This window comes from Frigoribacterium sp. Leaf186 (assembly GCF_001423905.1).
Lineage (GTDB): Bacteria > Actinomycetota > Actinomycetes > Actinomycetales > Microbacteriaceae > Frigoribacterium.
Genome location: NZ_LMPQ01000012.1, coordinates 233,440 through 290,239 on the forward strand (window position 1 = coordinate 233,440; position 56,800 = coordinate 290,239).

Consider the following 56,800-nt stretch of genomic DNA (forward strand, 5'->3'; position numbering starts at 1 on the left):
TCGACGTGGCGACCTCGAGGTCGTCGGCCACCTGGACGCAGAGCTCGCGGGTGGGGACGACGACGAGCACCTTGACGCCGGGGGCCGGGTCGAGGCCGATGCGCTGGATGATCGGGAGGCCGAAGCCGAAGGTCTTGCCGGTGCCCGTCTTGGCCTGGCCGATGATGTCTTGGCCGGCGAGGGCGAGGGGGATGGTCTGGGTCTGGATGGGGAAAGGTTCGAGGATCCCCTTCGACGCCAGAGCGTCGACCATGTCGGGGTCGATCGCGAGGTCAGTGAATGTCAAAGTGTTGCCCTGTCTCATATAGGGGGATGCGAGGAGTTTAGCCCGTCGCGACGGGGGGCCTCTCGGACCCCGTAAGATGTGGGCGTGGTGTCCTGGCCCGGTCGAGGTGCGAAGCGCGGCGTCCCGTCCCTGCAGTGGCCGCGGCCCGCCGCGAAGCCGACCCCCGTGGCCCGCGTCGAACTCGACCAGTTCACCCCCGACCTCCTGGTCTTCCTGGGCCACGCGGCCTACCTCGAACTCGCCCTGTTCGAGACGCTCGGGCGGTCGTCGGCGTTCGCCCCCGACGTGCGAGCCAAAGAGACCACGGGCCGCATCGCCGAGACCACGCTCGCCCGGCACCGCGGGCTCGTGGCCGAGATCGAGCGGTCGGGCCACGACGCCACCGAGTCGATGGAGCCCCACATCGCCGCGATCGACGAGTTCCGGGCCCGCACCGAGGGCACCGACTGGTACGAGGCGATCGTGGCCGACTACGTCGCGGCCGGCCTGCTCAACGACGTCTTCGTGCGGTTGGCGGCAGGGCTCTCCGCCGACCACCACAAACGCATCGTCTCGGTGCTCGAGGCCCACGACGACGCGCCCCTCGTGGTGCGAGAACTGTCGGCGGCCATCGAGGCCGACCCGCGGCTCGCCTCGCGACTGGCCCTCTGGGGTCGGCGCCTGGTGGGCGACACGCTCCTCGTCGCCCGGGCCGCGGTGGCCGCGTCGCACGTGTCGGCCGACGACGAGCGCCTCGAACCCGTCTTCACCGAGCTGATCGCCGCCCACACCCGGCGCATGGACGCCCTCGGCCTGACGGCCTAGGGGCCTGACGGGCCTGGGCCTGTCGGACTGTGGACTTGACCGCCTGACGGCCTGACGGCCCCGGGAGGCGCGGGTCAGGCCGTCGCGCGGAGCAGGCGGGCGAACTGCTCGGTGTCGCGAGCACGCCGGCGCACCGCCACGACCCGGCAGGCGACGATCGCCGCGACGCCGGGCAGCACGAGGCCGACGACCCAGATCCAGCCGCCGTCGGCGGGCCAGCCGGCCCAGGTGAGGGCCTCCCAGACGACCGCCGCCACGACGGCACCGACGGCCGGGGCGAGCAACACGCCGCGCGTGTCGGCGGCGGGCAGCGCGTAGTGGAGGACGAACCCGAGGATCGCGCCCCCCAGGACGATGAAGAGGAGTTCCACGGTCAGCTCACGAAGCCGACCTTGCGGCTCTCTTCACTGCCGATCTCGACGTAGGCGAGCGACGCCGTGGGCACGACGTAGGTCTTGCCCTTCGAGTCGGCAAGGGTGACGAACGACTTGCTGCCGTCGAGCGCGTCGCCGACGACCTTCTCGACCTCGGCCGCGGTCTGCGACGTCTCGAAGCTGATCTCACGGGGGCTGTTGGTGATGCCGATGCGAATGTCCACGTCGTAAAGGTATCCGACCGGCCGGTCCCTCGGTCCGTGCGTTCACTGACGGCGCACAACCGGGGACGGGTCCCCCTCCGACCCGTGTCCGCCGGCGATGTCGGTCGGAGCCGATAGCGTCGAGCACATGGCTCCGACCGTCTCCCCGCCCGCCTCGGGTCCGGTGCGCGCCGAGGCGCCTCCGGCGCTCGACGACTCGCAGCGTGCGGTGCTCGACCTGCCGGACGGCCGGTCGGCCGCCGTCGTCGGCGCACCGGGGTCGGGCAAGACCCGCACCCTCGTCGAGTTCGTCGTCGATCGCGTCGAGGGGCGTGGCTGGGGCCCGACGGCCGTCCTGGCCCTCGCACCGACCCGGTCGACGGCCACGACCCTGCGTGACGTCATCGCCTCGAGGCTCACCGTTCCCACCCCGGGGCCCCTGGCGCGGACCGTCTCGTCCCTCGCATTCGACGTCGTGGGGCACGCGGCGCGGCTCGCGGGCCTGCCGGTGCCGACGCTCCTGACCGGCGGCGACCAAGACACCATCGTCCGGTCGTTGCTCGAGGGGCACGAGGCGGACGCCACGGGTCCGACCTGGCCCGACGAGCTGGGCCCCACGGTGCGCAGGCTCCGCGGGTTCCGCACCGAACTGCGCGAGGTGCTCATGCGATCGACCGAGCACCGCATCGACTCGGACGGCCTGCGCCTCGCGGCCGAGCGGGCCGGTCGACCCGAGTGGGCCGCGGTCGCCGACTTCCGCGACGAGTACCTCTCGGTGCTCGACGCGTCCCGTGGCCGTCACCTCGACTCGGCCGAGCTCGTCGACTACGCCGTCGCCGCCCTCGACCGGGGTGAGACCTCCCCGGTCGTCGACGGGCTGCGGGTCGTCCTCGTGGACGACGCGCACGAGGCGACCGAGTCCACGCTCGCCCTGTTGCGCGCCCTGGTGCGACGGGGCGTCGCGGTCGTCGCCTTCGGCGACCCCGACCTCTCGACCAGCGCGTTCCGCGGCGGCACCCCCGACGTCCTCGGGCGGCTCGGCCCGCGCCTCCACCTGTCCGACGTCGAGACCCTCTACCTCTCGACGGCCCACCGCCACCGGCCGCCGCTCCGGGACCTCGTGCGACGGGTGACCGCCCGCATCGGCACGGCGGGGGCCGGTCGTCAGCACGCTGCGGCGCCCGCCGCCGTCGAACACGACCCCGGGTCCGCGCCCGACGCCGACGTTCCCGCCGTCGTCACGGTGCGGGCCGACAGCCCGACGCACGAGGTGGCCTCGGTGGCCCGTCTGCTGCGCGAGCACCATCTCGTCCGCCGGGTGCCGTGGTCGCGCATGATGGTCGTCGTCCGCAGCGGCGGTCAGGTGGCCGGTGTCGCCCGGGGGCTGCAACTCGCCGAGGTGCCGACCCGGACCTCGGTCGCCGGTCGGGCCGTGCGCGACGAGCACGCGGCGCGCCACCTGTTGCTCGCCGCCTCCGTGGCGGTCGGGCGAGACGAACTGACGGCCGAGCTGGCCACCGAGCTGCTGCTGGGGCCGCTCGCCGGCTTCGATCCGCTCTCGCTCAGGCGCCTCCGGCTCGCGTTGCGCGCCGACGAACTGGCGTCCGGCGGCGTGCGCCCGGCCGACGACCTGCTTGTCGAGGCGCTAAAGGGCCCCGGCAGGTTCGTCACGATCGACTCGAGGTTCGCGGCCCGTGCCGGGCGCTTCTCGACGAGCCTGGACGCGGCGCGCCGGTCGGCGGCCGTCGGAGGCAGCATCGAAGAGGTGCTCTGGGGCCTGTGGGAGCGCAGCGGACTCGCGGCCGAGTGGTCGGCCCAGAGCGCGGGTCGCGGCATCGTCGCCGCCGAGGCCGATCGCCACCTCGACGGGGTCGTCGCCCTCTTCACCGCCGCGAAGCGCTTCGTCGAGCGGACGCCCGAGGCTGCGCCCGGGGCGTTCCTCGACGCGCTCCTCGGCGCCGAGGTCCCCGAAGACACCCTCTCGCCCCAGGCGACGACCGAGACCGTGCTGGTGTGCACGCCGTCCGCCGCCGTGGGCGTCGAGGTCGACGTCGTGGTCGCCGCCCGCCTGCAGGACGGCGTGTGGCCGAACCTCCGCGTCCGGGGCGGACTGCTGGGGCCCGACGACCTGGTGTCCCTGGCCGAGCACGGTCTGCTGGAGCGCGGCCCGCACGAGGGTGCGCCGAACGGCCCCGGCGCGGCCGACGATCGCGACGACGAGCCGGTCGCCCCGTCCGACGCCCGGGCCGCGGTGCTGTCCGACGAGCTGCGCATGTTCGCCCTCACGGTGTCGCGAGCCACCCGGCAGGTCGTCCTCTCGTGCACCGCGAACGACGACGAGGGGCCCTCGCCGTTCTTCCGCCTGCTGCCCGACGACTGCCCCGAGGCCCCGGTGGGCCACCCGTTGTCGTTGCGGGGTCTCGTCGGCCACCTGCGACACGTGCTCGTCTCGTCGCCCCACGGCCCGCGCGCCGACGACGCGACCGAGGCGCTGGCACGGCTGGCCGCCGAGGGCGTCGCGGGCGCCTCTCCCGACGACTGGTACGGGTTGCTCGAGCCGAGCACGACCGAGCCGCTGATCGACCTCGACGACCCCGAGGCCCACGTGCCCGTCTCGCCGTCGCAGCTGGGTTCGTTCGAAGAGTGCCCCCTGCACTGGTTCGTCGACCGCTTCGGCGGGTCGGCGCCCAACGCCGCGATGGGTCTCGGCACCGTCCTGCACGACGTCATGGAGCACGCCGAGGGCACCGACGTCGACTCCCTGTGGCAGGCGGTCGAGGGCCGCTGGCCCGAACTCGAGTTCGAGTCGGCCTGGATCGCCGAGTCCGAGAAGCACCGGGCGCGAGCCATGACCGAGAGCCTGTCCGCCTACCTGCGCGACTTCGAGGCCTCGGGCGGCAGCCTGCTCGGAGCCGAGTCCACCTTCACCCTCGACGTCGGGCCGGCCCGGCTCCGCGGCTCGATCGACCGGGTCGAACGCACCCGCGACGGTGCCGCCGTCATCGTCGACCTCAAGACGGGTCGGTCGGCCCCGACGTCGGCGCAGGCCGTGGCCGACCACCCGCAGCTGGGCAGCTACCAGGTCGCCCTGGCCGACGGCGCGGTCGAGGCCGTGCCCGAGGGCACGCCGCCCGGTGGGGCGAAGCTCGTGATCGTGTCGTCCGGCGTCCGGGGCAAGCTCTACCGCGAGCCCGCACAGGTGGCCTTCGACGACGAGCAGCTCGCCGCCTTCCGGACCCGGGTCGTCGACGCGGCCGAGCACATGGCGGGTCGGGTGTTCGTGGCCCGACTCGACGACCACTGCGAGGGGCGCCACGGCGGCTCCTGTCGCATCCACGTGGTGGGCGAGGTGAGCGGTCCGTGACGGCCTCGGACCGGCCACAGGGGCCGGCAGGGGGTCTCGGCCCGACCGACGCGGGTGGCGACGGTGGCGTGACCCGCGCCTCCTCGTCCCTGCTCGGCGCCGCCGAGATCGCCGAGGCGCTGGGGTTGCCCACGCCGACGCCCGAGCAGCAGGCGGTCATCGAGGCCCCGCTCGAGCCCGCACTCGTGGTGGCCGGAGCCGGCAGCGGCAAGACCGAGACGATGGCCAACCGCGTGGTGTGGTTGCTCGCGAACCGACTCGTCGGCGTCTCGCAGGTGCTCGGGCTGACGTTCACGCGCAAGGCCGCGGGCGAGCTCGGTGAACGCATCGAGCGCCGCATCGCGCAGCTCGCCACCGTCGGGCTGCTCGGCGACGAGGTCGACCCGTTCGACGTCCCGACCGTCTCGACCTACAATGCCTTCGCCAACGCGATCTTCCGTGACAACGCGCTGCGGGTCGGTCGCGAGAGCGAGTCCCAGGTGCTCGGCGACGCCTCGGCCTGGCAACTGGCCCGATCGCTGGTCGTCGGCAGCTGTGACGAGCGTCTCGCCGGCCTCGGGCGGAGCGTCGACGGCATCACCGAGGCCGTCCTGCGCCTCAGCCACGCGCTGAGCGAGAACGTGAGCGGGGCCGAGCCCGTGGCGCGCCTGGCCGACCGTTTCCTCGACCTGGCGGGTCTGCCGTCGTCCAAGGGCAGCGCCTACAAGTCGGTCCTCGACGCCGTCGGTGCCGTCTCGGCCCTGCCCCCGTTGCTCGACCTCGCGATGGCCTTCGCCGACGAGAAGGCCCGTCGTGGTCTGGTCGAGTACTCCGACCAGGTGGCCCTGGCGCTCGAGGTGTGCGACACCGCCCCCGGCGTCGTGACCGAGCTGCGTGACCGGTACCGCGTCGTCCTGCTCGACGAGTACCAAGACACGAGCGTCGTGCAGACCACCCTCCTCTCCCGCCTCTTCGAGGGCACCGGCGTCATGGCGGTCGGCGACCCCCATCAGTCGATCTACGGCTTCCGCGGTGCCAGTGCCGCGAACCTGGGTCGGTTCCCGATCGACTTCGGGGCGCGACCCGACGCGGTGTTCAGCCTCTCGACCAGTTGGCGCAACGCGTCGCGCGTGCTCGACGCCGCCAACACCGTGGTCGCCGAGCTCGCACGGTCGTCCGACGCGGTGGTGGGCGAGCTGCGCGCCCGGCCGGGCGCCCCCGAGGGTCGGGTCGAGTTGCTCTTCGACCAGACCCTGCCGGGCGAGGCCGACCAGGTGGCCGCCTGGCTGCACGACGAGCTGGCCGTCCCGACGGTCGTCGACGGCGAGCCTGCCCGGCGCACGGCGGCGTTGCTGTTCCGGTCGAAGAAGACCATGCCGGTCTTCGTCGAGGCCCTCGCGGCGCGCGGGGTGCGGTACCACGTGCTCGGCGTCGGCGGCCTGCTGCAACGACCCGAGGTGGTCGACCTCGTCGCGTGCCTGCGGGTGCTGCACGACCCGTCGGCGGGCTCCGAGGCCATCAGGCTGATGGCCGGGGCACGGTGGCGCGTCGGCGTCCGTGACATCGCCCGGTTGCGCGACGTCGCCTCGTGGCTGTTCTCGCACGACCACGCCCAGCAGCGCCTCGACGACGACGTCGCCGCCGGGTTCCGGGCGTCGGTCGCGGTCGGCGAGCACGGATCGATCGTCGACGCCCTCGACTTCGTCGCCACGGCACCGCTCACCCACCGTCAGCTCTCGGGCTTCAGCGACGAGGGGCTCGGGCGCCTGCGCCGGCTCGGCTCGCAGCTCGCGTCGCTGCGGGGGCGCACCGGCCTCGACTTGGTCGACCTCGTCACGCTGGTCGAGCACGAGATGCTGCTCGACGTCGAGGTCGCCGCGGCCACCGGAGCGCCGTCGGGCGGGGCCTGGCTGCAGGCGTTCGAGGACGAGTTGGCCGGGTACGTCGCGACCGACGAGAACGCGGGCCTCGGCGGGTTCCTCTCGTGGCTCGAGGCGGCCGAACGTCGTGACGACATGGGGCCCCGGTCCGAACAGGCCGAGCGGGGAACGGTCCAGCTCCTGACCATCCACGGGTCGAAGGGGCTCGAATGGGACGTCGTCGCGGTGCCGCGGCTGGTCGAGGGCGAGCTGCCCGGCACCTCCCGCGAGGGGGTCGGCTGGCTCGGATTCGGCGAACTGCCGTACGAGTTCCGGGGTGACGCGGCCGAACTGCCGGTGCTCGGCTGGCGGGGGGTGGCCGACCAGAAGGAGTTCGACCAGGCGCTCAAGGCCTTCAAGGACGAGCTCGTCGTGCGCCATCAGGCCGAAGAACGGCGTCTGGCGTACGTCGCCCTCACCCGGGCCCGGGACGCCCTCCTCGTCAGCGGGTCGTTCTGGACGAGCGCGGTCCGACCTCGTCCCGCGAGCCGGTTCGTCGTCGAGCTCGCCGAGCGAGGGCTCGTCCCGCTGGGGGATCTCCCCGAACGGCCCGACGACGACGAGAACCCGTTGGCCGCCGCGTCGAGAGAGCTGACGTGGCCCCTCGACCCGTTGGGCTCGCGGCGGGCGGCCGTCGAGTACGCCGCCGCGCGGGTCGGCGAGGCCGTCGACCGTCGGACGCGGGCCGCCACCGAGCGGCTCGACGACGCCGAGGCCGAACGGCGTGGGGACGTCCTCGAGCGTCTCGAGGCGGTCGACGTCGTCGCCCCGACGCGGCCGACGGCGGGGTCGACGTGGTCGTCCGACATCGACCTGCTGCTGCTCGAACGCGACGCCGCACGGTCCGGTGCCGGTGCGACGCCCCTGCCGCAGCGCATCCCGGCCTCCCGCTTCAAGGACTACGTCGACGATCCCGCCGCGGTCGCGGCGGCGCTGCGACGCCCCCTGCCCGAACGCCCCTATCGGGCCACCCGCCTCGGCACGCTCTTCCACGAGTGGGTCGAAGAGCGGTTCCGGCCGACGGGGCGTTCCGAGACTCTCGACGCCTGGGGCGACGAGAGCGACCTCGACGACGAGCGTGTCGGGTCACCGGGTTCCGGCCCGGTCGACCCCGACGACGCGCGACGCTTCGACCAGCTGGTCGCGACCTTCGAGCGCTCGGCCTGGGCCACGCTCGAACCCGTCGACGTCGAACTCGAAATCCACCTCCCGCTCGGCAGCCGCACGGTCATCTGCAAGATCGACGCGGTGTTCGAGCGCGACGGCCGGTTCGAGGTCGTCGACTGGAAGACCGGCAAGGCTCCGACCGACGACGCCGACCTCGAGTTGAAGCAGCTGCAGCTCGCCCTCTACCGCGAGGCCTATGCACAGTTCCGGGGCGTGCCGGCCGACGTCATCGACGCGGCCTTCTACTTCGTGGCCGACGATGTCGTGCTGCGACCCCGGCACGTCGCCGACCGCAGCGAGCTGGTCGAGCTGTGGCGACGGGTCGAGCTCGAGGCTCGGGGGTGACGGTTCAGACGTGGCGGCGTTCGGTCGCCTCGAGCAGGTCCTCGACGCCGTCGACGTCGAGGGCGGCGGTCGAACCCGAGCCGATGCCGGCCCGACGGTCGCCCGGCAACGAGTCGACGAGCTTCGTCATCATCTCGACGGCGTCGTCGACGACCGAGGTGTTCTTGGTCGCCGTCCCGTGCAGCAGCCACTTGGCCAGGTCGAGTTCGCGGTAGAGGGTCGCCCGGTGCCTCAGCTGGTGGTCGCTCGTGCCCCGGGCGGTGTTGTACGCCTCGAACGCGTCGTCGACGGCCCTCGGCGTCGGAGCGCCGAGCAGCCAGGCGAGGTCGCGGGCCGGGTCGCCGACCTGCAGGTCGTGCCAGCCGAGGACGCCGCTGACGGTGTCACCGAGGACGAGGACCGACCCCGCGTCGAGCGAGCCGTTGACGACCGTGGGCTGGAACTGCCAGAGCACCGAGTCCTGGATCGCCGCCTCCCAGCGTTCGAGCAGGGCGGCCGGCAGCAGGCGGGTCGACGCGGCCCGGTCGACGAGGGCCGCCGATGAGCGCATGGCCTCGAACGGGGTGTGGCTCGTGAGGCCGGCGTCGGTGACGAAGCTCGTGGGCAGCGAGTGGATCGCGGCGACGGCGCGGCCCAGGGCGGTCGGCAGGTCGCTGCCGTCGGTGAGGCGGGAGAGGGACAGGTGCTCACCCGGGACCACGTCGTAGACGATGCCGCGCGTCCGCCCGATGGGTGCTTGACCGCGATAGAGGGGGACGTCGAACGAGAGGCGCCCTCGCACTCCGGCGCTCAGGGCCCGCAGGGCGACCAGGTCGGCGGACTGTTGCGCCTCGGCCCGCTGCGACCTCGGCACGCGCACGATGCAGTGCTCGCCGGCCCGCCCGACGACGAGCGCCGAGTCGAAGTCGCCACCCGTCTCGCTGCCGTGTCGGGACGCGCGCGTGACGTCCAGGTCCGCGACGGCGGCCGTGGCCAGCGCGGCTAGAGTGAGATGAGATCTGGCCATGCCCTCAGGGTAGGCCGCCGCACGCGGTGCCCTGCCGTGCGCCACGCTGTCAACTCGCGATGATTGGTCGTCCGATGTCCTCGCCGCTCACGTCCCGCCTCCCGCTCGCCCGACACCAGGTCGACCGGGACTACCTGACCAGAGAGCGTGACGGCGTCGTCGACGAGCTGCTCGCCTCGACGTCGACGCGCGTGCTGCCGGTCTGGCGAGGCCGCACGCTGATGGCCTCGGCCGGTGCCCTGGCGCTGCTGCCGGCCGCGTCGGTCCCGGCCGCCGACGACTACGTCTACCTCGGGGTCTCGAAAGACCCGGCGGCCGCCGAACCGGTGGGCACCCCCGTGCTGGCCGCCCTCCTCGACGACGAGCGCGCCCGGTCCATCGCGCCCGACGAGGCCGCCTGGGGCAGCCCGCGGGTGTCCGGCTCCGAGCTCAGCGCCCGGGACGCCGGCCTCGCCGTCGAAGCCGTGGCCGTGGCGAACTGGCACGACTCCCACCGGTTCTCGCCCCGCACCGGGCGCCGTCTGGTCACCGACAAGGCGGGTTGGGTCCGACGCGATCCCGACGACGGTCACGAGATCTTCCCCCGGACCGACCCGGCGATCATCGTCGGCGTCACGGATGCCGACGACCGCCTCCTGCTCGGTTCGAACGCCCTGTGGGAGAAGAACCGCTACTCGTTGCTGGCGGGCTTCGTCGAGCCCGGCGAGTCGCTCGAGCATGCCGTCCAGCGCGAGATCTTCGAGGAGTCCGGCATCAACGTGGTCTCGCCCCGCTACGTGGGGTCGCAGCCCTGGCCGTTCCCGGCGAGCCTGATGGTCGGGTTCCGGGCAGAGGTCGACGCCGACGACCCCGGCACGCTGACTCCCGACGGTGCCGAGATCCTCGAGTTGCGGTGGTTCAGCCGGGACGAACTGGTCGCCGGCCTCGGCGAGATCGTCCTGCCGGGGCGCACGTCCATCGCCCGAGCCATCATCGAGGACTGGTTCGGCGGCGAGATCGACCAGTGACCGAGGCCGCCGACCTGATCGCCGGGCTCGACGAGCAGCAGCGCCGGGCGGCGTCGAAGCTGCTCGGGCCCGTGTGCCTGCTGGCCGGGGCCGGCACCGGCAAGACGCGGGCCATCACCCACCGCATCGCCTACGGGGTGGCGACCGGCGTCTACGCGCCGAACCGCGTCATGGCGCTCACCTTCACCTCGCGGGCGGCAGCCGAGCTGCGGGGGCGCCTGCGCCACCTGGGTGCCGGGGGAGTCTCCGCCCGGACCTTCCACGCCTCGGCCCTCTCGCAGCTGTCGTACTTCTGGCCGCAGACGATGGGCGGTCAGATGCCGCGCCTCCTCGACAGCAAGGCGAAGGCCCTCGCCCACGCCGCCGAGTCGTTGAGGCTCAAGATCGACACGGCGGCCCTGCGCGACCTCGCCGCCGAGATCGAGTGGCGCAAGGTCTCGCGACTGACCCTCGAGGAGTACGCGAAGGCCTTGCCGAGCCGGTCGCTGCCGCCGGCGATCACCGTCGAGAAGGCCCTCGACCTGCACCGCGCCTACGAGTCCGTCAAGGACGAACGCCGCCAGCTCGACTTCGAGGACGTCCTGCTCGCGACGGTCGGCATGCTCGAGCTCGAGCCCCGCGTGGCCCAGCAGGTGCACGAGCAGTACCGCTTCTTCGTCGTGGACGAGTACCAGGACGTCTCGCCCCTGCAGCAGGACCTCCTCGACCTCTGGCTCGGCGGCCGCAACGACCTGTGCGTCGTGGGCGACGCCAGCCAGACGATCTACTCGTTCGCGGGCGCGTCGTCGGACTACCTGCTCGGCTTCGGCTCGCGCTACGACGACGCCACGGTCGTCCGCCTCGAGCAGAACTACCGCTCGTCGAGGCAGATCGTCGACACGGCCAACCAGCTGATGCGGGGCCGACCCGGGGCCCTGCACCTGCACCCCGCCGTCGAGACGACGGGCCCCGTGCCGCCGGTCACCGAGTACCCGAGCGACTCGTCCGAGGCTCGGGGCATCGCCGAGACGATCGCCGACGAGATCCGTTCGGGTGTCGCGCCCGAAGAGATCGCGGTGCTCTACCGGGTCAACGTCCAGGCCGCGGCGATCGAACGCGCGCTCGCCGACGTCGGCGTGTCGACCCGCATCCACGGCGCCACGCGCTTCTTCGAGCTGCGCGAGGTGAAGGAGGCGCTGATGATGATGAAGGGCGCCGCGGTCAGCATCGTGGGTGAACCGCTCTTCAAGACCGTCAGCGACGTGCTTCGCTCGCTCGGCTGGACGCAGGAGGCCCCCGAGCAGCGTGGAGCCGTCCGTGACCGGTGGGAGTCCCTGAACACGATCATGGGCCTGGCCGAGTCCTCGGTGCCCGGCACGACGCTCCGCCAGTTCGTCGACGAACTCTTCGCGCGGCAGGCCGGGCAGCACGAGCCGACCATGGCCGCGGTCACGCTGGCCACGCTGCACTCGGCGAAGGGGCTCGAGTGGCGCAGCGTCTACCTCGTCGGCCTCAGCGAGGGGCTGGTGCCGATCAGCTACGCCAAGGACGACGCGGCGATCGACGAAGAGCGCCGGCTGCTGTACGTCGGCGTCACGAGGGCCCGTGAACGGCTGCGCCTGTCGTGGAGCCGGTCCGGCCAGGGACGGGGCGGCGATCGACGGGTGAGTCGCTTCGTGGAAGAGCTGCGCACCCGCACTCCGGGTGCGGCCGGACGCTCGCGCGGGTGACGAGCCCGTCCTCGATCGAGATCGACTCGACCACGTCGTCCGTGGCCGTGCCGGCCACTCCGGTGAGGCGCGACGACAGGCGACGAGCCGCCCGTGACGCGATCTCGTGGACCGAGAGCGACGGAGGCGCGGTGAGGGTCCGTTGGCTCAGCTGACCCGCGATGGCGGGCCAGGCGGGGTCGGCCTCGCCCGCGTGGAGGTCGAGGCAGCGCGCGCAGGCGGTCGACCCCGGCACCGTCACGGGACCGACCCTCGCGTGTCGGTCGCCGACGCGGACGAGCAGGTGCGTGAGGTCGTACCGGAGCCACTCGCGCCGCCGCCCGGGGTCGACGACGTGCCCTCCGACGAGCACGCCCATGGCACCTCGTGGTGGTGGTGCGTCGACTCCCGGTCGCCGCACGTCGACACCGCACGACCCGAGGAGGTGCGCGACGGCGTCGGCCACCGGGCCCGGCCCCGCCACGAGGACGACGGGCGACGGGGCGACCGAGGACGCACCGGCCGCCAGCGCGGGACGCAGCCGGTCGATCGAGGCCGACACGGCGGCCGGGTCGGCACCGAGGTGGGCGACGAGCGTGGGCAGGCCACCCGTCCCGTGGCCCGCGGCGACCGCGGCGACGACCTGCTCGTCGAGCCTGCTGACGGGACTCAGGACGAGCGACGGACGGTCGACTCCGAACTGCAGGGTGCCGGGGTCGCGCCACACCACGGGTGCGCGCGGGTCGAGGGTGAGGCTCATCGTCCGATCATGCCGGGGCGGACGAGCCGTTCCGGGGTTGTCCACAGGCGCGATCGTCGACGGTCCTGGCCGCGCTCACGCGCACCCGGGACGGACCGTCCGGCGACGAGGGCTCAGGCGCGGGGTGCGTCCGTGTCGGGCCCCGGATCGCCCGGCTCGGTCGCCGAACCGTCCTCGCCCTCGCGGGGCCGGTCGTCGGTCGTGTCGTCCAGCAGGTCGCGGATGGCCTGGTCGACGTCGTCGAAGGCGGGCTCGCTCGACGTCAGGCGGGTGACGAGCCCCTGGGGGTCGTCGACGTCGGCGCTCGTGGGCACGATGTCCGGGTGCGACCAGAGGGCGTCGCGGCGCTCGGCCCCGACGGCGTCGGACACCGTCTGCCAGAGGGCGGCGGCCTCGCGCAGCCGCCGGGGCCGGAGCTCGAGGCCCACGAGGGTCGAGAACGCGGACTCGGCGGGCCCCCCTGCGGCACGGCGTCGGCGCACGGTCTCGGCGATGGCGGCGGACTTCGGGAGGCGCGCGGTGGCCTGGGCGGTCACGACGTCGACCCAGCCCTCGATGAGCGCCAGGGTCGTCTCGAGGCGGGCCAGCGCGGCCAGTTGCTCGTCGGTCTTGGGCGGGATGAGCGCGCCGCTCTTCATGGCCTCTTGCAGCTCGCCGGGGTTCGAGGGGTCGAAGTCGACCGCGAGCTCTTCGAGGCGGGACGTGTCGATCCGGATGCCCTGGGCGAACTCGCGGATGGACGAGATGAGGTGGAGTCGCAGCCACCGGGCGTGACGGAACAGGCGGGCGTGCGCCAGTTCGCGCACGGCGAGGTAGAGCTGCACCTGGTCGGCCTCGATGTCGAGGCCCTCGCCGAAGGCGGCGACGTTCTGGGGCACGAGGGCGGCCTGCTGGTCGTCGAGCAGCGGGATGCCCACGTCGCCGCCGGAGACCACCTCGGTCGAGAGCTGGCCCACGACCTGCCCGAGCTGCATCGCGAAGAGGGTGCCGCCGACGCTGCGCATGACCTGGCTCGCGCCGGCCAGCATGGACCGCATCTCTTCGGGGGCCTGCTCGCCGAGCACACCCGTCAGGGAGTCGGCGATCGAGATCGCGACGGGCTCGGCGAGCTGGCTCCAGACCGGCATGGTGAGGCGAGCCCACTCGGCCCGGGTGACGAGGCGGGGCGTGACGGTCAGCTCGGCCACGTAGGTGACGTCGTCGAGCCACAGGGCGGCGACGTGGAAGGCCTGCTCGAGGGCGGCGGTCTCGCCCGCCGTCGCGGCGACCGCGGTCTGCGAGCCGACGGCGACGGCCTGGTCGGTCGCGACCGACCAGTCGATGCCCTCGCCGCTGCGGTTGACCGCGTCCTGCAGCTGGCTCATCAGGCGGGCGACGAACGCGGGGTCGTCGGGGAGGCCTGCAGCCCCCGCGAGCTGCGACGGATCGATCTCGGACCCGCCGGACAGGAACTGCCGCAGCATGTCGCGGAACTCGTCCTCAGGCCCGCGCGGCGAATCATCGGTCATGCTGACTACGCTAGCTGCTGGCCGCACGAAGATCCTGGGATTCGGCCACCGCCCGGGGGCCGACGCTCCGCTCGTGGCGAACGCGACCCGCGCCTCCCCGGCCGATCCCGAAAGGACCGCAGTGGCCTTCTTCACGCCCCCGCGCACCGCCCCCTCGTCCGACCGTCGCGCCGGCCGCTGGGGCTGGCCGTTGCTCGGCGTGGCCGCCCTCTCGGCCGGCGCCCTGAGCCTGCTCCCGTCGCCGTACCTCATCGAGCAGCCGGGGCCCGTGTTCGACACCCTGGGCAGCGCCGAGTACGAGGGGTCGTCGCAGCCGCTGATCACGGTGTCGGGTCACGAGACGTATCCCACCTCGGGCACGCTCGACCTGCTGACCGTGAGCGTCCAGGGCAACCAGGACGTCCGACCCGGCTGGGTCGACGTCGTCGGGGCCTGGGCGGACCGCAGCCGTTCGGTGATCCCGGTCGAGGCGGTCTACCCGTCGGGTGTCTCGAACGACCAGGTCGACGAGCAGAACGCCGTCGACATGCAGAACTCGCAGAAGTCGGCGATCGCCGCCGCGCTGATCCACGAGGGGTACGCCATACCCAGCGCCGTGACCGTGAGCCAGGTGTCGCAGGGCAGCCCGGCCGAGGGCGTCCTGCGCGAGGGCGACGTGCTGGTCAGCGTGAACGGCACGAGCCTGGCGACGGACGCCGACGTGGACGTGCTGCGCGGCCTCGTCGCGGCGAACGGCGCGTCCGCGCCCGCCGAGGTCGTCGTCGACCGCGACGGGACGACCGTGACCGAGCAGGTCACCCCGGAAGAAGTGGCCGGCACGCCCCTGCTCGGGGTCGGGGTGAGCGTGGACTACACCTACCCCTTCGACGTCACGCTGAAGCTCGACCAGGTCGGCGGGCCGAGCGCGGGCATGATGTTCGCCCTCGGCATCATCGACAAGACGACGCCCGGTGAACTCAACGGAGGCGAGAACGTCGCGGGCACCGGCACGATCACGGCCTCGGGCGAGGTGGGCGCCATCGGCGGCATCCGCCAGAAGCTCTACGGTGCCCGCGACGCCGGTGCCACGATCTTCCTCGCACCGGCCTCGAACTGCTCCGAGGTCGTGGGCAACGTGCCCGCCGGCCTCGACGTCTACTCGGTCGCCACGCTGGACGACGCCGTCACCGCGCTCGAGACGGTCGCGGACGGCGGCAACACGTCGTCGCTGCCCACGTGCACGGCTGCTCGATAGGGTTCGTGCAGCCCGCGCAAAGCTGAGAGGCGGACGCTGAGACGGCCAGGCTCGGCACGTAGGATGGCCGTCCACGTCCCCGTCAGCCAGGAGCACACCCTTGACGTCACCCGCATCGTCGCGAACCGCACGACGCTCGCCCCGACTGCCCGTCCTCGTCACGGTGGCCGTCCTCGCCGCCCTGGTCATCGCCTTCTTCATCTTCTCGTCGCTGCTCACCGACTACCTCTGGTACCAGCAGCTCGGGTTCACGGGCGTGCTGACGACGCAATGGATCTCGCGCCTCGTCATGTTCGCGGTGGGCTTCGTCGCCATGGCCGTGCCGGTCTACGTCAGCATCGAGGTGGCCTTCCGGTTCCGTCCCGTCTACGCCAAGCTCAACTCGCAGCTCGACCGCTACCAGCAGGTCATCGAGCCCCTGCGTCGTGCCGTGGTCATCGGCGTCCCCGTCGTGCTCGGCCTCTTCGCCGGCATCGCGACGTCGACGCAGTGGCAGACGGTGCTCGAGTGGATCAACCGCACTCCCTTCGGTCAGACCGACGCCCAGTTCGGGCTCGACATCGGCTTCTACGTCTTCGAGCTGCCGCTGTACCAGGCCGCGGTCGGCTTCGCCTCGGCCGTCGTCCTCATCGCCGGCATCGCCGCCGTCGCGACCAGCTACCTCTACGGCGCCCTGCGCTTCACCGGTCGCGAGGTGCGCATCTCGAAGGTGGCCCGCATCCAGCTGGCGACCACGGCGGCCGTCTACCTGCTGCTCCAGGGCGTCAGCCTCTGGCTCGACCAGTACGCGACCCTGTCCGACGGCACGAACAAGCTGCTGACGGGTGCCACGTACACCGACGTCAACGCCGGCATCCCCGGCAAGCAGATCCTCGCCGGGATCGCCGTCGTCGTGGCGATCCTCTTCATCGTGACCGCGATCGTCGGTCGGTGGCGCCTGCCGGTGATCGGCACCGCCGCCCTCATCATCATCAGCATCATCGTCGGGGGCATCTACCCGTGGATCGTCCAGCGCTTCACGGTCGAGCCGAGCGAGCGGACGGTCGAGTCGCCGTACATCGAGCGCAACATCCAGGCCACGCGTGAGGCCTACGGCGTCGCCGACGTCGAGGAGCAGACCTACGACGCGAAGTCGGACGCCGAGGCGGGTGCCCTCGCCGGCGACGCCGTGACCACCGCCAACATCCGCATCATCGACCCGGCGCTCGTCACCGACGCCTTCGCGCAGCTGCAGCAGTACCGCCAGTACTACAGCTTCCCCGAGCAGCTCGCGGTCGACCGCTACACGATCGACGGCAACGTGCAGGACACCGTCATCGCGGTCCGCGAGTTGAACACCTCGCAGCTCGGCAACTCGGCCACGCCCTACAACACGACGTTCGTCTACACGCACGGCTACGGGGTCGTCGCGGCCTACGGCAACCAGCGGTCGGCGGACGGTCAACCCGTCTTCCTCGAGTCGGGCATCCCCGTGACGGGTGCCCTCGGCGACTACGAGCCGCGCGTCTACTTCGGCCAGGAGTCGCCCACCTACTCGATCGTGGGTGGCACCGGCCAGAACGACATCGAGCTCGACTACCCGTCGGGCAGCAACGACAACGGCACCAACGAGACGACGACCTTCGAGGGCGACGGCGGGCCCAAGCTCGACAACGTCTTCAAGAAGCTCATCTACGCGATCAAGTTCCAGTCCGAGCAGATCTTCCTGTCGGACGCCGTGAACGACCAGTCGCAGATCCTCTACGACCGCGACCCCACCGAGCGCGTCCAGAAGGTCGCCCCGTACCTCACCATCGACAGCGCACCGTACCCCTCGGTCGTCGACGGGAAGGTCGTCTGGATCGTCGACGGGTACACCACGACGAACGAGTACCCGTACTCGAAGCCGCAGGCGTTGTCCGACGCGATCGCCGACACGTACAACGACCGACCGGTGTACGCGTCGAACAACATCAACTACATCCGCAACTCGGTGAAGGCCACGGTCGACGCCTACGACGGTTCGGTGAAGCTCTACGCATGGGACACCAGCGACCCGATCCTGCAGACCTACGACAAGATCTTCCCCTCGACGCTGTCGCCGCTGAGCGACATGTCGGCCGAGCTGCTCCAGCACGTCCGCTACCCGCAAGACATGTTCAAGGTCCAGCGAGCCATCCTCGGCACCTACCACGTCACCGACGCGGACTCGTTCTACTCGAGCGACGACGCCTGGGTCACGCCCAACGAGCCGACGAGCAACGCACAGAACCCGCCGCTGCAGCCGCCGTACTACCTGACGCTGCAGTTGCCCGACCAAGACCCGGCCTTCTCGATCTACTCGACCTACATCCCGCAGCAGTCGGGTGAGAACGCTCGGAACGTCCTGACGGGCTACCTGGCGGCCAACGCGGACGCGGGGTCGACGCCGGGCGAGATCTCGTCGGACTACGGCAAGCTCACCCTGCTGGCCCTGCCGCGCACCGACACCCTGCCCGGCCCCGGACAGGTGCAGAACAACTTCAACACCGACACGGCCGTGGCGAACCAGCTCGCGCTGCTCACCCGAGGCGACACGAGCGTCGTGCGGGGCAACCTGCTGACCCTGCCGGTGGGTGGCGGTCTGCTGTACGTCCAGCCGATCTACGTCAAGTCGAACTCCGAGACGTCGTACCCGGTCCTGCAGCGCATCCTGGTCTCGTTCGGCGACAAGATCGCCTTCGAGGACACCCTCGACGGTGCACTCGACTCGCTGTTCGGTGGCAACTCGGGGGCGACGGCCGGTGACAACGGCGTGCCCACCACGGGTGAAGGCACCGACGGCACCGACACCGGTGGCGCCACCGACGGAGGCGCCACGGACGGCGGCACCGCGACTCCCGACACCGGGGGGACGGGGACGGGCACGGACAACGCCGCGCTGGACCAGGCCCTCGCGGACGCCCAGCAGGCGCTGAACGACCGGGCGGCGGCCTATGCCGACAACGACCTCGTCCAGGCGGCGGAGGCCGATGCGCGCCTCCAGACCGCTCTCGAGGACGCCGTGGCGGCGAGCGGACAGTAGACACTCGTCACACCGTCGCGAGACCCCCTTCCCGTCCTCGGGAAGGGGGTCTCGTCGTCTCCGGTGAGGGGCGGCCAGAGCGCGTGTGGCGAGACGCGACGGGGGTCACGGGCTCGATTGGACGCCTCGCGCAGGGCGTGCTAGAATCATGTCTTGTGCCGCGGGGTGGAGCAGTTCGGTAGCTCGCTGGGCTCATAACCCAGAGGTCGTAGGTTCAAATCCTGCCCCCGCAACAAGAAACGAGAAAAGCCCCGGTCGAAAGACCGGGGCTTTTCTCGTCCCGGGGCCCCGACGCCGGTGGGTCCGGTCGCGGATGCGCGGGGTCGAGGGCACCGACCGTGCCATGGTTGAGGCATGTCGAGACTCCGGGTGGTCGTCACGCCCGATGCGTTCAAGGGCAGCCTGGGCGCGTCCGCGGTCGCCGACGCGCTCGCCGCCGGGTGGTCACGCTCGCGGCCCGACGACGAGATCGTCGTGCTGCCGCTCGCCGACGGCGGGGAGGGCACTCTCGACGCCTTCGAGAGGGCCGTGCCCGGAAGCATCCGTCGCGAGGTCGTCGTCGAGGGCCCCGACGGCCGAGCCGTCGACGCCCCGTGGCTCACGCTGCCCGACGGCACGGCCGTCGTCGAACTCGCCTCGTCGTGCGGGCTCGGGCTCCTGGCCGCACCCGCCCCGCACGACGCGCACACCCGAGGGCTGGGGGCGGTCATCCGCGCGGCGGTCGAGTCAGGCGCCGAACGGCTGTTCGTCGGTCTCGGCGGCAGCGGGTCGACGGACGGGGGAGCGGGGGCGCTGACGGACCTCGGCGCCGTCATCGTCGACTCGCTCGGCGAACCCGTCGCGGACGGCAACCACGGGCTCACCACGGCCGTGCGGGTCGATCTGTCGGCGACGGTGCCCGTCCCCCGCGGAGGAGTCACCCTGCTGGCCGACGTGGACAGTCCGTTGCTCGGGCCCCACGGTGCGGCCGCGGTGTTCGGGCCTCAGAAGGGGGCGTCGGAGGACGACGTGCTGGCGCTCGACCGGGGCCTCGAACGCTTCGCGAGCCTCGTCGACGTGGACCCGACGACACCTGGTTCCGGGGCGGCGGGCGGGACGGCGTTCGGCCTGCTCGCGTGGGGTGCCCGACTGGTGCCCGGAGCGGAGACTGTGGCCCGCGCCGTCGGCCTGCCCGAGGCCCTGGCCACCGCCGACCTCGTCATCACGGGCGAGGGCCGTTTCGACGAGCAGACCGCCGCGGGCAAGACCGTGTCGCTGGTGACGCGGCTCGCGTCGGCCCACGGCGTTCCGGTGATCCTCGTCGCAGGGCAGGTCGACGCTCCCGTCGACGGTTTCGCCGACGTGGTCTCGACCACGCAGGTGGCCGGTGGCGTCGACGAGTCGACGACCCGCGCCTCCTTCTGGCTCGAGGAGGCGGCCGCCCTGGTGGCCGAGCGGTGGGCACGATGAGTGCGGGCGCGGGCGACGTGGTCGTCGCGGTGGCACAGACGGCGCCGGGTGACGACCCGGCGCGCAACCGACGGACCATCGAGGTCCTCGCCGAGGAGGCCTCCCGCCGCGGGGCACGCGTGGTGGTCTTCCCCGAGTACTCGTCGTTCTTCTCCGCCGAGCTGGGCCCCGCCTACCTCGAGGCCGCCGAGCCCGTCGACGGGCCGTTCGTGCAGCACCTCCGTCGCCTGGCCGACCGTCTCGACGTCGTGCTCGTGGCCGGCCTGGTCGCCGTCTCGTCGGACCCGTCGCGGTTCGAGAACCTGCTGGTGGCGGTCGCGCCCGGTCGAGGGGTCGTGGCGACCTACTCGAAACAGCACCTCTACGACGCGTTCGGAGGGCAGGAGTCCCGCTGGATCGTCCCGGGCCCCCTCGCCGTCGCCGCGACGTTCGAGTCCGACGGTCTCGTCTTCGGGCTGCAGACCTGTTACGACCTGAGGTTCCCCGAGGTCACCCGCACGCTCGTCGACGCCGGGGCCGACGTCGTGCTGATGCCGGCCGAGTGGGTGCGCGGGCCCCTCAAGCAGCACCACTGGACGACGCTCGTGACGGCCAGGGCGCTCGAGAACACGATCTACGTCGCCGCGGCCGACCACGCCCCGCCCGTCGGCGTGGGGTGCAGCACGATCGTCGACCCGACGGGGGTCGCGCTGGCATCGGTCGGAGACGAGGTCGACGCCCTGGCGCTCGCGCGGGTGTCGGCCGCGCGGATCGCCGACGTGCGCCGGACGAACCCCTCGCTGGCCCTGCGGCGCTACGACGTCGTCCCGCGCCCCCTCGACGACGGCACGTCGACCGGGTCGGGGTCAGACCGAGAGTGACGCGAGCTGGGCCGAGGCCCGTTCGAGCACGTCGATGCGCTTGCAGAAGGCGAACCGCACGAGTGACGACTGCTCGGCGGCGAACACCGGGTGGCAGAACGCACTGATCGGGACGCCGACGACGCCCGCGAGCCCGGGCAGGCGTCGGCACAGGTCGGCCGCGTCGTCGAAGCCGAGGGGCGCCGCGTCGGCCACCACGAAGTACGAGCCGACGCTCGGCCGGACGGTGAACCCCGCGCGACGCAGCCCGGCCGAGAGCACGTCGCGCTTGTGGCCGAGAGTCCGGGCGATGCCGTCGAAGTAGGCGTCCGGCAGTCCGAGGCCGACGGCGATCGCGGGTTGGAAGACCGAGCCGTTCACGAACGTCAGGTACTGCTTGACCGCGACGACGCGATCGACGAGTTCGGCCGGGCCGGTCAACCAGCCGATCTTCCACCCGGTCGTGTTGAAGGTCTTGCCGCCCGACGAGATCGAGATCGTGCGGTCGGCCGCGCCGGGCAGGGTGGCGAACGGCACGTGAGCGACCCCGTCGAAGAGCAGGTGCTCGTAGACCTCGTCGGTCACGACGAGCGCGTCGTGCTCGATCGCCAGCTCGAGCAGGAGACGCCTGGTCGCGTCGTCGAGGACGCTTCCGGTCGGGTTGTGCGGGTCGTTCAGCACCACGAGCCGGGTGCGCGGACCGAAGGCCCGACGCAGCTCGTCGGGGTCGACGCTCGAGTCGGGCCCCCGGAGCGGCACGGTGACGTGCACGCCTCCGGCGAGCCCGATCAGGGCGCCGTACGCGTCGTAGAAGGGCTCGAGGGTGACCACCTCGTCGCCGCGGTCGACGAAGGCCAGGATCGTCGCCGCCAGGGCCTCGGTCGCCCCCGCCGTCACCAGGACCTCGCGTCGTGGGTCGAGGTCGATGCCGTAGAACCGTCGCTGGTGGGCGGCGACGGCATCGAGCAGCACGGGCATGCCGCGCCCGGGCGGGTACTGGTTGAGCCCCGACCGCATCGCCTCGTGGGCGGCGTCGAGGACCTCGTCCGGGCCGTCCTCGTCGGGGAAGCCCTGGCCGAGGTTGATGCTGTCGGTCGCCGTGGCGAGGGCCGACATCTCGGCGAAGATCGTGGGAGCGAGCCGGCCGTCGTGGTCGAGGAGCATGGCGCCGCTCGCGGCGCGTTGCCAGGGTGCCTGATGGGTCATGATCCCGTCACCGTAGCCCTGCGCGACGGATGTCGGGGTCGGCTCGTCCAGGTGCCGCATAAGGCGGGCGCAGTCCGCTCACAGGCTCGCCGTATGATCCGCCCAGCTTGGGCGATCAGGCTGTCAGGGCTTGGAAGGAGCACCATGACCGACACCCCCCGCCGCGACGACGGCACCGACGACGGCGAGCCCCGCGCGTCCGACGGCACCGCCGACGGTTCGCAGGGCGCCCAGGGCGAGCACCGGGTCGCACCGGACGACGCCCAGCCCACGACGCCGTACCCGGCCGACCAGGGGGTCACGTACGGGGCGCCTCCCCTGCCCGGCAGCACCCCGCAGGCCGGGGCGTTCGCGTCGCGACCCGACGAGTCCGCGCAGCACCCCCCGCAGGGTCAGCAGCACGACCAAGCGCACCCGCACGACGCGTCGCACCAGCAGCCGGGGTCGCACCAGCAGCCCGGGTCGTACCAGCAGCCGGGGCCGTACCAGCAGCCCGGCTCGTACCAGCAGCCCGGGTCGTACCAGCAACCCGGCTCGTACCAGCAACCCGGCTCGTACCAGCAGCCCGGGTCGTACCAGCAACCGGCCTCGTACCAGCAGCCCGGCTCGTACCCGCAGCAGCAGCAGTCGACGAACGACCCGTACGGGCAGAACCCGTCCGGATCGTCGGCGTTCGCCTACGACACGACGAACTCGTACGCGTCCGCGGGGTGGCAGGCCCCCGCGCCGAAGCCCGCGAAGAACCGACGGGGCCTGGGCGCCGTCGCCGCGGCACTGCTCGTCGGGGTCCTCGTGGGCGGCGCGGCCGGTGGTGGCGTCGCGGCGGTCCTCTCGCGTGACTCCGGGGTCGGCGTCTCGTCGACGGGTCAGTCGCGCGACCTCACGGTGAACGACTACGACGACGCGACGGTCGTGACGGCGGTGGCCGCCAAGGCGACGAAGTCCGTCGTGACCATCAACGTGACGGCGGGGGAGTCCGGCGGCACGGGTTCCGGCGTCATCCTGAGCGACGACGGCTACATCGTCACCAACACGCACGTGGTCACGCTCGACGGGGCCAGCGCGTCGGGCACCATCACCGTGACCCTGAGCGACGGCAGCATCCTGCCGGCCGAGGTCGTCGGCCTCGACCCCACGGTCGACCTCGCCGTCCTGAAGATCGACGCGAGCGGCCTCACGCCCATCGACTTCGCCGACTCGTCGAAGCTCAACGTCGGTGACACGGCCGTGGCCATCGGCGCACCGCTCGGGCTGTCGAACACCGTCACCGACGGCATCGTGTCGACGCTCAACCGCAGCATCACCGTGCAGTCCTCGGCCGCGCCGAGCGACGGCAGCGACCAGGGCCAGCAGAACGACAACAACGGCCAGGGCCCCTTCTCGTTCAACAACGGTGACGGCAGCACGCAGAACCAGGCGAGCTCGGTCATCTCGTTGCCGGTGATCCAGACCGACGCCTCGATCAACCCGGGCAACTCGGGTGGTGCGCTGCTGAACTCGCAGGGCGAGCTGATCGGCCTCAACGTGGCCATCGCGAGCTCGGGTGACTCGTCGGGCAGCATCGGCGTCGGCTTCTCGGTGCCCTCGAACCTGGTGCAGCGCGTCGCGAAAGAGATCATGGCGAACGGCTCGGCCAGCCACGGGCTCCTCGGCGCCAGCGTCAACGACGCCACGAGCGACGCGAACGCGAACCGCGTCGGGGCCCTCATCGTGCAACTCAGCTCCGGTGGCGCGGCACAGAACGCCGGCCTCCGACAGGGCGACGTCGTGACCGAGTTCAACGGCGTGCCGATCAGCGACCGCACCGACCTCACCGCGCAGGTCAGGTTCCTCGCCGGGGGCGCCACGGCCGAGCTGACGTACGTGCGCGACGGGCAGACCGCCACGACCGACGTGACGCTCGACACGCTCACCAGCTAGGGGAGGTCCCCGGTCGACGAGACGGGGGTCGGGGCGCTCAGGCGTCCCGGCCCCCGTTCGCGTGTTGCTAAGCTCGCCACGATCACTGCGGCCGTCCCGCAGCCCCGACCCGCGCCTCCCCGGCGCTCACGAGCCCGAGGAACGCGATCCATGCCAGCAGGCGACAGCACCCGACCCGGTGTCTCGTACGTCATGCCCGTCCTGAACGAAGAGCACGAGATCCGGGCCGCGGTCGAGAGCCTGCTGGTCCAGGACTACGAGGGCCCGTTCGAGGTCATCCTGGCACTCGGCCCGAGCGTCGACCGGACGAACGAGGTCGTCGCCGAGATGTCGGCCGCCGACCCGCGGGTGCGGAGCATCCCCAACCCCGTGGGGTCGACCCCCGCCGGGCTCAACGTGGCCATCCGCGCCTCGGTGCACCCGGTCACCGTCCGCGTCGACGCCCACTCGGTGCTGCCGAGCGACTACACCCGCATCGCGGTCGAGACCCTCGAACGCAGCGGTGCCGACAACGTCGGCGGCATCATGGCCGCGGTCGGCCGCACCCCCTTCGAGAAGGCCGTCGCCCGCGCCTACGGCAGCCGGGTCGGTCTCGGCGGGACGCCCCACCACGTCGGCGGCGCCGAGGGGCCGACCGACACGGCCTACCTGGGCGTGTTCCTCCGGCACCGTCTGATCGAGGTCGGCCTGTTCGACGAGGGCGTCAAGCGCGGTCAGGACTGGGAGCTCAACCGTCGGCTCCGGGCCACGGGCGGCACGGTGTGGTTCACCCCCCGGCTCGTCGTCACGTACCGTCCGCGTCCGAGCCTGCGAAAGCTGGCACGGCAGTTCGTCGCCACGGGGCTGTGGCGCGGCGAACTCGCGAGACGGTTCCCCAAGGCGAACACGCTGCGCTACCTCGTGCCGCCGGCCATGGTGCTGGGCGTCGCCCTCGGCCTCGTCGTCGGCATCGCGGGCGTGGTGGGTCTCGTGCTCGGCAGCCCGCTCGGCTGGGCGACGCTCGCCCTCGTCGTGCCCGGCGTCTACGTCGTCTTCGTGCTCGCCGCCGCCGTGCTGGCGGCCCGGGGCGACGACCTCCGCACCCGTGCCTGGTTTCTCGTAGTCTTGCCTTCCATCCACTTCGGGTGGGGCGTCGGCTTCGTGCTCGGCTTCCTCGACCTCACGAAGAACATCACCGCCCAGACCGGAAGGTAGCCGCCGATGACCGCGCTGCCCACGAGACCGAACTCGATCGCCGAGCTGCGACGCGTCGCCCAGCCACCCGAGGTGCGCAGCCGTGCCAACGCCGAGCACTGGACGGCGTCGCTGTACCTGCGAGACGTCTCTCCGTACCTGACGTGGTGGCTGCTGAAGACGAGCGTCTCGGCGAACGGCGTGACGGGGCTGATGATCCTGGTCGGCTGGTGCACGGCCCTGTCGCTGCTCGTGCCGGGCATCACCGGCGCCCTGCTCGCCCTCGTGCTCGGCCAGCTGCAGATGCTCGTCGACTGCTGCGACGGCGAGGTGGCGCGATGGCGCGGCACGAGTTCGCCCGCCGGGGTGTTCCTCGACAAGGTCGGCCACTACTCGACCGAGGCGCTCATCCCGATCGTGCTCGGCGTCCGTGCCGCGGGCTTCCCGTTCGAGACCCCCGCCGACTTCGCCTGGACGACCGCCGGCTTCGCCCTGGCCCTCGTCATCGTGCTCAACAAGGCCCTCAACGACATGGTCCACGTCGCGCGCGCGAACGCGGGCCTCGACCGCCTCGAAGACAAGCGAGGAGGCGCGACGCAACCGAGCGGGCGCCTCCTGTCCCGGCTGCGCAGCGCGGCGAGGTTCGTGCCCTTCCACCGGCTCTACCACTCGGTCGAGCTGACCATGCTCGTGTTCGTCGCCGCGATCGTCGGCCTGGTGGTCGGTGGCGTCACGGCCGACCGCGTCCTGCTCCTGGCCCTGCTGCCCCTCTCGGTGCTGGCCCTGGTCGGCCACTTCGTCGCGATCGTGGCCTCGAAGCGGGTGCGCTCCTGAGCGGGGGCGTGCCCCGCGTCGGCGTCGTGAGCCTGACGCAGGGGCGTCGGCCCGACGACCTGCGTCGCGGGCTGGCGTCGTTGCTCGCCCAGCGCGACGTCGAGCTGGACGTCGTGTGCGTCGTCAACGGGCGCGACGAGGCGACCCCACCCGTCGAGGTGCCGGCCGGGGTCCGTCTGCTCGAGCTCGACGAGAACGTGGGCATCCCCGCCGGTCGCAACCGCGGGGCCGAGGCGGTGTCGGGCGACTGGGTGTTCTTCCTCGACGACGACGCCCGCCTGCCGTCGGAGCGTTTCGTGGCCGACGCCGTCGCCCTGCTGCGGGCGCGGCCCGAGATCGGGCTGCTGCAGCCGCGCGTCGTGGACCCCGACGGCGCCGTCAACCCTCGTCGATGGACGCCCCGGCTCCGCAAGGGAGACCCCAGTCGGTCGAGCGACGTGTTCTCGGTCTGGGAGGGTGCGACGCTCTTGCCCCGCGACGTCTTCGTCGCCTGCGGCGGATGGGGCGAACCGTACTTCTACGCGCACGAGGGCATCGAGCTCGCCTGGCGGGTCTGGGCCCAGGGGCGACGCACCTGGTACGAGGGCTCGCTCGTCGCGAACCACCCGGCGATCGACCCGGCCCGGCACGCCGACTACTACCGTCTCAACGCGCGCAACCGCGTCTGGCTGGCGAAGCGCAACCTGCCCTGGCCGCTGGTGCCCGTCTACGTCGGCTCGTGGACGGCCGTGCAGCTGCTCCGCTGGGCTCGGACCCCGGGGCGCCTGCGTCCGTGGTTCGGGGGGTGGCTCGAGGGCTGGCGCGAGGCGCCGGGGGGCCGACGGTCCATCGGTTGGCTGACGGTCCTGCGGATGTCCAGGGCCGGCCGACCTCCGGTCCTCTAGGCTTTCCGGGGTCCGGTGCCCATCAGGGCGGCGGACCCGATCCGAGGAGTCCGCGTGCCGTTGACCCGAGACCTGGGGCTCGCCTGGAGCCTCGCCCGCCGAGCCGTCCGGTCGCGCAGCAGCCGCCGCCGACTCGAACGTGACCCCCGGGCCGCGGCGACGCCCGCACCGGGCACCGTCCGCGTCGCCGTCTACTTCGCCGACACGACCGTCAACATGTACCAGATCAGGCAGTGGTACGCGCCGCTCGCGCACCTGGCCGAGACGTACCCCGTCGCCGTCGTCGTCCGTTCGCCCGGCACGATGGTCACGATGCTCGACGAGTGCCCGGTGCCGCTCGTCTACGCCCGCAAGGTGGCCGATCTCGAGGACTTCGTCGCCGCCCAGCCCCTCGCGCTCACGCTCTACGTCAACCAGAACGCCAAGAACTTCCAGATGATGCGGTACGGCCGCATGTGGCACGTCTTCGTCAACCACGGCGAGAGCGACAAGATGTACATGACGACCAACCAGTTCAAGGCGTACGACTACGCCTTCGTGGCCGGTGACGCCGCCAAGGGCCGGCTCGCCGCCAAGCTCTGGGACTACGACCTCGAGAAACGAGCCGTGCCCGTCGGCAGGCCGCAGGCCGACCACTTCGCCGGGGACGTCCCGTACCCGCACGACGACCGGCTCGTCGTGCTCTACGCCCCCACCTGGGAGGGCGACCGACCCGCGGCTGCCTACGGGTCGATCGGCACGCACGGCCTCGCCCTCGTCGAGGCGCTCCTCGCCACGGGGCGACACCGGGTCGTCTACCGGGCGCATCCGCGCAGCGGCGTGCTCGATCCCGACTACAAGCGGGCGCACGAAGCCGTCATCCGGGCGATCGCCGACGCCAACGCGCGCGACCCCGAGGCGCACCACGTCCACGACGTGGGGCCCGAACTGGGGTGGCAGCTGGCGTCGGCCGACGTCGCCGTCACCGACATCTCGGCGATGGTCTACGACCGGCTCGCCACGGGTCGACCGCTCGTCGTGACGCGACCGGTGGCGGTCGAGGCCGACGTCGACGAGTCGGGTTACCTCGGCCACGCCGAGTGGCTGTCGGCGGAGGGAGCCGGCGACATCGTCGCGCTCGTCGACCGCGTCGTCGGCGACCCGGAGGCGCGGGGCCGTCTCGAGCACTGGGTCCGTCACCACTTCGGTGACACGTCGCCCGGGGCCGCCACGCAGCGCTTCGAGACCGCGGTCGGCGACCTCGTCCGGTTGCGAGACGACTACGCCGAGCGCCACCCTGCCGTCGACGAGCGGCGCGCCGCCGGAGCGTCGGGAGGCGCGGACCCCGAGGCCGGGGACCCGGAGGCCACCGACCTCTAGCTGTCGAGGTCGGGGTCGACGTCCAGCCCGAGAGGATGCCTGTTGGTGCTTTCATGCACAGGGCATGCATGTCTCGGTGTTCTGGACTCTGGATCTCAGACGCCGAGCCGCGTATCCATGAGGCATGCCTGAACCGACCTCAGCCGCCGCCCGACTCTTCGGAGAGCGCATCCGTGACCAGCGCCTCCGGCTCGGGCTCAGCCAGGACGAGGTCGCGCACCTGGCGGGCATGAACGTCTCGAACTACGGCAAGATCGAACGTGGCATCGGCAACCCCGTGCTGCACACGGTCGTCCGACTGGCCGTGGTGCTGGGGGTCGACCCGGCCGAGCTGGTCACGGGTCTCGGGGTCGAGCACCTGCCGCCCCTCGTCGAGGCCTTCACGGCCGCCGACTACGTGGCCGAACGGCGGGCGCGGCTCTCGAGCTGACGGGGACGTCGCCCTCGACCCTCGTTCAGAAGCTGAACCGCCAGAGGTACTCGGTGCCGTCGGGGCGGAACCACCGGACGACGGCGATGGCGCTGCGGGCCAGTTCGACCCCGAGCACGCAGAGATCGACCGAGGAGCCCGGGTCGAGTCGCGTGGTCGCCACGGGCACCAGGAGGCCCGTGCCCACGAGGGTGACGCGGACGCCCGTGACCGTCTCGGGGGAGTCGTTGACGAGGCGGTAGACCCGGGGTGCGCGGCGGCGGTCGAGGGTGAACGGAACGGTGTAGGCGAGGGTCGTCGTGGTCATGGGCCCCATGATGGGTGCGACCACCGATGCCCGTCCCACGGACCTGTGGACGACGGGTGGTAGGGGACGAGACGACCGGATCGTGGTCGTCCACCCGAGCGGACGACCGGACCCTGCCGGGTCAGGGCGCCAGGCTGGCGGGGAACTCGGTGGGCGGCGCGCCGAACGCCGTCCGCGCGGTCGTCACCACCTTGCGGCCGAGCAGGTGGTTGCCCGTTCCGCCGACGACCGCTCCGATGCCGAACGGGATGGCGCGACCGAGCACCGAGGCACCCTGGGAGGCCGCGAAGCGTCGGATGAACTGCTTGCGGATGGTGTCGGTGAGGCCGCTCATGGCCGCCTTCGGCAGCTTGTCGGTCACCAACTCGCCCCAGAACGCCGTGCGAGCCGGAGCGGTGCCCATGGCCTCGCCGGCGAACTGGCGGACGAGGCTGGCGCCCGGGCCGCCGAGCAGCATGGCCATGACCAGGGCGCGTGCGCGGTCGGGGTCCGAGACGGCGATGCCGTGGACCTCGGTGACCGACTGGGCGAAGAGGGCGCTCGCCTCGAGGAACCCGGCGGTCTCGACGCCGGACAGGGCCAGGGACACGCCCCAGCCGACGCCCGGGATGACCGCGCTGGCCCCGACGGCCGCGCCACCCGTCGTCACGGCGGCGAGGTACTCACGCTCGAGGACGCCGATCAGCTTCTCCGGCGTGGCCTTCTTGTGGCGACGGCGCAGCATGGCGACGTGCTTCACGACCACCGGACGCTGGACGGCGAGGAGCTTGTCGAGGCGCCGGACCCACGCGGCGTCGTCCGTCCGCTCCGGCGTCGAGGTCTCGTAGTGGTACTCGGGCGACGCGGCGTCGTCGCGCGCGCTCAGCTCGGCGCTCGACGAGGAGGGGTCGCGGTCGTGGTCGGGGCTCTGGGGGTGACGACGGAAGGGCACCCGTCGACACTACGCCGAGGGGCGGGGAGGGTGGTCGGCGGCGTACCGGGCCAGCGCCTCGTCGAGCGGTCCGTCGAAGGCGAGGCGGCCCCCGTCGAGGTAGAGGCCCCGTCGACAGAACCGCTTCAGGTCGCGTTCGTTGTGCGAGACGAGGAAGAGCGTGCGGCCGTCGGCCAGCATCTCGCCGATCCGGGCGTAGCACTTCTCGCGGAAGGCCTTGTCGCCGACCGCCAGCACCTCGTCGACGAGGACCACGGGTTCTTCGAGTCGCGAGATCACGGCGAAGGCGATGCGGACTTTCATGCCGCTCGAGAGGTGCTTGTACGGGGTGTCGACGAAGTCGGCGATCTCGGCGAAGTCGATGATCTCGTCGAACCGTTCGTCGATCTCGCTGCGGTGCATGCCGTGGAGGCCGGCCGTCAGGTAGACGTTCTCACGGACCGTCAGGTCGGCGACGAAGCCGCCCGTGATCTCGATCAGGGGCGCGACGCCGCCCGAGACGACGACGGTGCCGGTGTCGGGCAGGATCACCTCGGCCACGAGCTTGAGCAGGGTGGACTTGCCCTGACCGTTGCGTCCCACGACGCCGATGGCCTCGCCCGGGTGCACCTCGAAGCTCACGTCGCGCAGGGCCCAGAACTCGCCCGGACGCGAGCGGCGACCACTGTCGGCGAAGAGGTCCTTGAACGAGCGACGTCCGCGACGGTTGCGACGGAAGCGGATGCCGACGCCGTCGACGCGGATCACGGGACCCTGCACGGTCGGGGTCATCAGATCTCCTTCAGCACGGCGCGCTCGCTCGCGCGGAAGACGAGCAGTCCGACGGCCAGGACCACGAGGCACACGCCACCGCCGACGAGGACTTCGGTGAGGTCGAACTGCTCGGGGAAGAACGCCGAGCGGTAGAGGCCGAAGATGCCGCTCAACGGGTTGAAGGCCGCGAGCAGGTGGAGGCCGTCGGGGAGGTCCTGGGTGCCGTAGATGACGGGGGAGGCGTAGAACGTGAAGCGGAGGGCTAGCTTGGTCGCCCGCTCGAGGTCGCGGAAGAACACGACCAGCGGGGCGACGATCAGTCCGACCCCGGCGACGAGCAGCGTCTGCATGACCATGGCGAGGGGGAAGAAGACCACCTGCCAGTGCAGCTCGGCCCCACCGGCGACGGCGAACACGGCCAGCACGGGAAGGCTGAGGGCGAACTCGATGCCCTTGGACCCGACCAGTCGGAAGACCCAGATCGTGCGCGGGATCTTCGTCGACCGGACGAGCTTGGCCTCACGGATGAAGGCACGGGTGCTGTCCGAGACGGCGCCGTTGAACCACATCCACGGCAGCAGGCCCGACAGCAGGAAGACGATGTAGGGCTCGTCGCCGACCGAGCGCTTGAAGACGACCGAGAAGACGAAGAAGTAGATGCCCGACATGACGAGCGGGTCGAGGATCGACCACACGTAGCCGAGCTTCGACGTCGAGTAGCGGACCTTGAGGTCGCGACTCGTCAACAGCCACAACGTCTGGCGGTATCGCGCGGCACCGCTACGACGGGGCCGACCGGCCAGGTCAGTGCTCACGGACGTCCTTCACGCTCAGGACACCCGCCCGGATGCGCGACCGCCGACGGCGGCCCGGTTCAGACGAACAGGTTCGCGCGCTCGAGGTCTTCGGCGAAGTCGACCTCGACGGCGTAGAGGTCGGAGATGTCCACGGGCTCAAAGCGTAGCCCGTCCTGGCCGATGGCCAGTTCGATGCCACGTTCGAAGTAGTCCTGGTTGTCGACCTTGGACAGCTGGTGGACGAGGGTGGCCTTGTCGGACTTCGACACGTAGTTGATGCCGACGGCCTCGCCCAGGCCGCCCTTGACCTGCTTCGAGAGCTCGGCGATGTAGCCCTCGGCGTCGGTCGTGTACTTGACCTCTTCGTCGGACACCTTGGACGTGTTGACGGTGACGAACGACTGGTCGTCGCGGACCAGGCGCGCCGCGCGGGTGAGCGCGGTCGGGTCGAAGACCACGTCGCCGTTCATCCACAGCACGCCACCGGAGGCGCTGGCCCGCAGGGCGCGGAGCAGGCTCTTCGAGGTGTTGGTCTGGTCGTACATCTCGTTGTAGACGAACGAGGCCGACGGGAACGCCTCGACGATGTGCTCGAACTTGTAGCCGACCACGACGGTCACCCGGGCGTCGGGCCCGAAGGCCTGGCGGATGTTGTCGAACTGCTGCTGCATGATGGTGCGGCCGTCGTTGAGCTCGGTGAGCGCCTTCGGCAGCGAGCGGCCGAGACGGCTGCCGAGCCCGGCCGCCAGGATGACGATCTGCTGGCGGTGGTTCGTGTCGTTCTTGCTCACGGTGGTCTCCTCACAAGGGGCGAGCTCGTGCGGGACGGGCTCTGCGGCGGCCCCGGCGGTGCGGACCGGACCCGTCTCTGGGTGCGATTCGCCTCGTGTTCGAGCGGCGTTCACCGCGGAGCATCGATCTGGACACGTCATCGTGCTCTCGCAGACTACCCGACGAGGCTCCGGGCAGCCAGGGATCGCCTCCGAAGCGTGTCCTTTTCGTGATATGCGCCTCCTGTCGTCCGACGGGTGTCACCGCCTTGGTACGGTGGGGCGATGGCTGGACGGCGCGAGGACGAAGTGGGTGACGACGCCCTCGACTCGACGCCGGGCGACGACACGGTCCGAGCGGTGGGCACCGCCGACCAGGGGGAGAACGCAGTGGACGACGACGCGACGACCACGAGGGACGTGGCCGAGGACGCGACCGTGACGACGGGGGTCGAGTCGACGTCGACACCGACAGCGGCGACCGGGTCCCGGAAGGCCCCGACGGCCCGCAAGCCGACGGCACCCCGCAAGCCCGCCACGCCCCGCAAGCCCTCCCAACGCACCGCGGCCGACCGCTCCGCCGCGGCCAAGAAGGCCGCGGCCACGCGGGCGGCGAACGCCCGGGCCCGGGCCGAGGCGGCGGCGAAGGCCGCCGAAGAAGAGCTGGTCGTCGAACTCGCCGACGCGGGTGTGACGACCGACGGCACCGTCGTCGTCCCGGTCTCGGCCGACGACTACTTCGGAGACGCCCTGAGCGCCGAGGAGGCGTCGGCTGCGGCGCTCGAGGACGCCCTGTCCGTGGACGACCCGACCACCGCGGCCCCCGAGGCCGGTCAGGTCGAGGTCGGCGACGACGATGCGACCGGCGACGACGCGGTCGACGACGCCGCGTCGCCGGGCGACGACGCCGCCGAGGCGGCCGTGCCCGGGTCGCGCGCCGGTCGCGTCACCCGCGCGGTCGACGCCGAGGCTCCGGTGGTGCTGGCCATCTCGGGGCTCGTCAAGCGCTACGGCGGCACCGTCGCCGTCGAGAACGTCGACCTCGAGGTCCGTGCCGGGTCGTTCTACGGCATCGTCGGGCCGAACGGTGCCGGCAAGACGACGACCCTGTCCATCGTGACGGGTCTGCTGCGGCCGGACGCCGGGACGGTGACCGTCCTGGGCGCCGACGTCTGGCGCGACCCGGCGGCGGCGAAGCGGTCGCTCGGCGTGCTGCCCGACCGCCTGCGACTGTTCGACCGCCTGACCGGAGCCCAGCTGCTCTACTACTCCGCCACCCTGCGCGGCCTCGACGGCGTGACGGCGCGCAAGCGGTCGTCCGACCTGGCCACGGCCTTCGGTCTGCACGACGCCCTGGGGCGCCTGGTGAGCGACTACTCGGTCGGCATGACCAAGAAGATCGCGCTCGCGGCCGCCATCATCCATTCTCCGCGGGTCCTCGTGCTCGACGAGCCGTTCGAGTCGGTCGACCCCGTGTCGGCCGCGACCGTGACCGACGTCCTGCAGCGGTACGTCGCCGGCGGGGGCACGGTGTTGCTCTCCAGTCACAGCATGGATCTCGTCGAACGCATCTGTGACAGCGTCGCCGTGATCGTCGACGGGCACGTCCTCGCGAGCGGCACGGTCGACGAGGTCCGGGCCGGGCGTTCGCTCGAGCAGCGGTTCGTCGAGCTCGCCGGTGGACGCGCGGTCACGGAGGGCATGGAATGGTTGCAGAACTTCTCCGACTGAGGCTGCAGACGATCGGCAACACGGTCCGGTTCGGGCCCCGCCGCCTCGCCGTCGCCGTCGGTTCGGTCCTCGCCGTCCTCGTCGTCACCATCGCGATCGCGAGCCTGGTCAGCGGGCTGAGGGACGCCCCCCTCGACGACGTCCGCGCCGTCGTGGTGGGTGGTGGTGCCCTGCTCCTCGTCGGCTTCGCCGTCGTCCCCTTCGCCACGGTGCGTCCCGCGTGGAGCGACCCTCGCCGGCTCGCCGTCCTGGGCGTCCCCGAGGGGGGCGCGTCCGTCGGGCTCGCCCTCGGTTCGCTCGTCGGCCTGCCCACGCTCGCCCTGCTCGTGCTCTCGACGGGATACGTCAGAGCCTGGGCCGAGGGGTCGGGCGTCGCGGCCGTCGCCGTGGTCGCCGCCGTCGTCGCCGGGGTCACGGCCCTGATGCTGGCCCTCGTGGCGTCGACGCTCAACAGCGTCCTCCTCACCTCGCGTCGCAGCCGCGAGCTGGCTCTCGTCGGTGCGGTCCTCGTGGTCCTGCTCGCCGTCCCCGTGGTCGTCGACCTCGTCCGGCTCTCGTTGCCGGGCCGGTCGGGCACCGGGGTCGTCGCGGACGGCCTCGCCTGGACGCCGTTCGGCGCCGCCCTCGCCCTGCCCGGCCACGTCGCCGCGGGCGAGACGGGTCGCGTCGTGGCCGACGTCCTGATCGCCGCGATCACGCTCGCGGCCCTCTGGTACGCCTGGCGCGCCCTCGTCGCCCGGGCCTTCGTCGACCGGCCCGAACCCGAAGAGGTGGACGAGGGCGACGGGCTGGGCTGGTTCGAGTACGTCCGTGCCTCGCCGACCGGGGCCGTCGCGGGCCGCAGCCTCACCTACTGGATGCGCGACGCGCGGTACCGCATGTCGCTCGTCATCATCCCGTTCCTGCCGCTGCTGGTCGTCCCGCTGGGGATCGCGGGCGTCAGCTGGAACTGGCTGGCGCTCGTCCCGGTGCCGATCATGTGCCTCATCCTCGGTTTCCTGCCGCACAACGACGTGGCCTACGACAGCACCGCGCTGTGGATGCACGTGGCCTCCGACACGCGAGGTCTGGCCGACCGCGTGGGGCGACTGGCGCCTCCCCTGCTGATCGGGGTGCCCTTGGTCGCCCTCGGGTCGGTGGTCGCGACGTGGTTGTTCGGCGACTGGCAGGCCCTGCCGTCGGAGCTCGGGGTGAGCGCCGGGTTCCTGCTGAGCGGCCTGGGGTTGTCGAGCGTCGTCTCGGCCCTGCTGCCGTACGCCACGGTCCGGCCGCACGACGATCCCTTCCAACAGCCCCAGTCGAACGGCGCCACCGCGGCCTGGGCGCAGAGCGTCATGATCGGCGGGGCCCTGCTGGCGACCGCTCCGGCCCTGTGGTTCGCGGGGCGGGGACTCGTCTCGGGCTACCCGTCCGGTGGCACCTGGGCGCTCGTGTCCGGCCTCGGCGTGGGGCTCGTGGCCCTGGTCGCGGGCGTCGCCCTGGGTGCTCGCGTGTTCTCGCGCCGGGCCCCCGAGCTGCTGGCCTTCGCCCTGCGCAGCTGACCCGCGGTCGTCGTACGATGTCGGCATGACTGACACGCAGACGGGCGGCGGCCTCGACGTCCTGGACCGCGAGCTCGAGAAGCTCCTGAACGACGAGGCGATCGACCCCGGCGACCACGAGCGCTTCTCGCACTACGTCAAGAAGGACAAGATCATGGAGTCCGCCCTGAGCGGCAAGCCGGTCAAGGCGCTCTGTGGCAAGAAGTGGACCCCGGGCCGCGACCCCGAGAAGTTCCCGGTGTGCCCGACCTGCAAAGAGATCTACGAGAAGATGACCTCCGAGTGATCCGCGCCCGGCGTCACGCGTAGACGGTCGGCACGACCGGCTCGCCGCGACCCAGTCGCAGCGCCTGGTCGGGCAGTTCGGCCACGGCCACCGCCCGATGGAGGCGCGCGCGGGCCACGCCCTCGGCCCCCGTGTGCCGGGGGTCGATCTCGCCCGCCGTCACCAGGGGGACGTGCAGGGGGCGCTCCCCGGCCGCGTGCTCGTCCGAGCCGACGCGGATGAGCTCGGTGGTCGCCACGCCGTCGACGATCACCCGGACCGGGGTCTTCCGGCCGCCGACGGTCGCCTTGTCCGCCGACTTCTTGGCCACCGAGACCCAGGCGCCGTCGTCACCGCGCCGGGCCACGAGCTTGAAGACCATGCCGGCGGCCGGATGGCCCGAGCCCGAGACGACGGACGTCCCGACGCCGAACGAGTCGACCGGCGCGGCCCGCAGGGCGGCGATCGTGTACTCGTCGAGGTCGTTCGTGACCGTGATCTTCGCGCCGGTCGCCCCGAGCTCGTCGAGCTGGTCGCGGACCTGGGCCACGAGCGACGGCAGGTCGCCGCTGTCGATGCGCACCGCCCCGAGCCCCGGGCCGGCGACCCGCACGGCCGTGGCCACGGCCTCGGGGATGTCGTAGGTGTCGACGAGCAACGTCGTGCCGGGGCCGAGGGTGTCGACCTGGGCGCGGAAGGCGGCCTCTTCGCTGTCGTGCAGCAGCGTGAAGGCGTGCGCGGCGGTGCCCATGGTGGGGACGCCCCACGAGCGGCCGGCCTCGAGGTTGCTCGTCGCACCGAAGCCCGCGATGTAGGCGGCGCGGGCGGCCGCGACGGCGCTCCGCTCGCCCGTCCGGCGCGAGCCCATCTCGGCGAGGGGGCGACCGTCGGCGGCGGACACCATGCGGGCTGCGGCGCTGGCCACGGCCGAGTCGTAGTTGAAGACGCTGAGCGCCAGGGTCTCGAGCAGCACGGCCTCGGCGAAGGTCGACTCGATCACGAGCAGCGGCGACCCCGGCAGGTAGACCTCGCCCTCGGCGTAGCCCCAGATGTCGCCCGAGAACCGGTAGTCGGCCAGCCAGTCGGCCGTCGTCGCGTCGACGACCCCGGATTCACGGAGCCACCGCAGCTCGTCGTCGCCGAACCGGAAGTCGGCGAGCAGCTCGAGGAACCGCCCGGTGCCCGCCACGATGCCGTAGCGCCGTCCCTCGGGCAGGCGACGGGCGAACACCTCGAACACGCTGTCGCGGTGGGCCGTTCCCGCCTTGAGGGCGGCCTCCACCATGGTGAGCTCGTACCGGTCGGTCAACAGTGCGCTGGTCACCCCTGCAGCCTAGGCTCGACGGGTCGTCCCGGGGGTGGCGGCTCGCGACGGGTAGGCTTCGTGGTCGTGACGGACGCACCCATCGGAGTCTTCGACAGCGGCGTCGGCGGTCTCACCGTGTCGCGGGCGATCATCGACCAGCTGCCGCACGAGTCGATCCGGTACGTGGGCGACACCGCCCACTCGCCGTACGGGCCGAAGCCCATCGCCCTCGTGCGCCAGTACGCGCTCGCCGTCATGGACGACCTCGTGGCGCAGGGCGTCAAGCTGCTGGTCATCGCCTGCAACACGGCCTCGTCGGCGGTGCTGCGCGACGCCCGCGAGCGCTACACGATCGGCGCCGGCATCCCCGTCGTCGAGGTGATCCAGCCGGCCGTGCGCGCCGCGGTGCAACAGACGCGCAACGGCCGCATCGGCGTGATCGGCACCGAGGGCACGATCAACTCGCGCGCCTACGAGGACGCCTTCGCGGCGGCGGCGGGTCTCGAGCTGTTCACGCAGGCCTGCCCGCGGTTCGTCGAGTTCGTCGAGGCGGGCGACACGTCGAGCCCCGAGCTGCGCGCGGTCGCCGAGGGGTACCTCGCCCCGCTCCGCGACGCCGGCATCGACACGCTCGTCCTCGGCTGCACGCACTACCCGCTCATGTCGGCCGCCGTGCAGTACGTCGTGGGCCCCGACGTCCGGCTCGTGTCGAGCGCCGAAGAGACGGCCGCCGACGTCTACCGCACCCTCGTCCAGCACGGGCTCGAGCGTGCCGACCGGGGCGCCCCGCACCACGAGTTCGAGGCCACCGGCCCCGACGAGAAGTCGTTCCTGCGTCTGGCCCGTCGGTTCCTGGGGCCCGAGGTCTCGCGCGTCGGCCACCTCGAGACGGGCGCCATCGAGCTGCCCGCAGGCCTCCGCCACGCCGAACGGACCTGACCCGCGCCTCCTCGGCCCCTCGGGGTCGACGTCCCGTCCGCCCACCGTCCCCCACCGCCGAGAGAAGGCACCATGACCGACACCACGAGCACGACCGTCCGCGCCGACGGCCGGTCCACCACCGACCTGCGCCCCGTCACGATCGAGACCGGCTGGAGCGCCCACGCCGAGGGCAGCGCCCTCATCACCTTCGGCGGGACGAAGGTGCTCTGCACCGCGTCGTTCACGAACGGCGTGCCCCGGTGGCTGACCGGCAAGGGCAAGGGCTGGGTCACCGCCGAGTACGCGATGCTGCCCCGCGCGACCAACTCGCGCAACGACCGCGAGAGCGTCAAGGGCAAGATCGGCGGGCGCACGCACGAGATCTCGCGCCTGATCGGCCGCAGCCTGCGGGCGGTCGTCGACACCAAGGCCCTCGGCGAGAACACGATCGTGCTCGACTGCGACGTGCTGCAGGCCGACGGTGGCACCCGCACCGCCGCGATCACGGGCGCCTACGTCGCCCTGGCCCAGGCGATCGAGTGGGGCCGCGAGAAGAAGTTCGTCGGTCAGAAGGCGACGCCCCTGACCGACAGCGTCTCGGCCGTGTCGGTCGGCATCATCGACGGCGAGCCGATGCTCGACCTCGCCTACGTCGAGGACGTCCGCGCCGAGACCGACATGAACGTCGTCGTCACCGGCAGCGGCTCGTTCGTCGAGGTGCAGGGCACCGCCGAGGGGGCGCCGTTCGACCGCCGCGAGCTCGACTCGCTGCTCGACCTCGCCGTGGCCGGAGCCGTCGACCTGAGCCGCTTCCAGCGCGAGGCCCTCGGTCGATGACCCGGGTCGTCATCGCCACGCACAACCAGGGCAAGGTCGCCGAGCTGCGGCTGCTGCTCGCCGAGACGGCGCCGGGCGTCGAGCTCGTCGCCTACGACGGCCCCGAACCGGTCGAGGACGGCGACACCTTCGCGGCCAACGCCCTCATCAAGGCCCGCGCGGCGGCGCGTCACACCGGGCTGCCCGCGCTCGCCGACGACAGCGGCATCTCGGCGGCGGCCCTGGGCGGTGCCCCGGGCATCCACTCGGCGCGCTACGCCGGCACGCGCGACGCGGACGACAACATCGACAAGCTGCTGGTCGAGCTCGACGGAGCCGACGACCGCTCGGCCTGGTTCTCGTGCGCCGCCGCCCTCGTCGTGCCCCCGCCCGTCGGCGCCGAGGGCCCCGACGGACCGCCCGAGGCGAGCACGTGGGACGAGCACGTCGAGTACGGCGAATGGCACGGCGAGGTGCTGGAGGCGCGGGTCGGCACGAACGGGCACGGCTACGACCCCGTGTTCCGCCCCGAGGGTGAGAGCCGCAGCGCGGCCGAGCTCACCGCGGACGAGAAGAACGCGGTCAGCCACCGCTCCCGGGCGTTCCGGGCGATCGCGCCCCGGGTGGCGGCGCTCGCGGACTGAGCCGAGCCGCGCCTCCTCGGGCTCGCGCCCGGACTGCCGTGGGCGTCGTCCGAGGGTGCGTCGACGCTCAGGCGTCGTGAGCGGCGGACGACACCTGCGGCGCCTCGACCTCGCCGGACTGCTCGGCCTTCTTGGCCTGGTGCACGCCGTGGAAGTAGTGGATCGCGATGGGGATCACCGTGGCCAGGACGGCGCCGAGCAGGATCAGGTCGATGTACGAGCTGACGAAGTCGGCCACGGGCGGGATGTGCCCGATGCCGAAGCCCGCCAGCGTGATGCCCATGCCCCAGACGACGGCGCCGATCGCGTTGAAGAGCGAGTAGCGCCGGTAGCTCATGTGACCGACGCCGGCCATGATCGGCGCGAAGGTGCGGACCACCGGGACGAACCGGGCGATGATGACGGCCATCGGGCCGAAGCGCTCGAAGAAGGCGTTCGTGCGGTTGACGTTGGCGACGCTGAACAGCCCGCTCTCCTTCCGCTCGAAGATGCGGGGCCCGACCTTGTGGCCGATGAGGTAGCCGAGCTCACCGCCCGCGAACGCGGCGATGCTGATGAAGATCGCGATGAGCCAGATCGGCATGCCCAGGGCGCCGGGATTCGTGGCGGCGAGGATGCCCGTGATGATCAGCAGCGTGTCGCCCGGGAACAGGAACCCGATGAGCAGCCCGGTCTCGGCGAAGACGAGCAGGCAGACGCCGAGCACGGCCCACGGGCCGAACGACGTGAGCAGGTACTCGGGGTTCAGCCAGGGGATGGAGACGAGGGGCAGCATCGGGTGTTCTCCGGTCGAGGTGGCCGGCATGCCGGGCTCGATCAGGTTACTCGTGCGCGAGGGGGAGGTGAACCCTGGCGGGAGGAGGCGCATCGGCTCTCGTCGTCCGTGCGGGAGAAGGGAGGTGAACCCTGCCGGGAGGAGGCACATCGGCTCTCGTCGTCCGTGCGGGAGAAGGGACTTGAACCCTCACGCTCGAAAGCACAGGAACCTAAATCCTGCGTGTCTGCCAATTCCACCACTCCCGCGGCAGCACCGAGTGTACCGACGGCGGCCTCCGGCCGGAACGCGGGACGAGGAGGCGCTAGCGCTTCGAGCGGGGGACGTGCGGCGAGTACCGGGGCACGTAGCGCACGAGGATCGCGGCACCGACGAGGCCGAGGACGCCCATCACCCCGCTGGCGATCGAGATGGACACGAGCGCGGTCACGCCCGAGATGAGCAGGGGCGCCGCCGCGCTGCCCGCGTCGCCCGTGAAGCGCCAGGCGCCGAGGAAGGGCGCGGGGTCGCCCTTGTCCGCCAGGTCGGCGCCGAGGGTCATGAGGATGCCGCTGCCGACGCCGTTGGCGAGCGACATCAGGATCGCCACCGTGACGAACCAGCCGACGTTCGCGTCGAGGTCGTGCGTGACCGACAGGGCGAGGTACGACAGGCCCAGCCCGACCATGCAGGGCACGGCGCTCCAGAGGCGTCCGAAGCGGTCCATGATCTGGCCGCTCGTGTAGAAGAGCGCGAAGTCGACCGCCCCCGCGATGCCGATGATGATCGCGGTCTCGGAGGCGCCGAGGCCGATGCTGACGGCCCACAGCGGCAGCATCACCTGGCGACCGGACCGCATGGCTCCGATGAGTGCCGCACCGCTGCCGAGCTTGACCAGCACGCCGCGATGACGCCAGAGGGTGCCGAACAGGCCCTGCGCCTCCTTCGCGACGAGCTCGGCGCCGTCGTCGCCGCCACGACCCGGCCGGACGCCGAACGCGGCCGACGGGTCGCGCAGCACGAGCAGGGCGATCGCGGCGCCGAGGCAGCCGACGATGTGGACGACGAAGGCCGACTGGACCGAGCCGGTGAGCTCGATGACCCCGGCCGACAGGAACGGGCCGACGAAGTAGCCGAGCCGGAACACGCCGCCGAGGCTCGACAGGGCGCGGGCGCGGATCTCGATCGGGACGAAGCTCGTCATGAAGGCGTGCCGCGCCAGGGCGAACACGGCCGTCGCGAGGCCGATCACGAGGACGCCGACCGCGAGGACGATCTCGTTCGGCGCCAGCAGGCAGGTGACGAGGCCGCCGATGCTGACCAGCGAGGCGCCGATCATCGAGGTGCGCTCGCCGATGCGGCTGACGAGCCACCCGCTCGGGATGTCGCCGATCAGCTCGCCGACCAGGATGAGCGCGGCGACGAAGCCGGCGAACGGCAACGACGCCCCGAGTTCGCTCGCCACGACGGGGATGATCGGGATGATCGCGCCCTCGCCGATGGCGAAGAGCGCGGCGGGCAGGAACGCCGCGAGGGCCACCGACCGCATGCTGAAGGCGGGGGAGGAGGAAGACATGTCGCTCGCCACCCTAGGCCCGCTGCGTACACTTGTCGGATGAAGGTCTTGGCAGCGATGAGTGGTGGCGTCGACTCGGCGGTCGCCGCAGCGAGGGCGGTCGAGGCCGGCCACGACGTGGTGGGGGTGCACCTGGCACTCAGTCGGATGCCCGGCACGCTCCGCACCGGCAGCCGCGGCTGCTGCACGATCGAGGACTCGATGGACGCCCAGCGCGCCGCGAACAAGATCGGCATCCCGTACTACGTGTGGGACTTCTCCGAGCGCTTCAAGCTCGACGTCGTCGACGACTTCGTGGCCGAGTACAGCGCGGGGCGCACGCCCAACCCGTGCATGCGCTGCAACGAGCGCATCAAGTTCGCCGCCCTGCTCGAGAAGGCCCTCGCCCTCGGCTTCGACGCGGTCTGCACCGGTCACTACGCGACCATCGTCACCGACGACCGGGGCGGTCGCGAGCTGCACCGCGCCTCCGCGTGGGCGAAGGACCAGTCGTACGTGCTGGGCGTGCTCACGGCCGAGCAGCTCGCCCACTCGATGTTCCCCCTCGGGGCGACGCCGTCCAAGGCCGAGGTGCGTGCCGAGGCGGCCGAGCGCGGTTTCAGCGTGGCGTCGAAGCCCGACAGTCACGACATCTGCTTCATCCCGGACGGCGACACCCGGGGCTGGCTGGCCGAGCGCGTCGGCGCCGAGACAGGCGAGATCCTCGACCGCAGCGGCACCGTCGTCGGGTCGCACGAGGGTGCCCACGCGTTCACCGTCGGCCAGCGCAAGGGGTTGAACATCGGGTTCCCGTCGGACGACGGCAAGCCTCGCTTCGTGCTCGAGGTGCGGCCGGTCGACAACACCGTCGTCGTCGGGCCGAAGGAGGCGCTCGACATCGCCGAGATCGCCGGCGGTTCGTACACCTGGGCGGGGCGGGCCCCCGCCGACCCGACCACGGCCTTCGACTGCGACGTGCAGATCCGCGCCCACGCCGACCCGGTGCCGGCCGTCGCGCGGGTGTCGGTGGTCGAGGGTAAGAAAGAACTCGTGATCACTCCTCGCGAACCCCTCAACGGCGTCGCCCCCGGGCAGACCGCCGTCGTCTACGTCGGCACCCGCGTGCTCGGCCAGTGCACCATCGACCGCACGGTCTCGGCCGTGCCGGTTCCTGCCGCCGCGTCCGTCTGAGTCGACCGACGATGAGCGACACCGGTACCGAGGGCGCACCCGAGGCGGTGGTCGAGGTCGACGGCGTGCCCGCCGACCTGACCGAGGCCCGCGACGAGGCCGAACGGTTGACCACCCGCATCCTCGAGCTGCGCGACCAGTACTACGAGGGCAACGGCTCGACCGTCGCCGACTCCGACTACGACGCGCTCGTCCGGCGCCTCGACGCCGTCGAGCGCACCCACCCCGAGCTGCAGAAGTCCGACAGCCCCACGCAGACCGTCGGCGGGCGGGCCGAGACGACCCAGTTCGCGCCGGTCGAACACGCCGAGCGCATGCTGAGCCTCGACAACGTGTTCAGCGACGACGAGCTCGCCGAGTGGGCCGGCAAGGTGCAGCGCGACGCGGGGTCCGAACGCGTGCGGTTCCTCACCGAGCTCAAGATCGACGGCCTGGCGATCAACCTCCGCTACGAAGACGGCGTCCTCGTCACGGCCGCGACCCGGGGCGACGGCGTCGTCGGCGAAGACGTGACCGGCAACGTGCTCACCATGGGCACGATCCCCGAGCGGCTCGAGGGCACGGGCCACCCGCCGCTCGTCGAGGTGCGAGGCGAGATCTTCTTCCCCGTGAGCGAGTTCGACGAGCTCAACGCTCAGCAGCGCGAGGCCGGCGAGCGCGTCTTCGCGAACCCCCGCAACGCCGCCGCCGGCTCGCTCCGTCAGAAAGAAGAGGGCAAGAGCCCCGAGAAGCGCGACCTGATGCACGCGCGCCTGCGTCGTCTGCGCATGCTCGTGCACGGCATCGGCGCCTGGCCGGTGCGCGATCTCGAACGCGCCACCGAGGTGCGCTCGCAGTCCGAGGTCTACGACCTGCTGCACGGCTGGGGCCTGCCGATCTCGACGCACCACCGCGTCTTCGACACGGTCGGCGAGGTCGAGGCGTTCATCCACGACTACGGCGTGCGACGCTCGTCGGTCGAGCACCAGATCGACGGCATCGTGGTCAAGGTCGACGACCTGGCCCTGCACGAAGAACTCGGCGCCACGAGCCGGGCCCCGCGGTGGGCGACGGCGTTCAAGTACCCGCCCGAAGAGGTGAACACGACCCTGCTCGACATCGTCGTCAGCGTCGGCCGCACCGGCCGTGCCACGCCGTTCGCCGTGATGGAGAAGGTCGAGGTCGCCGGCAGCGAGGTGCGTCAGGCGACCCTGCACAACCAGCAGGTCGTCAAGGCCAAGGGCGTGCTGATCGGCGACACCGTCGTGCTGCGGAAGGCCGGCGACGTCATCCCCGAGGTGCTGGGCCCGGTCATCGAGCTGCGCGACGGCACCGAACGCGAGTTCGTCATGCCGTCCGACTGCCCCGAGTGCGGCACGCCCCTGAAGCCCGCCAAAGAAGGCGACATCGACCTGCGCTGCCCGAACGCCGAGAGCTGCCCCGCCCAGGTGCGCGGTCGCGTCGAGCACATCGCCTCGCGCGGCTCGCTCGACGTCGAGGGGCTCGGCGAGGTCGCCGCGGCGGCCCTGACCCAGCCCGTCGAGCCGGCCACGCCGCCGCTGCGCACCGAGGCCGGACTCTTCAGCCTGACGATGGCCGACGTCTTTCCCGTGCGCGTCGTCGTGCGCGACGCCGAGACGGGCATGCAGAAGCTCGAGGCCGACGGTCGGCCGAAGCTCGTCACTCCCTTCCGCCGCAAGCGCGCGAAGCGCGACGGCGAGTTCGACCCGTCGTCGGCCGAATTCTCGGGCGACGAGATTTCGGTGCCGTCCAAGACGGCGATCGAGATGCTGGCGAACCTCGAGAAGGCGAAGACCAGCCCGCTCTGGCGCATCCTCGTCGGGCTGAGCATCCGGCACGTGGGGCCGGTCGCGGCCCGGGCGCTGGCGAACCACTTCGGCTCGCTCGACGCCATGCGCACGGCGTCTCGTGACGACCTCGCGGCGGTGGACGGCGTCGGCGGCATCATCGCCGACGCGTTGCTCGCCTGGTTCGAGGTCGACTGGCACGTCGAGATCATCGAACGCTGGGCGGCCGCAGGGGTGCAGTTCGCGACGCCCGGCCACCCCGGCCCCGGTGCGGCCGAAGCAGCCGGGGGCGTGTTGTCCGGCGTGACCGTTGTCGCGACCGGCAGCCTCGAGGGGTTCACCCGCGAGGGGGCGCTCGAGGCGATCGTCGAAGCCGGCGGCAAGGCCGCGAGCAGCGTCAGCAAGAAGACCGACTTCGTGGCGGCCGGTCCGGGCGCGGGCTCGAAGCTGACGAAAGCCGAACAACTCGGGGTACGGATCATCGACGCGGAGCAGTTCGCTGTCCTCCTTAAGGAGGGCCCGGCCGCCTTGGCTGACCCCCAGATGGGGGACGACGACTCGTCGGATTCGTGATTTCCCTGGTCAGGGGGCACTTCTCCTTCCTAAGATGTGAGGACGTGTCGTTCTCAGGCTGTAGGGAGCCGGGGTACAGGCGCGTGACGAGGGGGAAGACCCGACGTGCTGTTGCTCGCCGCAGCCATGCTCTCTGCCTCGGTGCACCTCGCCGGGGTGGCCGATGCTCCGACCGCGCACTCGGCACCGGTCACGACCGACGCCCGCCCGGCCTCGGTGCTCGTCGTCGCGGCGTCGGTGCAGGGCGTCCCCGAGCCTGCACCGGTGCGGGACGCGCCGGTCGAGCCCGAGCTCGACGGCTGCCGGGACGTCGAGGCGACCACGTTCTCGGCCGAGGCCTGCCTCGACCAGCTGGCCCGCGCCTCATCGATCGGGGTCGAGCGGTACGCGACGTCCCTCGACGCCGACGGGGACGACGCGGCGTCGCTCGTGGCGGCGGTCGGCGAGCAGGTCTCGGCGGGGTCCACGACGACCTGGTGGGCGGGCCTCGGCGACGAGCGACGCACCCTGCTCGCGCAGGCGGCCCCCGGCGTCGTCGGCAACCTCGAGGGGGTGCCCTACTCGGTGCGCGACACCGCCAACCGACAGGCCCTGCGGTATGCGACCACGGCCGTCACGGCCCGTCTCGGTTCGGACGTCGAGGAGCCGGACGACGCGCGACGCCTCGCGATGCTGCAGCAGGTGCGGGCGACGCTCGACGGCGCCACGCACGACGTGCCCTTCGCCGGGGCGGCCGACCGGCACCTGGTCGCCCTCGACACGGCCCTGCCCGGACGGGCGGCCGTCACCGTCGGCGACCTCGACACCGCGGACGACGTGAGCGTCCTCGTGCCGGGCATGCTCTTCACCGTGTCGGACCAGCTGGTCGACTGGACCAACACCGCCGGGGCCCTGCACGACGAGCAGGCCACCTGGGCGACGCTGCTCGGGCGCGACGGGCCCGGCCCGGTGCCGACCGTGGCGGTCGTGGCCTGGATGGGCTACCAGACGCCCGACCTGACGAACTTCTACGACCTCCGCCTCGCCCAACGGGGTGCCGCGCACCTCGAGGACGCCCTCTCCGGCCTCGACGCGACGCGCGCGGGGCACGAACCGCGGGTGTCGGTCATGGCCCACTCGTACGGCTCGACGACGGCGACGATCGCCCTGTCGTCGGGGCGGGTCTCGGTCGACTCGCTCGTGCTGCTGGGGTCGCCCGGCAGCGTCGTGCCCGACGCGGGCGGCCTCGCGGTTCACGACGACGACGTGTACGCGGCGGCCGGCAGCTTCGACCCGGTGGCCGGCAGCGGCTTCTTCGGGGCCGACCCGGCGACCGCCGCGTTCGGGGCGGTCGTGCTGCACCTCGGCGGTGGGGCCGACACCCTGACGGGACGCGCGCTCGCCGCGGCCCTCGGCCACAACGACTACTTCCGGGCCGGAACGGAGTCGATGCGCAGCCTCGCCCTGATCGGGTTGGGGCACGGCGACCTCGTCGACGGTCGTGCGGGCGACCCCGGCCGGGGCGGCCCCGAGGCGCCGACCCTCGCCTTGGTCCGCCCACAGGACCTCTACTTCAGGGACTGACGCTGCCCGCGGCGACGGCGTCGCGGCACCGCGTCGTCCTGGCCTCGGTCGTCGGTGCCGCCCCGTAGAATCGTCCGGTACCCCCGCCGCGGCACGCCCGCACGAGCACGTGAGAGAGAAGCATGTCCGAAATCACGCGTGAGCAGGTGCAGCACCTCGCCGGTCTCGCCCGCATCGCCCTCACCGAGGCCGAGATCGACACGATGACGGCCGAGCTCGGCCACATCGTCGACAGCGTCGCCAAGGTCCGCGAGGTCGCCACCGACGACGTCCCGGCGACCAGCCACCCGATCCCGCTCGAGAACGTGTTCCGGCCCGACGTCGTGGGCGAGACGCTGACGGCCGAACAGGCGCTGTCCGGCGCCCCCGACCACGACGGTTCGCGCTTCCGGGTGAGCGCGATCCTGGGAGAAGAGCAGTAGCCATGACAGACACCACCTCGCTCGTCCACCTGTCCGCCGCCGAGCTGTCGACGCGCCTGGCCGCCGGCGACGTCTCGTCGGTCGACGTCACGCGCGCCCACCTCGACCGCATCGAGGCGGTCGACGGCGACGTCCACGCGTTCCTGCACGTCAGCACCGCCGCCCTCGACACCGCGGCCGACGTCGACCGGCGACGCGCCGCCGGCGAGGCACTGGGGCCGCTCGCCGGCGTCCCGATCGCCATCAAGGACGTGCTCTGCACCATCGACATGCCGTCGACCTCCGGCAGCAAGATCCTCGAGGGCTGGGTGCCGCCGTACGACGCGACCGTCGTCGCCAAGCTGCGCGCGGCCGACCTCGTTCCGCTCGGCAAGACCAACATGGACGAGTTCGCGATGGGCTCGTCGACCGAGTTCTCGGCCTACGGCCCGACGCACAACCCGTGGTCGCTCGATCGCATCCCCGGCGGGTCCGGCGGTGGCTCAGCGGCCGCCGTCGCCGCCTTCGAGGCGCCCCTCGCCCTCGGCAGCGACACGGGCGGCTCGATCCGCCAGCCGGGTGCCGTCACGGGCACGGTCGGCGTGAAGCCGACCTACGGCTCGGTCAGCCGCTACGGTGCCATCGCCCTGGCGAGCTCGCTCGACCAGGTCGGTCCGGTCAGCCGCACGGTGCTCGACAGCGCGATGCTGCACGACGTCATCACCGGCCACGACCCCCGCGACTCCACCTCGCTGCGCGACGCCTGGCCGTCGTTCACCGAGGCGGCCCGCACCGGCCTGGCCGGTGGCGCCCTGCAGGGCGTCCGCGTGGGCGTCGTCCGAGAGCTGAACGGCGACGGCTTCCAGGCCGGGGTCAAGGCCCGCTTCGCCGAGGCGCTCGAGCTGATGAGCGCCGCCGGCGCCGAGATCGTCGACATCTCGGCCCCGAGCTTCGAGCACGCGATCAGTGCCTACTACCTGATCCTGCCGGCCGAGGCCTCGAGCAACCTCGCCAAGTTCGACTCGGTGCGGTTCGGCCTGCGGGTCGTGCCCGAGGGCGGCGGCACCGTCGAGGACGTCATGGCCGCGACGCGCGAGGCCGGCTTCGGCCCCGAGGTGAAGCGCCGCATCATCCTCGGCACCTACGCCCTCAGTGCCGGGTACTACGACGCCTACTACGGCAGCGCCCAGAAGGTGCGCACCCTGGTGCAGCGCGACTTCGCGGCCGCGTTCGACCAGGTCGACGTGCTCGTCTCCCCGTCGGCCCCCACGACGGCGTTCCGGCTCGGCGAGAAGATCGACGACCCGCTGGCGATGTACCTCAACGACATCACGACCATCCCCGCCAACCTGGCCGGCATCCCCGGCATCACGGTGCCGATGGGCCTGGCCGACGAAGACGGGTTGCCGACGGGTCTGCAGTTCATGGCACCCGCCCGCGGCGACGCCCGCCTGTACACCTACGGCGCCGCCCTTGAGCAGTTGCTCGAGCAGGGCTGGGGCCACACGCTCATCTCGCGCGCGCCCGACCTGAGCGCCACCGAGCAGACCGCCGCCACCGAGGGAGTCATCTGATGGCCAAGGCAGACCTGATGGACTACGACGCGGCCCTCGAGCAGTTTGAGGTCGTCCTCGGCTTCGAGGTCCACGTCGAGCTCGCGACGAAGACCAAGATGTTCTCGGACGCCCCGAACTTCTTCGGCGGCGAGCCCAACACCAACGTCACGCCGGTCGACCTGGGGCTGCCCGGCTCGCTGCCGGTGGTCAACGAGCAGGCCGTGCGCTACTCGATCAGCCTCGGGCTGGCCCTCGGCTGCTCGATCGCCGAGAGCTCGCGGTTCGCGCGGAAGAACTACTTCTACCCCGACAACCCCAAGAACTACCAGGTCAGCCAGTTCGACGAGCCGATCGCGTTCGAGGGCGAGGTCGAGGTCGAGCTGCCCGACGGGACGGTCTTCGCGATCCCGATCGAGCGCGCCCACATGGAAGAAGACGCGGGCAAGCTCACGCACGTCGGCGGTTCGACCGGTCGCATCCAGGGTGCCGAGTACTCGCTCGTCGACTACAACCGCGCGGGCATCCCGCTCGTCGAGATCGTGACCAAGCCGATCATCGGTGCCGGGGCCAAGGGCCCCGAGCTCGGCGCGGCCTACGTCTCGACGATCCGCGACATCGTGCGCGCCCTGGGCGTCAGCGAGGCGCGCATGGAGCGCGGCAACCTGCGCTGCGACGCGAACGTCTCGCTGCGCCCCCACGGGCAGGTCGAGCTGGGGACCCGCACCGAGACCAAGAACGTCAACTCGTTCCGGTCGGTCGAGCGCGCGGTCCGCCACGAGATCCAGCGCCAGGCCGCGATCCTCGCCGCCGGGGGCACCATCACGCAAGAGACGCGCCACTGGCACGAAGACACCGGCCGCACCTCGGCGGGTCGCCCGAAGAGCGACGCCGACGACTACCGGTACTTCCCCGAGCCCGACCTGCTGCCCGTGGTGCCGCCCCGCGAGCTCGTCGAGGAGCTGCGCCTGGCCCTGCCCGAGGCCCCGGTCGCGCAGCGTCGCCGGCTCAAGGCCGAATGGGGTTTCGCCGACCTCGAGTTCCAGGACGTCGTCAACTCGGGGCTGTTGACCGAACTGGTCGAGACCGTCGGTGCCGGCGCCTCGCCCCAGGCGGCGCGCAAGTGGTGGACGGGTGAGATCGCCCGCCTGGCCAACGCCCGGGGTGTCGAGGCCTCGAGCCTGGTGTCGCCGCTCCACGTCAGCGAGCTCATCGCCCTGGTCGAGAGCGGCGAGCTGACCGACCGCCTGGCCCGTCAGGTGCTCGAGGGCGTCGTCGCGGGCGAGGGCAGCCCGTCCGAGGTCGTCGAGGCCCGGGGCCTGAAGGTCGTCTCGGACGACGGCGCGTTGATCGCGGCGATCGACGAGGCCCTCGCGAGCCAACCCGACGTCCTCGCGAAGATCCGTGACGGCAAGGTCCAGGCGGCCGGTGCCGTCATCGGTGCCGTGATGAAGGCCATGAAGGGCCAGGCGGACGCCGCCCGCGTCCGCGAGTTGGTGCTCGAGCGGGCGCAGGCCTGATCGACGTGACCACGGCCGCGGCAGGGTGCGGCGCACGATGAACCTCGTCGCGCGCCTCCGCCCCGCCGTGCCCGTGGCCGTCGCCCTCGCGGGTGTCCTCGTGGCCCTCGCCGTTTCGTCTCGCCTGCTGCCGCGCCGGGTGGTGCTGGTGCACCTGAGCGACACGGGCGGGGCGGCGTTCGCCGCGAGCCGCGGCGACCTCGGCCTGCTCGGACTGCTGCTCGTCGTCGGCATCGTGCTCGTCTGGCTCGTCGCGGCGCTCTTCCTCGCCGTGACGCCCGCGCGTCACCTGCTCGTGCCGCACGCCGCCTTCTGGAAGCAGCCGGCGCACCGGCCCGAGATGAGGAGCCGGTACGCGCGGTACCTCGCCGTGGCGACCAGCGCCTCCTTGTGGTTCGTGGCCGCGCTGTTCGTGCTGGCGATCGTGTCGCAAGAGGGCCCGCTCGCCGTGTGGTGGCTGCCCGCGGTGATCTCGACGGCCTACGTGCTGTTCGTCCTGGTCGGGCTGGTCTGGGTCTTCGCGGCCGGGTTCACGCCGTCGTCGTCGGCGGTGACCGCCGCGCGGGCGCCGGCTCGCACGTCGGGCGAGACCGACCCGGCGCCCGGCGCGCGGGTGACACCCGGTGCGCAGGTGACGCCCGGCGCACGGTCGACGCCCGGCGCGCGGGTGACGCCCGGTGCTCGCCCGGTGCCCGGTGCCGCACGGTCGGCTGCCGCGCCTCCCGTGGCCGGCACCATCCCGCGTCGCGGGCCCGGGGGTTCGACCCCGCCGTCGGCCGACGGCCCCCGCCAGGGCCCTCCCCGCCCGTACCAACCCCGACCCCGTTCAGGAGGCCCTCGTGGATGACGACCGCTACGGTGCCGACGTGCTCGCCGGCGACTGGAAGAGATCGTCGAGGCCGGCTCCGACGCCAACCGACGCCGTGCGCGACCTCGTGGTCGAAGAGGTGCGCACGGGCTTCACCGGAGCCGTCGTGCGGGTCGAGGCCGGCACGGTCGAACTCGAGGACTGGAAGGGCCGGGTGCGGGCCTTCCCGTTGACCGGCTCGTTCCTGATCGACGGCGCCCCCGTCGCGCTGCGCGTGCCGAGGGCGGCGCCGCAGGGCAGGGCCCGCACGGCGTCCGGCTCGTTCGCCGTCGACGGAGCGAAGGCCCGCGTCGCGCGACAGAGCCGAATCTTCGTCGAGGGACGACACGACGCCGAGCTGGTCGAGAAGGTCTGGGGCCCCGACCTGCGCGTCGAGGGCGTCGTCGTCGAGTACCTCGAGGGCGTCGACCACCTGGCCGAGGTGCTGCGAGACTTCCGACCGGGGCCCGAGCGTCGGGTCGGCGTGCTCGTCGACCACCTCGTGCCGGGCTCGAAGGAGAGCCGGGTGGCCGAGAGCATCGCCCGGAGCCCGCTCGGGCGTCACGTGCTCGTGGTCGGGCACCCGTTCGTCGACGTCTGGCAGGCCGTCAAGCCGGCCCGGCTCGGCGTCGACGCCTGGCCCGTCGTGCCCCGCACGGTCGAGTGGAAGCACGGCGTCTGCGAGGCGATGGGCTGGCCGCACGAGGACCAGGCCGACATCGCCCGCGCCTGGCAGTACATCCTGTCGCGCGTGCGCACCTACGCCGACCTCGAGCCGTCGGTGCTCGGGCGGGTAGAGGAGCTGATCGACTTCGTCACGTCGGGCTGACCCGGGCGTCGCGGTCCCCGAACCCGACGAGCACCGACCGACAGCCGGCCCGTGCTTCGTGCCCCCGAGAACGGCCCCGATCCCCGAGAATCGCCCGGGCGTGTCGGGACTCCGACGCGGTTTCGCCCTAGATTCGACGTCATGGCCGAGCAGATCGAGGGACGCGTCAGCTCGGCCGTGGACGCCTGGCTGCGCTGGCTGCCCCGCTGGCACGTCGGCACCGCTCGAGGGCGGACCCGGCCCTGTCGGGTGTGCCTCGGGTCGCCCGTCGCCACCGCCGCCGGCTTCGACCACGACGTGCCCCACGCGGTGCAGCACGCACTGCTGAACCGCCTGCGGCAGATCGTCGACGACGACGTCGACGAGTACACCGCTCGCAACCTGCCTCTGGTCACGCGCGAACTCCGCCTCGCCGAGGCCCAGGAGGCGCGGGGCTACCGACCCGACCAGGGTCTCGATCCCGAGTTCCAGGGTCTCGACCTCGACCCCGAGCCCGAGCCCGGTCAGCCGTTCCTCTTCACCCTCGCCGGTCTCGCGGGGACGCCCTCGGACGACGGCGTGGTCCCACCCGACCCGACCGTCGTGGGGGCGGAGCCCTCGGGTGCGGCACCGCAGCCCGACGACGACGCCGACGCCGACGCACTGTTCGACCTGGACGACCTGGACGGCTGGCTCGTGTCGCCGGACTCCGCGGCGTCGGACGCCAGACCCGAGCCGGTGGTGCGCGGCCCGGTCGTGCCCGATCCGGTCGAGCCCCAGCCGGTCGAGCCCGACGAGCAGCCGCAGGCCGGGCCGCCGGCCGAGCCCGAGTACTCGGACGAGGCCAAGGCCGCCCTGCGACGCGAGATCGCGCTGGCGGGGGACCACGCCGAGGCCGTCGGCACGAGCCTCTGCCTCGCCCTCGTCGAGCACCGCTCACGCATCGCCGAGGCGATCGACCGTCTGGTGGCCCCGCAGGTGGACGAACTCCTGGCAGAGTTGTCGCGCGCACTCGAGCAGCCGCGGTCCCGCTGAACCGGGCCACCACCGATCGACTCCGGGTGCCGACGCCCCGAGAGGACCCCGACATGACCCGTCAGACCCCGAGCCCCGCTACGACCCGGCGAGCGGCTGCCGCACCGGCCTGGTGGCCGGTCGTCGTCGACCTCGTCGCCGTGCTGGCCTTCGTCGTGATCGGGCGCCGCAGTCACGCCGAGGGGCTCGACCTGCCGGGCCTGCTCGGCACGCTGTGGCCGTTCGTCGTCGGCGCGGTGGTCGGCTGGGCGAGTGTGACCGGCGTCCGGTGGCCGCTGGCGAGCGTGCGTGCGGGGGCGGTCGTCTGGGTCTCGACCGCCGTGGTCGGCGTCCTGCTGCGCGTGGTCGCCGGCCAGGGGGTGCAGGTCAGCTTCGTGATCGTCACGATCGTGGTGCTCGGCGTCTTCGTCGTCGGCTGGCGGGCCGTCGTCGCTCTCGTGCGACGAATGCGGACACGCCGGGCCTGAGGCCGTATCGGCGACCGGTGCGGGTCAGCCCCGGCGCTTGGTGCTGTTGTCGAGGCTGGGTTCGTCGGTGAGCACGAGGCCGGACGAGCTGTTCGACGAGGCGGTCAGCTCGCTGAGCCAGTCGCGGTTGATCGAGGGCACCCGGCCGCCCGAGTACTTGAAGTAGAGCGGGATGCCCGCGTCGAGCCAGATGCTGCTGCGACCGTCACCGACCTTCTGCGTGTCGCGCCACGAGAAGAAGAACGACTCACGACGACGCAGCTTGGTCGCGATGACGATCTGGAGGTGTTCGAGCACGCGGTCGTCGAACTCGACCTCGATGCCCGACGTGCCGTAGATGAGCGATCCCATGGGGGTCCTGATTCGTGTGGGTGTCCGGTGCCGGCGACGAGGCCGACTCAGGTCAATGTACCGTGCGATCAGGCATTCCTCGACCCGGGCGATCACGGCGGCGTTGTGGGCGGACGTGCAGGCTGCCGAGCCATACTCGGGACTGCCGATCCGCTGCGCCCCCGAGCGCCCGACCGACCACCTGGGACCCATGACCTCGACCGCCTCCGTCCTCCGCGCCTCCTCGTCCTCGAGCCAGGACGTCGTCGCCGACCTCGACGGCCTCGTCGGGTTCGCGGCCCGCATCATCGACGCCCTGGGTGAGTGGGGCGTCGCCCTGCTGACCTTCGTCGAGACCGTGTTCCCGCCGATCCCGAGCGAGATCATCCTGCCGTTGGCCGGGTTCCTCGCGGGGGCCGGATCGATGAACATCGTGCTGCTCGTCGCGCTCAGCACCCTCGGCGCGTACCTCGGCGCCCTCGTGCTCTACGGCCTCGGCGCGGGCCTCGGTCTCGACCGCAGCATCCGCTGGCTGGCCAAGCTGCCGCTCGTCGACCGTCACGACTTCGAGAAGGCGGCCGGCTGGTTCCAGCGGCACGGGCGCTCGGCGGTGTTCTTCGGCCGGTTCATCCCGGGGGTCCGCAGCCTCATCTCGCTGCCCGCCGGCGCCGAGCGGATGCCCCTGCTCGTCTTCTCGCTCTTCACGATCGTCGGCAGCGGCATCTGGAACGGCTTGCTGATCGGCCTGGGTGCGGCGCTCGGCACCCAGTACGAGCTCATCGACCGGTACGCGAAGTACCTCGACTACGCGGTCTACGCGGCGATCGCAGGCGTCGTGGTGTTCCTCGTCGTCCGGTCGGTGCGTCGCCGTCGGGCCGGCGTCGACGACGCGTCCCGCGACGCGGTCGATCAGGACGTTCGCGGCTGACGCCCCGTCCGCGTCCAGGCGGCGGGCCGCGTCGGTCCGTAGCGTGGGCCCGGACCGACGTCGCACCACGCGTGCGTCCCCGAGCACACGAACCGACAGGACACCGCCATGGGATTCCTCGACCGACTCCTCGGCCGCGAGCCGAAGCAGGGCCAGCCGCAGCAGGGGCAGCAGCAGGCCTACCCGCAGGGCTACCAGTACGGGCAGCAGAGCTACGAGCAGCCCGCCGCCCCGCAGCAGGGTCAGCCCCCGCAGGGCTACGGCCAGCCCCAGGGCTACGGCCAGCCGCAGGGCTACGGCCAGCAGCCCACGGGCGGTCCCGCCGGCGGGCCCGCGCGCAGCGACGACGAGATCGCCGTCGAGCGCTACCGCTACCTGCTGAAGACCGCCCCGCCCGAGACGATCGAGCAGGTGCACGCCGAGGCGTTCGCGAAGCTCAGTCCCGAGCAGCGCCGCCTGGTCTTCGACCAGCTGACGGCCGAGTCGAGCCCCGGCGAGGCGCCGCGCGGCGACGACGCCAGCTCGCTCGCCCAGGCGGCGACCCGCTCCGAGCTGCGCCGACCGGGCACCCTCGAGCGCACCCTCGGCGGCGGCGCGAACGGCCCGCAGCAGCTCGGCCAGAACGGTCAGACGATGCGCCAGGGCCCCGGCATGGGCTCGATCATCGGCGGGTCGATCCTCGGCACCGTCGCCGGCTACGTCATCGGGTCGACCCTGATGAGCGCGTTCCTGCCCGACGCGGGCGCGACGGCCGACGGAGGCGCGGGTGACGACGCCGGCGCCGACCAGGGTTCCGAGGAAGACGGCGGGGCGGACGGCGGGGCCGACACCGGGGCCGACGCCGGCACCGAGACCGCGAGCGACGGCGGCGGAGACTTCGGTGCCGACACCGGGGGCGACTTCGGCGGCGGTGACTTCGGAGGCGGCTTCGGCGACTTCGGCGGCGGCGACTTCGACATCTGAGCCCGGTGCCGTCGGCGGCGTCGTCGGCGTCCCGACCTGGACGTCGACCCGGGCCGGTCCCCTCGGCGCGGACTAGCGTCGAGGGTCCGCCCACCACCTGCCGCGAGGCCCAGGGAGCACCATGACCAGCACCAGAGTCGCCGTCGTCACCGGGGGGTCGGCCGGTCTCGGCCGCGCTACCGTCCGAGAGCTCGCCTCACGGGGTTGGGACGTGGCGGTCCTGGCCCGAGGCCAGGACGGCCTCGACGGGGCCGTCCGCGACGTCGAGGCCGCCGGGCGTCGGGCGCTCGGCATCTCGACCGACGTGGCCGACCGGGCCCAGGTCGAGTCGGCCGCCGACCGGGTCGAGGCCGAGCTCGGCCCGATCGACCTCTGGGTCAACGACGCGATGGTCGGCGTGTTCGGGGAGTTCCTCGAGACCGACCCCGACGACTTCGAGCGGGCCACCGCCGTCAACTACTTCGGCTTCGTCAACGGCACGCGCGCCGCCCTCTCGCGCATGGTGCCCCGCGACCGCGGCCACGTGATCCAGGTCGGCTCGGCCCTCGCCCACCGCGGCATCCCGCTGCAGGCCTCGTACTGCGGGGCCAAGCACGCCGTCCAGGGGTTCACCGAGTCGGTGACCACCGAGCTGATCCACAACAAGAGTTCGGTGCGCATCAGCACCGTCGACATGCCGGCCCTCAACACGATCCAGTTCAACTGGGTGCGGTCTCGCCTGCCCGAGCACCCCCAACCGGTGCCGCCGATCTTCGAGCCCGAGGTCGGGGCCCACGCCATCGCCGACGTCGCCGACAAGCCGCGTCGTCGCACCTGGCTCGGCGAGCCCACCGTCATGACGGTGCTCGGCAACCGGTTCGTCGCGAACTTCCTCGACGTCTACCTCGCCAAGACCGGCTACTCGGGCCAGCAGGCGCCCGACAAGGACGAACCCATGCTGCCCGACAACCTCTACGAGCCCA

General features: G+C 72.2%; 49 protein-coding genes and 2 tRNA genes (2 of these 51 running past the window's edge). 35 read left to right on the forward strand and 16 right to left on the reverse strand.

Annotated elements, in window-relative coordinates; genetic code table 11:
* Positions 1–286, reverse strand: the 5' end (the start) of a protein-coding gene (locus tag ASG05_RS14190; RefSeq protein ID WP_056262256.1) for a DEAD/DEAH box helicase. Its footprint begins 1,166 nt before the window's first position; only the first 286 of its 1,452 coding nucleotides appear in the window; its start codon is at positions 284–286; its stop codon lies off the left edge, out of view.
* Positions 287–370: 84 nt separating this feature from the next.
* Between ASG05_RS14190 and ASG05_RS14195 the strand changes: the two genes are divergently transcribed.
* Positions 371–1,090: a ferritin-like fold-containing protein gene (locus ASG05_RS14195; RefSeq protein WP_235491530.1), complete on the forward strand. Its 720-nt coding sequence runs from the start codon at positions 371–373 to the stop codon at positions 1,088–1,090.
* A gap of 74 nt (positions 1,091–1,164) precedes the next feature.
* Here ASG05_RS14195 and ASG05_RS14200 read toward each other — a convergent pair whose 3' ends face one another.
* On the reverse strand, positions 1,165–1,461 hold the full coding sequence (locus ASG05_RS14200) for a hypothetical protein (RefSeq protein WP_056262261.1): 297 nt from the start codon (positions 1,459–1,461) through the stop codon (positions 1,165–1,167).
* A gap of 2 nt (positions 1,462–1,463) precedes the next feature.
* Positions 1,464–1,688 carry a DUF3107 domain-containing protein gene (locus tag ASG05_RS14205; RefSeq protein ID WP_056262267.1) on the reverse strand — a complete coding sequence of 75 codons (225 nt, stop codon included), beginning with the start codon at positions 1,686–1,688 and terminating at the stop codon, positions 1,464–1,466.
* A gap of 127 nt (positions 1,689–1,815) precedes the next feature.
* Between ASG05_RS14205 and ASG05_RS14210 the strand changes: the two genes are divergently transcribed.
* Together ASG05_RS14210 and ASG05_RS14215 are read left to right on the forward strand one after the other, a co-directional pair.
* Positions 1,816–5,031, forward strand: coding sequence for a UrvD/REP family ATP-dependent DNA helicase (locus ASG05_RS14210; protein ID WP_157490256.1), 3,216 nt, complete (start codon positions 1,816–1,818; stop codon positions 5,029–5,031).
* 68 nt (positions 5,032–5,099) lie between these two features.
* Entirely contained in the window at positions 5,100–8,441 is a 3,342-nt protein-coding gene (locus ASG05_RS14215) for an ATP-dependent DNA helicase (RefSeq protein ID WP_200936885.1), read from the forward strand.
* Between the two features lie 4 nt (positions 8,442–8,445).
* Here the strand turns inward: ASG05_RS14215 and ASG05_RS14220 are convergent, their stop codons facing one another.
* A complete protein-coding gene (locus tag ASG05_RS14220; protein ID WP_056263083.1) occupies positions 8,446–9,447 on the reverse strand; it encodes a phosphotransferase in 1,002 nt (333 codons plus the stop codon).
* Positions 9,448–9,521: 74 nt separating this feature from the next.
* On the opposite strand from ASG05_RS14220, the gene nudC reads away from it, so the two are divergent.
* Both nudC and ASG05_RS14230 read left to right on the forward strand, forming a co-directional pair.
* Positions 9,522–10,454 (forward strand): NAD(+) diphosphatase, encoded by a 933-nt coding sequence (nudC, locus tag ASG05_RS14225; protein ID WP_056262273.1) that lies wholly within the window; start codon positions 9,522–9,524, stop codon positions 10,452–10,454.
* The gene (locus tag ASG05_RS14230) at positions 10,451–12,163 is read left to right on the forward strand and encodes an ATP-dependent helicase (RefSeq protein WP_056262278.1); all 1,713 of its coding nucleotides are present in this window, start codon (positions 10,451–10,453) and stop codon (positions 12,161–12,163) included. The genes nudC and ASG05_RS14230 overlap by 4 nt, the downstream gene beginning before the upstream one ends.
* 852 nt (positions 12,164–13,015) lie before the next feature.
* On the opposite strand, the gene ASG05_RS14235 is transcribed toward ASG05_RS14230, so the two are convergent.
* On the reverse strand, positions 13,016–14,410 hold the full coding sequence (locus ASG05_RS14235; RefSeq protein ID WP_056262280.1) for a zinc-dependent metalloprotease: 1,395 nt from the start codon (positions 14,408–14,410) through the stop codon (positions 13,016–13,018).
* On the opposite strand from ASG05_RS14235, the gene ASG05_RS14240 reads away from it, so the two are divergent.
* From ASG05_RS14240 to ASG05_RS14260, 5 genes are all read left to right on the forward strand, one after another.
* Positions 14,409–15,644, forward strand: a complete 1,236-nt coding sequence (locus ASG05_RS14240; RefSeq protein WP_082486831.1) for a PDZ domain-containing protein — start codon at positions 14,409–14,411, stop codon at positions 15,642–15,644. The two genes, ASG05_RS14235 and ASG05_RS14240, sit on opposite strands and share 2 nt — an antisense overlap.
* 100 nt (positions 15,645–15,744) lie before the next feature.
* Complete coding sequence (locus ASG05_RS14245) at positions 15,745–18,687, forward strand: UPF0182 family protein (RefSeq protein WP_082486832.1); 2,943 nt, start codon at positions 15,745–15,747, stop codon at positions 18,685–18,687.
* 159 nt (positions 18,688–18,846) lie between these two features.
* A tRNA-Met gene (locus tag ASG05_RS14250) sits at positions 18,847–18,920 on the forward strand.
* Positions 18,921–19,041: 121 nt separating this feature from the next.
* On the forward strand, positions 19,042–20,136 hold the full coding sequence (locus tag ASG05_RS14255; protein ID WP_056262286.1) for a glycerate kinase: 1,095 nt from the start codon (positions 19,042–19,044) through the stop codon (positions 20,134–20,136).
* Entirely contained in the window at positions 20,133–20,996 is an 864-nt protein-coding gene (locus tag ASG05_RS14260) for a carbon-nitrogen hydrolase family protein (RefSeq protein WP_056263089.1), read from the forward strand. The genes ASG05_RS14255 and ASG05_RS14260 overlap by 4 nt, the downstream gene beginning before the upstream one ends.
* Here the strand turns inward: ASG05_RS14260 and ASG05_RS14265 are convergent.
* On the reverse strand, positions 20,982–22,181 hold the full coding sequence (locus tag ASG05_RS14265; protein ID WP_056263093.1) for an aminotransferase class I/II-fold pyridoxal phosphate-dependent enzyme: 1,200 nt from the start codon (positions 22,179–22,181) through the stop codon (positions 20,982–20,984). The genes ASG05_RS14260 and ASG05_RS14265 overlap by 15 nt on opposite strands.
* A 144-nt stretch (positions 22,182–22,325) precedes the next feature.
* Between ASG05_RS14265 and ASG05_RS14270 the strand changes: the two genes are divergently transcribed.
* From ASG05_RS14270 to ASG05_RS14295, 6 genes are all read left to right on the forward strand, one after another.
* Positions 22,326–24,101 carry a trypsin-like peptidase domain-containing protein gene (locus tag ASG05_RS14270; protein WP_056262287.1) on the forward strand — a complete coding sequence of 592 codons (1,776 nt, stop codon included), beginning with the start codon at positions 22,326–22,328 and terminating at the stop codon, positions 24,099–24,101.
* 150 nt (positions 24,102–24,251) lie between these two features.
* A complete protein-coding gene (locus tag ASG05_RS14275) occupies positions 24,252–25,295 on the forward strand; it encodes a glycosyltransferase family 2 protein (RefSeq protein WP_056262289.1) in 1,044 nt (347 codons plus the stop codon).
* Positions 25,296–25,301: 6 nt separating this feature from the next.
* On the forward strand, positions 25,302–26,108 hold the full coding sequence (locus ASG05_RS14280) for a CDP-alcohol phosphatidyltransferase family protein (RefSeq protein ID WP_056262291.1): 807 nt from the start codon (positions 25,302–25,304) through the stop codon (positions 26,106–26,108).
* Positions 26,105–26,992: a glycosyltransferase family 2 protein gene (locus tag ASG05_RS16495; RefSeq protein ID WP_056263097.1), complete on the forward strand. Its 888-nt coding sequence runs from the start codon at positions 26,105–26,107 to the stop codon at positions 26,990–26,992. The genes ASG05_RS14280 and ASG05_RS16495 overlap by 4 nt, the downstream gene beginning before the upstream one ends.
* Positions 26,993–27,046: 54 nt before the next feature.
* Positions 27,047–28,351, forward strand: coding sequence for a CDP-glycerol glycerophosphotransferase family protein (locus ASG05_RS14290; RefSeq protein WP_200936887.1), 1,305 nt, complete (start codon positions 27,047–27,049; stop codon positions 28,349–28,351).
* Between the two features lie 124 nt (positions 28,352–28,475).
* Positions 28,476–28,781: a helix-turn-helix domain-containing protein gene (locus ASG05_RS14295; RefSeq protein WP_056262293.1), complete on the forward strand. Its 306-nt coding sequence runs from the start codon at positions 28,476–28,478 to the stop codon at positions 28,779–28,781.
* Between the two features lie 25 nt (positions 28,782–28,806).
* Here ASG05_RS14295 and ASG05_RS14300 read toward each other — a convergent pair whose 3' ends face one another.
* The 5 genes from ASG05_RS14300 to ASG05_RS14320 form a co-directional block, all read right to left on the reverse strand.
* The gene (locus tag ASG05_RS14300) at positions 28,807–29,088 is read right to left on the reverse strand and encodes a PilZ domain-containing protein (protein ID WP_157490258.1); all 282 of its coding nucleotides are present in this window, start codon (positions 29,086–29,088) and stop codon (positions 28,807–28,809) included.
* Between the two features lie 121 nt (positions 29,089–29,209).
* Positions 29,210–30,019, reverse strand: coding sequence for a hypothetical protein (locus ASG05_RS14305; RefSeq protein WP_157490259.1), 810 nt, complete (start codon positions 30,017–30,019; stop codon positions 29,210–29,212).
* A gap of 9 nt (positions 30,020–30,028) precedes the next feature.
* Entirely contained in the window at positions 30,029–30,790 is a 762-nt protein-coding gene (locus ASG05_RS14310) for an ABC transporter ATP-binding protein (protein ID WP_056262299.1), read from the reverse strand.
* Positions 30,790–31,587, reverse strand: coding sequence for an ABC transporter permease (locus ASG05_RS14315; protein WP_235491531.1), 798 nt, complete (start codon positions 31,585–31,587; stop codon positions 30,790–30,792). Before ASG05_RS14315 ends, ASG05_RS14310 begins: the two co-directional genes overlap by 1 nt.
* 59 nt (positions 31,588–31,646) lie before the next feature.
* Positions 31,647–32,360: an NTP transferase domain-containing protein gene (locus ASG05_RS14320; RefSeq protein WP_056262302.1), complete on the reverse strand. Its 714-nt coding sequence runs from the start codon at positions 32,358–32,360 to the stop codon at positions 31,647–31,649.
* 264 nt (positions 32,361–32,624) lie between these two features.
* Between ASG05_RS14320 and ASG05_RS16755 the strand changes: the two genes are divergently transcribed.
* Genes ASG05_RS16755 through ASG05_RS14335 form a run of 3 tightly spaced genes read left to right on the forward strand, consistent with a single transcriptional unit; the run spans position 32,625 to position 35,897 of the window.
* Positions 32,625–34,070: an ATP-binding cassette domain-containing protein gene (locus ASG05_RS16755; RefSeq protein ID WP_200936895.1), complete on the forward strand. Its 1,446-nt coding sequence runs from the start codon at positions 32,625–32,627 to the stop codon at positions 34,068–34,070.
* Positions 34,046–35,611: a hypothetical protein gene (locus tag ASG05_RS14330; protein WP_056262306.1), complete on the forward strand. Its 1,566-nt coding sequence runs from the start codon at positions 34,046–34,048 to the stop codon at positions 35,609–35,611. The genes ASG05_RS16755 and ASG05_RS14330 overlap by 25 nt, the downstream gene beginning before the upstream one ends.
* 25 nt (positions 35,612–35,636) lie before the next feature.
* A complete protein-coding gene (locus tag ASG05_RS14335; protein ID WP_056262309.1) occupies positions 35,637–35,897 on the forward strand; it encodes a DUF3039 domain-containing protein in 261 nt (86 codons plus the stop codon).
* 13 nt (positions 35,898–35,910) lie between these two features.
* On the opposite strand, the gene ASG05_RS14340 is transcribed toward ASG05_RS14335, so the two are convergent.
* Positions 35,911–37,161 carry a nicotinate phosphoribosyltransferase gene (locus ASG05_RS14340; protein WP_056263110.1) on the reverse strand — a complete coding sequence of 417 codons (1,251 nt, stop codon included), beginning with the start codon at positions 37,159–37,161 and terminating at the stop codon, positions 35,911–35,913.
* Positions 37,162–37,266: 105 nt separating this feature from the next.
* On the opposite strand from ASG05_RS14340, the gene murI reads away from it, so the two are divergent.
* From murI to ASG05_RS14355, 3 genes are all read left to right on the forward strand, one after another.
* The gene (murI, locus tag ASG05_RS14345; protein WP_056263114.1) at positions 37,267–38,121 is read left to right on the forward strand and encodes a glutamate racemase; all 855 of its coding nucleotides are present in this window, start codon (positions 37,267–37,269) and stop codon (positions 38,119–38,121) included.
* Positions 38,122–38,193: 72 nt separating this feature from the next.
* Positions 38,194–38,940 (forward strand): ribonuclease PH, encoded by a 747-nt coding sequence (gene rph / locus ASG05_RS14350; RefSeq protein ID WP_043595412.1) that lies wholly within the window; start codon positions 38,194–38,196, stop codon positions 38,938–38,940.
* The gene (locus ASG05_RS14355; protein WP_056262312.1) at positions 38,937–39,563 is read left to right on the forward strand and encodes a non-canonical purine NTP pyrophosphatase; all 627 of its coding nucleotides are present in this window, start codon (positions 38,937–38,939) and stop codon (positions 39,561–39,563) included. The genes rph and ASG05_RS14355 overlap by 4 nt, the downstream gene beginning before the upstream one ends.
* Positions 39,564–39,630: 67 nt before the next feature.
* Here the strand turns inward: ASG05_RS14355 and ASG05_RS14360 are convergent, their stop codons facing one another.
* The 3 genes from ASG05_RS14360 to ASG05_RS14370 all read right to left on the reverse strand — a co-directional run bounded on the left by ASG05_RS14360 (position 39,631) and on the right by ASG05_RS14370 (position 41,893).
* Positions 39,631–40,338, reverse strand: a complete 708-nt coding sequence (locus ASG05_RS14360) for a DedA family protein (protein ID WP_056263118.1) — start codon at positions 40,336–40,338, stop codon at positions 39,631–39,633.
* A 166-nt stretch (positions 40,339–40,504) separates the two neighbouring features.
* Positions 40,505–40,586, reverse strand: a tRNA-Leu gene (locus ASG05_RS14365).
* 56 nt (positions 40,587–40,642) lie between these two features.
* Complete coding sequence (locus ASG05_RS14370) at positions 40,643–41,893, reverse strand: MFS transporter (protein ID WP_056263122.1); 1,251 nt, start codon at positions 41,891–41,893, stop codon at positions 40,643–40,645.
* 39 nt (positions 41,894–41,932) lie between these two features.
* On the opposite strand from ASG05_RS14370, the gene mnmA reads away from it, so the two are divergent.
* The 10 genes from mnmA (at position 41,933) to ASG05_RS14420 (ending at position 53,617) form a co-directional block, all read left to right on the forward strand.
* On the forward strand, positions 41,933–43,063 hold the full coding sequence (gene mnmA, locus ASG05_RS14375) for a tRNA 2-thiouridine(34) synthase MnmA (protein ID WP_082486835.1): 1,131 nt from the start codon (positions 41,933–41,935) through the stop codon (positions 43,061–43,063).
* An 11-nt stretch (positions 43,064–43,074) separates the two neighbouring features.
* Complete coding sequence (ligA, locus tag ASG05_RS14380; RefSeq protein ID WP_082486836.1) at positions 43,075–45,423, forward strand: NAD-dependent DNA ligase LigA; 2,349 nt, start codon at positions 43,075–43,077, stop codon at positions 45,421–45,423.
* A 105-nt stretch (positions 45,424–45,528) separates the two neighbouring features.
* A complete protein-coding gene (locus ASG05_RS14385; RefSeq protein WP_056262316.1) occupies positions 45,529–46,986 on the forward strand; it encodes an alpha/beta hydrolase in 1,458 nt (485 codons plus the stop codon).
* Positions 46,987–47,108: 122 nt separating this feature from the next.
* The gene (gene gatC / locus ASG05_RS14390; RefSeq protein WP_043594160.1) at positions 47,109–47,408 is read left to right on the forward strand and encodes an Asp-tRNA(Asn)/Glu-tRNA(Gln) amidotransferase subunit GatC; all 300 of its coding nucleotides are present in this window, start codon (positions 47,109–47,111) and stop codon (positions 47,406–47,408) included.
* Between the two features lie 2 nt (positions 47,409–47,410).
* Positions 47,411–48,961 carry an Asp-tRNA(Asn)/Glu-tRNA(Gln) amidotransferase subunit GatA gene (gene gatA, locus ASG05_RS14395; protein WP_056262321.1) on the forward strand — a complete coding sequence of 517 codons (1,551 nt, stop codon included), beginning with the start codon at positions 47,411–47,413 and terminating at the stop codon, positions 48,959–48,961.
* Complete coding sequence (gene gatB / locus ASG05_RS14400) at positions 48,961–50,460, forward strand: Asp-tRNA(Asn)/Glu-tRNA(Gln) amidotransferase subunit GatB (protein WP_056262325.1); 1,500 nt, start codon at positions 48,961–48,963, stop codon at positions 50,458–50,460. Before gatA ends, gatB begins: the two co-directional genes overlap by 1 nt.
* 37 nt (positions 50,461–50,497) lie before the next feature.
* Complete coding sequence (locus tag ASG05_RS14405; protein WP_056262330.1) at positions 50,498–51,307, forward strand: hypothetical protein; 810 nt, start codon at positions 50,498–50,500, stop codon at positions 51,305–51,307.
* A complete protein-coding gene (locus tag ASG05_RS14410; protein WP_056262335.1) occupies positions 51,300–52,136 on the forward strand; it encodes a DUF3097 domain-containing protein in 837 nt (278 codons plus the stop codon). Before ASG05_RS14405 ends, ASG05_RS14410 begins: the two co-directional genes overlap by 8 nt.
* 141 nt (positions 52,137–52,277) lie before the next feature.
* The gene (locus ASG05_RS14415; protein ID WP_056262339.1) at positions 52,278–53,150 is read left to right on the forward strand and encodes a hypothetical protein; all 873 of its coding nucleotides are present in this window, start codon (positions 52,278–52,280) and stop codon (positions 53,148–53,150) included.
* 53 nt (positions 53,151–53,203) lie between these two features.
* A complete protein-coding gene (locus tag ASG05_RS14420; RefSeq protein ID WP_082486874.1) occupies positions 53,204–53,617 on the forward strand; it encodes a DUF3054 domain-containing protein in 414 nt (137 codons plus the stop codon).
* 24 nt (positions 53,618–53,641) lie between these two features.
* On the opposite strand, the gene ASG05_RS14425 is transcribed toward ASG05_RS14420, so the two are convergent.
* A complete protein-coding gene (locus tag ASG05_RS14425) occupies positions 53,642–53,968 on the reverse strand; it encodes a hypothetical protein (RefSeq protein WP_056262342.1) in 327 nt (108 codons plus the stop codon).
* A 190-nt stretch (positions 53,969–54,158) separates the two neighbouring features.
* Here ASG05_RS14425 and ASG05_RS14430 point away from each other — a divergent pair, with 190 nt between their 5' ends.
* From ASG05_RS14430 to ASG05_RS14440, 3 genes are all read left to right on the forward strand, one after another.
* Entirely contained in the window at positions 54,159–54,875 is a 717-nt protein-coding gene (locus ASG05_RS14430) for a DedA family protein (RefSeq protein ID WP_056263136.1), read from the forward strand.
* Between the two features lie 108 nt (positions 54,876–54,983).
* Positions 54,984–55,838: a hypothetical protein gene (locus ASG05_RS14435; RefSeq protein WP_056262345.1), complete on the forward strand. Its 855-nt coding sequence runs from the start codon at positions 54,984–54,986 to the stop codon at positions 55,836–55,838.
* 121 nt (positions 55,839–55,959) lie between these two features.
* Positions 55,960–56,800, forward strand: partial view of an SDR family oxidoreductase gene (locus ASG05_RS14440; protein WP_056262350.1) — the 5' portion only. Its footprint extends 170 nt past the window's final position; the window shows 841 of its 1,011 coding nt (coding positions 1–841); it begins with the start codon at positions 55,960–55,962; its stop codon lies off the right edge, out of view.

Bases quoted from the DNA above. Each gene is read 5' to 3' on its own strand.
- ASG05_RS14430 (WP_056263136.1), top strand. From the start codon at position 54,159: ATGACCTCGACCGCCTCCGTCCTCCGCGCCTCCTCGTCCTCGAGCCAG.
- rph (WP_043595412.1), top strand. From the start codon at position 38,194: ATGACCGACACCACGAGCACGACCGTCCGCGCCGACGGCCGGTCCACC.
- ASG05_RS14300 (WP_157490258.1), bottom strand. From the start codon at position 29,088: ATGACCACGACGACCCTCGCCTACACCGTTCCGTTCACCCTCGACCGC.
- ASG05_RS14265 (WP_056263093.1), bottom strand. From the start codon at position 22,181: ATGACCCATCAGGCACCCTGGCAACGCGCCGCGAGCGGCGCCATGCTC.
- ASG05_RS14415 (WP_056262339.1), top strand. From the start codon at position 52,278: ATGGCCGAGCAGATCGAGGGACGCGTCAGCTCGGCCGTGGACGCCTGG.
- ASG05_RS14280 (WP_056262291.1), top strand. From the start codon at position 25,302: ATGACCGCGCTGCCCACGAGACCGAACTCGATCGCCGAGCTGCGACGC.
- ASG05_RS14420 (WP_082486874.1), top strand. From the start codon at position 53,204: ATGACCCGTCAGACCCCGAGCCCCGCTACGACCCGGCGAGCGGCTGCC.
- ASG05_RS14435 (WP_056262345.1), top strand. From the start codon at position 54,984: ATGGGATTCCTCGACCGACTCCTCGGCCGCGAGCCGAAGCAGGGCCAG.
- ligA (WP_082486836.1), top strand. From the start codon at position 43,075: ATGAGCGACACCGGTACCGAGGGCGCACCCGAGGCGGTGGTCGAGGTC.
- ASG05_RS14270 (WP_056262287.1), top strand. From the start codon at position 22,326: ATGACCGACACCCCCCGCCGCGACGACGGCACCGACGACGGCGAGCCC.
- ASG05_RS14260 (WP_056263089.1), top strand. From the start codon at position 20,133: ATGAGTGCGGGCGCGGGCGACGTGGTCGTCGCGGTGGCACAGACGGCG.
- gatB (WP_056262325.1), top strand. From the start codon at position 48,961: ATGGCCAAGGCAGACCTGATGGACTACGACGCGGCCCTCGAGCAGTTT.
- ASG05_RS14335 (WP_056262309.1), top strand. From the start codon at position 35,637: ATGACTGACACGCAGACGGGCGGCGGCCTCGACGTCCTGGACCGCGAG.
- ASG05_RS14340 (WP_056263110.1), bottom strand. From the start codon at position 37,161: ATGGTGGAGGCCGCCCTCAAGGCGGGAACGGCCCACCGCGACAGCGTG.
- gatA (WP_056262321.1), top strand. From the start codon at position 47,411: ATGACAGACACCACCTCGCTCGTCCACCTGTCCGCCGCCGAGCTGTCG.
- ASG05_RS14240 (WP_082486831.1), top strand. From the start codon at position 14,409: ATGCTGACTACGCTAGCTGCTGGCCGCACGAAGATCCTGGGATTCGGC.
- gatC (WP_043594160.1), top strand. From the start codon at position 47,109: ATGTCCGAAATCACGCGTGAGCAGGTGCAGCACCTCGCCGGTCTCGCC.
- ASG05_RS16755 (WP_200936895.1), top strand. From the start codon at position 32,625: ATGGCTGGACGGCGCGAGGACGAAGTGGGTGACGACGCCCTCGACTCG.
- nudC (WP_056262273.1), top strand. From the start codon at position 9,522: ATGTCCTCGCCGCTCACGTCCCGCCTCCCGCTCGCCCGACACCAGGTC.
- ASG05_RS14220 (WP_056263083.1), bottom strand. From the start codon at position 9,447: ATGGCCAGATCTCATCTCACTCTAGCCGCGCTGGCCACGGCCGCCGTC.
- ASG05_RS14360 (WP_056263118.1), bottom strand. From the start codon at position 40,338: ATGCTGCCCCTCGTCTCCATCCCCTGGCTGAACCCCGAGTACCTGCTC.
- ASG05_RS14405 (WP_056262330.1), top strand. From the start codon at position 50,498: ATGAACCTCGTCGCGCGCCTCCGCCCCGCCGTGCCCGTGGCCGTCGCC.
- ASG05_RS14355 (WP_056262312.1), top strand. From the start codon at position 38,937: ATGACCCGGGTCGTCATCGCCACGCACAACCAGGGCAAGGTCGCCGAG.
- ASG05_RS14310 (WP_056262299.1), bottom strand. From the start codon at position 30,790: ATGACCCCGACCGTGCAGGGTCCCGTGATCCGCGTCGACGGCGTCGGC.
- ASG05_RS14425 (WP_056262342.1), bottom strand. From the start codon at position 53,968: ATGGGATCGCTCATCTACGGCACGTCGGGCATCGAGGTCGAGTTCGAC.
- ASG05_RS14255 (WP_056262286.1), top strand. From the start codon at position 19,042: ATGTCGAGACTCCGGGTGGTCGTCACGCCCGATGCGTTCAAGGGCAGC.
- ASG05_RS14275 (WP_056262289.1), top strand. From the start codon at position 24,252: ATGCCAGCAGGCGACAGCACCCGACCCGGTGTCTCGTACGTCATGCCC.
- ASG05_RS14295 (WP_056262293.1), top strand. From the start codon at position 28,476: ATGCCTGAACCGACCTCAGCCGCCGCCCGACTCTTCGGAGAGCGCATC.
- mnmA (WP_082486835.1), top strand. From the start codon at position 41,933: ATGAAGGTCTTGGCAGCGATGAGTGGTGGCGTCGACTCGGCGGTCGCC.
- ASG05_RS14235 (WP_056262280.1), bottom strand. From the start codon at position 14,410: ATGACCGATGATTCGCCGCGCGGGCCTGAGGACGAGTTCCGCGACATG.
- ASG05_RS14210 (WP_157490256.1), top strand. From the start codon at position 1,816: ATGGCTCCGACCGTCTCCCCGCCCGCCTCGGGTCCGGTGCGCGCCGAG.
- ASG05_RS14370 (WP_056263122.1), bottom strand. From the start codon at position 41,893: ATGTCTTCCTCCTCCCCCGCCTTCAGCATGCGGTCGGTGGCCCTCGCG.
- ASG05_RS14330 (WP_056262306.1), top strand. From the start codon at position 34,046: ATGGTTGCAGAACTTCTCCGACTGAGGCTGCAGACGATCGGCAACACG.